Origin of the sequence: Pantoea sp. sgz302252 (genome assembly GCF_042610525.1) — a bacterium.
In the GTDB taxonomy this organism is placed as follows: domain Bacteria; phylum Pseudomonadota; class Gammaproteobacteria; order Enterobacterales; family Enterobacteriaceae; genus Erwinia.
Genome location: NZ_JBHDVM010000013.1, coordinates 57,672 through 112,188 on the forward strand (window position 1 = coordinate 57,672; position 54,517 = coordinate 112,188).

Sequence of the window (54,517 nt, forward strand, 5' to 3'; positions counted from 1 at the left end):
CTGAATAAAACGGGTTGGTCCGGAAAGACGCGTGCGAATATCGTGTACCCCTTCTACGCCTGGCCAGCCGACAGCAATTTCAGCGATCTGCGCTTTTTCTGCTTCCGGCAGCGCCCTGTCCAGCAGCAGCTGCACCGCTTCATATCCCATACGCAGCGCGTTGTAGAGGATCCAAACGCCAATACCCAGTGCGAAAAGCGCGTCGGCACGCTTAAAGCCGTACCAGCTCAGCCCCAGCGCCGCCAGAATGGCGCCGTTCATAACCACGTCAGACTGATAGTGAAGCATATCGGCACGAATAGCCAGGCTATGGGTTTTGCGCACCACCCAGCGCTGAAAAGCAACCAAAACCAGCGTTGAAAAGAGTGCGATAAGCGTGACGACAACACCCACCATTGGCGCCCGCATTTCAGCAGGCGTCGAGAGATGCTGCAATCCCGTCAGAAACAGAAACAGAGCGGAGCCGGAGATAAACATGCTTTGCGCCAGTGCGGCCAGCGATTCGGCTTTACCGTGCCCGAAAGTGTGTTCCTCATCGGCAGGCTGCAAGGAGTAGCGGACAACGAAGAGATTGGTCAGGGAGGCAGCGATGTCCACCAGGGAATCTACCAGTGCCGCCAGCAGGCTGACCGAACCGGTATACCACCAGGCGAAAATTTTCACCAGCAGCAGCAGAGAAGCCAGAGTTGTCGCCGCCAGCGCGGCAGAGTTAACCAGGCGCGCGTAGTGGTGTGCCATATCGTACTCCGTTTGGGACAGTACCCTGAGTATATCGGATTTCAGATAAAATAAGTTCTGGTAGAAATCTCCAGGCCGTTTTCCAGAAGAGGTTAGTTATCAGAAAATTTTTCAGTCCTCATGGGCTGACAGGGAATAAGTAGGTAAAGGCGTTGCAGGAACGGCTCAGACCAGAGGAACGCCAGATTGTGTTCAGTTTATTGCAGGCCGGACAGAAGAAGCTCCGTAGAAACAGGGCTTTGCTTTGATAACACTATCAGGATAATGAAATACGCTCTATTGCGGCCTGAGCCAAAAAACCGGAGCGGGATTTAAATTCCGGATGGGTTGCAACACAGCGGTCAATGCGGTCAATTAATGATTTAGGCAATGTAACGTTAATTTTCTCTGAACCGCCGAATAGCCGGGTAACATCTATGTCTACCAGTGCCCATGTATAACCTGCGAAATCTGGATTTTTAGCTAATGATTCAACGGTAGAAATTGTGGGTATATCCTGTCCCAACTCTATTAATAGTTCGATATGTCCCGTTATCGCGTCCTTCGCGTTCGCTATCGCATCGTCCAGTGTATCTCCGGCAGAGAAACAGCCGGGCAGATCCGCGACTGTCACGCCGTATGCGTGTTTTTCGTCGCCAGCCTCAATCGCAATTGGATAAAACATAATTAAGCCTCGTCGAGAAAGCAGATTACAGACCTGCCTGTTTCCTGATGCTTTTTACCGTACCTGTCGGTAAATCTTTTTTAGGGTGAGGTATTGTTACTAACCCCGGTTTCTTTGGATGGGTAAAATGGTGATGGCTACCATTTACTCTTACCAGTACCCAGCCGTCCGCCGTCCGCTTTGATTTCTGCCATTAACCTTCTGCTTTCCATCGCCTCGTCCTGTCCTGTCCTGATGAGATGATGATAACTCTGATAACCCCTTTAAGCAGCGATTGCTGGAGTTATCGGGGTTATTAAAAAGAGAACCGCTTCTAACGGTCAATCGATACAGATTACCGTATTGCGTCATAGTACCCACAAATCGCCCCTGGCCGAACGCCTCAGAAACGGTTCTGAGCCATCCCAACTTTTCTACAGTCGACTGTGTTGAAAGAAAATTTTAGTTAAAACGCGGACAAAAAAAACCCCCACATCATGTGGGGGAAGACAGGGATGGTGTCTATGGCAAGGAAAACAGGGATATTTTGCTACTGGTTACTGCTTACGGCTTGCAGCGGTGATACATGCTGCACCTGCGTCAGCCGACGCATTTCGTCTATGCGCTGCTGATGTTTCTGATTCAGAACGGCCTGCTGTGCCGGCGTTAACAGGTGATACATCTGGTAGCGCACCCGCGCCATCTCGACCTGTCTGGCTACCTCTGCCTGCGCGATTTTGTCGACTCGCGCTTTATAGGCCGCCTCGTCGAATTTATCTGCAATAATCATTGCATGCAGCTGTTCTAAATCGTTAATACTTATGGGAGAACGCTCATGACGAGCCTGCTGCATCAGATCGCGCAACTGCTGGCGCTGCTGTTCAGTAAGATCGATGCCGTCAAACATGTGGCTTTGCGGAATTTGCGCCATACTGCCTGGCGCCACGCCGTTGCGATGCATCTCGTCAGTCGTCGTTATATCTGCAGCCCATGCGGCGGAGAAGCTGAGGATCAGCGCCGGAACCACAACGACGGCGGTAACTTTGCGCATCGTTAACTCCCAGGTTGGTTTCCATATTTCGATTCAACGAAATCCAGTCTACGGGGGCAGCTGCAAACATGCGTCAGGGGGTGTAAAACTACGTAAAGTCATGGATTGCGGGCATTCGTTCACGGTATTTTGCCTGTGGAGGGCGATAAAAAATGAATAAAATCCTGTTGGTTGACGACGATCGCGAATTGACTTCGCTATTGCAAGAGTTGCTTGAAATGGAAGGGTTCGATGTACTGGTTGCCGGTGACGGCGAGCAGGCTTTGGCTCTGTTAGACAGTTCTGTGGATCTTTTACTGTTGGATGTGATGATGCCGAAAAAGAACGGCATCGATACGTTGAAGGAGCTGCGTCAGCAGCACCAGACGCCGGTTATCATGCTGACAGCGCGCGGCAGCGAGCTGGATCGCGTGCTGGGGCTGGAACTGGGCGCGGATGACTATCTGCCGAAGCCCTTTAACGATCGCGAGCTGGTGGCGCGTATACGCGCGATTTTACGTCGTTCCAACTGGAGCGAACAGCAGCAACAACATGACAGCGGTTCTCCTACGCTGGAAGTCGATCACCTGCGTCTCAATCCGGGTCGCCAGGAAGCCAGCTTCGACGAGGTGACGCTGGATTTAACCGGCACTGAGTTTACGCTGCTCTACCTGCTGGCACAGCATTTGGGCCAGGTTGTGTCACGTGAGCACCTGAGCCAGGAAGTACTGGGAAAAAGGCTAACGCCGTTTGACCGCGCGATTGATATGCATATCTCCAATCTGCGCCGTAAACTGCCGGACCGCAAGGATGGCCATCCCTGGTTTAAAACGCTGCGCGGCCGGGGCTATCTGATGGTTTCCGCTACATGATTTCCAGCCTGACTACCCGCATCTTCGCCATTTTCTGGCTGACCCTGGCGCTGGTGCTGATGCTGGTGCTGATGGTTCCCAAGCTTGACACCCGTCAAATGACGCCGCTGCTGGATAACGAGCAGCGGCAGGGCACCATGATCGAGCAACACGTAGAGGCGGAGCTGATGCAGGATCCGCCCAACGATTTAATGTGGTGGCGCAGGCTGTTTCGCGCTATCGACAAGTGGGCGCCGCCGGGCCAGCGCCTGCTGCTGGTTACCAGCGAAGGCCGGGTCATTGGCGCTCAACACAGTGAGATGCAGGTTATCCGCAATTTTATCGGCCAGTCCGATAACGCCGATCATCCGCAGAAAAAGAAATATGGCCGTACCGAAATGCTCGGGCCTTTTTCCGTACGCGACGGCGAAGACAGCTATCAGCTCTACCTGATCAGGCCCGCGGGCAGCTCGCAGCTGGACTTTATCAATCTGCTGTTTGACCGCCCGCTGCTGCTGCTGATAGTGACCATGCTCATCAGCTCGCCGCTGCTGTTGTGGCTGGCATGGAGCCTGGCGAAACCGGCAAGGAAACTCAAGCACGCTGCCGATGACGTGGCCGCGGGCAATTTACGCCAGCGTCCGGAACTGGAAGCCGGGCCGCAGGAGTTCCTGGCCGCCGGTTCCAGCTTCAACCAGATGGTCAGCGCGCTGGAGCGAATGATGACCGCGCAGCAGCGGCTGCTGTCGGATATCTCGCACGAGCTGCGCACACCGCTAACGCGGCTACAGCTTGCTACCGCGCTAATGCGGCGGCGTCAGGGCGAAGGCAAAGAGCTGCAGCGCATAGAGATGGAGGCGCAAAGGCTGGACGGCATGATCAACGATCTGCTGGTGCTGTCGCGCACCCAGCACAAAAACGCGCTGGTCAGCGAAGCGATGAAGGCTAATCAGCTTTGGTCGGGCGTACTGGACGATGCCCGCTTCGAGGCGGAGCAGATGGGCAAAACGCTGGAAGTCCCCTATCCGCCTGGCCCCTGGCCGCTGTATGGCAACCCAAGCGCGCTCGACAGCGCGCTGGAAAACATCGTCCGCAACGCGCTGCGCTACTCCCATACTCGCATTATGGTTAGCTTCGCCGTGGATAAGCAGGGCATCACTATCCATGTGGATGATGACGGCCCGGGCGTCAGTGAGGAAGATCGCGAGCAGATTTTCCGTCCGTTTTACCGTACGGACGAGGCACGCGACCGCGAGTCAGGCGGCACCGGGCTGGGACTGGCGATTGTGGAAACCGCTATCCAGCAGCACCGCGGCTGGGTCAAAGCCGATGACAGCCCGCTGGGCGGGCTGCGCCTGACGCTGTGGCTGCCGCTCTATACCAGCAACGCCTGATCTTTGCTATGCTGCGGCCCTTGTGAACGAGGGCCGCCGCTGATGCTGAATATCGTACTGTTTGAACCTGAAATCCCACCCAATACGGGCAACATTATCCGCCTGTGCGCCAATACCGGCTTTCGCCTGCACCTGATTGAACCGCTGGGTTTTACCTGGGATGACAAGCGCCTGCGCCGCGCCGGTCTGGATTACCATGAATTCACCGCTATTCAGCGTCACGCCGACTATGCTGCTTTTCTGGACACGGAAAACCCGCAGCGCCTGTTTGCGCTGACCACCAAGGGAACGCCAGCGCATAGCGCGGTCAGTTATCAGCAAGGGGATTATTTACTTTTCGGCCCGGAAACGCGCGGCCTGCCGAAAGAGATCCTGGATGCGCTGCCTGCCCAGCAAAAAATCCGTATCCCTATGCAGCCGGACAGCCGCAGCATGAATCTGTCGAATGCGGTTTCGGTAGTGGTATATGAAGCCTGGCGCCAGCTTGGCTACGCGGGCGCGCTGCTTAAAGAGTAAGTAAACAGCCGCGCCATAGGCCGCGCGGCTAAATCTCAGATGCCGTCGCCGAACTCAAAGCCCGGCACCATGCCGTTGAAGTGCTGATCCATCTCCATTGAAGGCTTATCGCTGGTCGGCTTGCCGACGATACGAGCTGGCACGCCAGCCGCCGTAGTATGCGGCGGAACAGGCTGAAGCACTACGGAACCCGCGCCGATTTTTGCGCCGCGCCCTACTTCAATATTGCCCAGAACCTTCGCCCCCGCGCCAATCATCACGCCTTCGCGGATTTTAGGATGGCGATCGCCGCTGGTTTTACCCGTGCCGCCCAAAGTCACCGATTGCAGGATAGAGACGTCATCTTCAATCACCGCCGTCTCGCCCACTACGATGCCCGTAGCATGATCAAGCATAATGCCGCGACCGATTTTCGCGGCGGGATGAATATCTACGGCAAAGGAAACGGAGATTTCATTTTGCAGATAAACCGCCAGCGCGCGGCGGCCCTCATTCCACAGCCAGTGCCCAATACGGTAGGCCTGCAGGGCGTGGAAGCCTTTCAGGTAAAGCAGCGGCGTGGAGTATTTATCGATAGCGGGATCGCGCTGGCGCACCGCCTGAATGTCGCAGGCAGCCGACTGGATCATCGATGCGTCCTGCTTATAGGCTTCCTGCACGATTTCACGGATAGCGATAGCGGGCATAATGGGATTAGCCAGCTTGTTAGCCAGCATATAGCTCAGCGCGCTACCAAGATCGTCGTGCTTTAGCAGGGTGGCGTGGTAAAAACTGGCCAGCATCGGCTCGCATTCCGCCAGCGCCCGCGCTTCTTCTTTGATATAATCCCAGACCACTCCAGGCTCTACACACGGCATTACTTCTACTCCCCATCAAATAACAGAATGCTGCGGCGCGTCGCTTCCCTGTGTCAGCCTATGCTGTTTTCGCCTTTCCGTGTGCGCCCAAGCAGGCTTAATGCTGCCTCTCGCGCATTTTTTTCGCAATACAATACCTGATAAATTTGCTCGGTTATCGGCATCTCTACGCCGCAGCGCGCGGCCAGCGCCCTGACCTCTTTGGTATTTCGGAATCCTTCCACTACCTGGCCAATGTTGTTTTGCGCCGTCGTCACGTCCAGCCCCTGCCCCAGCATCATGCCGAAGCGGCGGTTGCGCGACTGATTATCGGTACAGGTCAGCACCAGGTCGCCCAGCCCCGCCATGCCCATAAAGGTGGTGGGATCGGCGCCCAGGGCTACGCCCAGCCGGGTCATCTCTGCCAGACCGCGCGTGATTAATGCCGTTCTGGCGTTGGCACCGAAGCCAATGCCGTCGGACATGCCTGCGCCGATGGCAATAACGTTTTTCACTGCGCCGCCAAGCTGCACGCCGATAAAATCGGGATTGTTATAGACGCGGAAGCTTTTGCCGCAGTGCAGCAGCTGTTGTAAATCATCGGCAAATTCGGCATCCGTCGCGGCCAGGGCGATTGCCGTGGGCAAACCGGCCGCTAACTCTTTAGCGAACGTCGGCCCGGAGACAATCGCCAGCGGCAGTTCGTTACCTAAAATCTCTCGCGCCACATCCTGCAACAGACGCCCGGTTTCTTTTTCCAGGCCTTTGGTCGCCCAGACGATACGGGAATCGGGTCGCAGATGAGGTTTAATTTGCTGTAGTACATCGCCGAACACGTGGCTGGGTACGACCACCAGCAGATCGCGGCTGGCGGCGATAGCCGTAGCCAGGTCGCTCTCAAGGCTCAGCGAAGCGGGAAAAGGGACATCGGGCAGAAAAGCCGCGTTGCAGCGGTCAGCCTGAAGCTGCGCCAGATGCTGTGGGTTATGGCCCCACATCACCACGTCGTGCCCGTTACGGGCCAGCGTGATAGCCAAAGCGGTGCCGTACGAGCCGGCACCGAGAACACTCATTGAGGCAGGCATTATGCGTCCTGTTGCGGAGCGGCGCCTTCACCTGACTGCTGTTGCAGATAGTTCATAAACAGCGCGTCAAAGTTTACCGGCGCCAGGTTAAGCTGCGGGAAGGTCCCACGGGAAACCAGGCTGGTAATGCATTCACGAGCATAAGGGAACAGGATGTTCGGGCAGTATGCGCCCAGGCAATGTGCCATCTGGTTGCCGTCGATGCCCGCGACAGAGAAGATACCGGCCTGCTGCACTTCACACAGGAAAGCCGTGTCTTCGCCTACGGTGGCGGTAACGGTGACGCGCAGCACGACTTCATAGACGTCGTCTGCCAGCTGGGTGGAAGCCGTATCCAGATCCAGCTTCACTTCCGGTTCCCACTCTTTCTGGAAAACCTGTGGGGCGTTTGGCGCTTCAAAAGAGACGTCTTTAGTATAGATACGCTGGATCTGGAAAGACATCTCGGTGTTGTTTTGTTCTGACATATTCTAATCCTATGGGTTAATAGTCCGTTATTTCGCCGCTTTCCCGCTTACTTCAGCAGCGGGTCGAGGCCCTGGCGGCCATCGAGGGCATAGAGGTCGTCACAGCCGCCAACGTGCTGCGCATCGATAAAAATCTGCGGAACTGTGGTACGGCCGCTGCGTTTGATCATCTCTTCGCGCTTTTCAGCGTCGCCATCAATGGCAATTTCCTGGTAGTTCACGCCTTTCTGGCTCAGCAGCGCTTTGGCGCGGTGGCAGAAAGGACAGGTTGCTTTGGTGTAGATCTCAACGTTTGCCATACCTTAGTCTCCGGAATTATTTGCCGCGTACCAGCGGAAGGTTATCACCGCTCCAGCCAGCCACGCCGTCTTTCAGAATGAAAACCTGCTCAAAACCGGCGGCAGTCAGCTGCGCGGCGGGATCGGCAGCGGAAACGCCGTTTGCGCACACCACGATAACCGGCTTCGCCTTGTGTTTTTCCAGCTCGCCAAAGCTGCCTTTTTTGATATCGGCAGCCAGCACGTTGATCGCGTTAGAGATATGGCCTTTGCGGAAGTCATCGCGCCCACGCACGTCGACCACTACGGCTTCTTCTTTGTTAATCAACCGGGTCGCTTCGCCGCGGCTGATGGTTTTTACTTTAGAGAACATACCCTTAACGGTAGTCACGATCACCAAAACCAGCAGGACGACCCATGCCAGACTAAGAATGGTATGGTTGCCTGCGAACTGCATAATATCTTGCATGAGGGGTAACAACTCCCGAAAGGGTTAATAAGCGAAAACAAGGCTTCTGAGTATACCTGCCAGGCGTTTCATGTACAGACGTGATGCCCTCAGAGTTGCGTTTTCTGCGGCAGATTTCCCAAAAAAATTGCCTTATGTCATAAACGTTCGGCCAACAGGGAAGCGCGTTAAACCTGAGCGGCGATATATTGTGCAATCTCTCTTGCCGTAGCAGCGCTTTTATGGCGGCCAAATCGCTTTGACACCACTGGAAACGCAAAAGCCGCCGTCGAGGCTGGTAAGGCGCTGTTCATCGTGGAATAATCCTCCTCCTATGAGGGAAAAAGCGACAGTTTCATATCAACGAACCCCAGCTAACGGATTGGCCTCTGCAACCCCGTTACGGTCGGGCATGTTCACTTTGTCAGCCAGCCTGTTTTGCGCTGGCCTGCTACTGCTGCCCGCTATCGGCCACGCGGAAGACAATAAATCGGCGCTCTCCAGCCTGCGCGCCGATATCGCCGCCAAAGAAAAAAGCGTCCAGCAGCAAAAGCAGCAGCGCAGCAAGCTGCTCGACCAGCTGCAAAGCCAGGAAAAGATCATTGCCCAGGCGAGCCGTCAGCTGCGGGAAACCCAGCAGACGCTGGGCTCGCTGAACGGCGAGGTTGCCGCGCTGACCGCTTCTATCGGCAAGCTGCAAACCCAGCAGGCGCAGCAGGAGAAAATGCTGGCGGAGCAGCTGGATGCCGCCTTTCGCCAGGGCCAGCACAACGGCCTGCAGCTGATCCTGAGCAGCGAAGAGAGCCAGCGCAGCGAGCGCATTCTGGCCTATTTCGGCTATCTGAACGATGCCCGCCAAAAGTCGATCGACGAGTTGAAAAAAACGCGCAGCGATCTCTCGGCGCAAAAGGCTTCGCTGACAGATAAACAGGCTAAACAGAAAGCGATGCTGGCACAGCAGGAGGCGCAGCAGCAGAAGCTGGAGAGCGCCCGCGCGGCGCGGAAACAAACGCTGAGCTCGCTGGAATCCTCGCTGGAAAAAGATCAGGCGCAGCTTGAAGAGATGCGGGCGAACGAAAGCCGCCTGCGCGATAAGATCGCCAAAGCGGAGCGCGAAGCGCGCGCCAGAGCAGAGAAAGAAGCGAAAGAGGCCCAGCGCGTACGCGAGCGTGAAGCGCAGGCGAAAAGCAAAGGCACCACGTATAAACCCACCGAAGGCGAACGCTCGCTGATGGCGAGAACCGGCGGCCTGGGCAGACCAGCCGGGCAGCTGCTGTGGCCGGTGCGCGGTTCGCTTGAGCACCGCTTCGGCGAGCAGCTACAGGGCGAACTGCGCTGGAAAGGGCTGGTGATCGACGCGCCGGAAGGCCGGGAAGTTAAAGCCGTCGCCGATGGCCGCGTGCTGATGGCAGACTGGCTGCAGGGCTATGGCCTGGTCGTGGTGGTAGAGCACGGCAAAGGCGATATGAGCCTGTACGGCTACAATCAAAGCGCGCTGGTCAGCGTGGGCGCCCAGGTCAAAGCAGGCCAGCCGATCGCGCTGGTCGGCACCAGCGGCGGGCGCGGCACGCCTTCGCTCTATTTTGAAATTCGCCGCCAGGGACAGGCCGTTAATCCACTTCCGTGGTTAGGAAAATAACTTTTGTCTTATCTTGATAAGCTCGGCGGCGCGCTGGCAGGTCTGCTGCTGGCCTGTTCCGCGCAGGCGGGTAAACTCGCCCTCGTTATTGATGATTTCGGCTACCGTCCGACCCAGGAAAACCAGGTGTTGCAGCTTTCGCCACAAATTTCCGTAGCCGTACTGCCGGATGCCACCCATGCGCGAGAGATGGCAACCAAAGCCCACCAGCGCGGCCATGAGGTGTTAATCCATCTGCCGATGGCGCCGCTAAGCAAACAGCCGCTGGAGAAAAACACGCTGCGCCCGGATATGTCTGCCGAAGAGGTTGAGCGCATCATCCGCGATGCGGTGGCTAAGGTGCCTTACGCCGTTGGGCTGAATAACCATATGGGCAGCGCGATGACCTCCAGCCTGCCGGGCATGCAGAAAGTGATGCAGGTGCTGAATCACTACAATTTTTACTTTCTCGACAGCATGACGATAGCCAACAGCCAGTCAACGCGCGCTGCCGCAGGCACCAGCGTAAAAGTCATCAAGCGTCGTGTTTTCCTGGACGATACGCAAAACGAAGCGGATATCCGCAAACAATTTTTGCGCGCGGTGCATCTGGCACAGCGTGACGGCTCCGCCATCGCTATCGGGCATCCACATCCAACCACGGTCAGGGTATTGCAGCAGATGCTGCCGACGCTGCCAGCCGATATCACGCTGGTCAGGCCGAGCCAGCTGCTGAACGAACCGCAGAATGCAGGTCGTCAGCCGCCGCCAGCCGTGACGAAACCAGCGCCGCCGCGCAATCCCTTCAGGGGCGTAAAAACCTGTCCGGGCCAGCCGGAATTCGTGCCGGCCGGTCGCGCGCTGGGCGTAATAGCGGAGAGTATTGCCAGCAGCGAAGGCGTACGCTATTTCAATACTTACTTTTCCGGCCTGAAGCTGGAGCTGGGCGATAATTAATTTTCATGCCGCTTCACGGCGGCTACATGAGTCTGGAAGCGGCAATGACGCCACAACGTAAAAAAATCCTGTTGCTGGATACCGGCAATGAATGGGGCGGCGGCACCAACAGCATGCTGGAGCTGCTCAAGCGCATTGACCGCGAGCGGTTTACTGTTCACTGCTGCTTCTACCATAACTACCGGCGCGGCAGCGGCGATTCTATTGAGCAGGTGCTGGCTTCGCTGGCGATCCCGGTCACTTTTATCCCTCAACGCAAACAGCCGCGCTGGGCGAAACTGCTAAAAGAGCTGCTGCGCTCGCTGGTCTTTTTTCATCGCGGCCTGCGGCTGAAAGCCACGCGCTTTGTCGATAAGCTGTGGCGCATCCGCCCTAACGCCCGCGCCATTCGTCAGCTTCTGCAGGAACAGCAGAGCGATATGCTCTATATGAATAATCAGCCCGGCTCCAACGCCGAAGGCTATCTGGCCGCTCGTAACCTTGCCGTTAGCGTGGTGCAGCACTGCCGTATTGAGCCGGTGCTCGACAACGAGCTGGTCGCTATGGTTAATCGCCGCGCCGATGCGGTTATCGCCGTCTCTAACGGCGTGCGCGATGTGCTGCTGGCAAAGGGCGTGACGGCAGAAAAATGTTTTACCGTCTTTAACGCCATTGATATTTATCAGCCGCTGCCGGAACGTGAGAAGATGCGCCAGCAGTTGCTGAATGTATCGGAAAACACTTTCGTCTTCGGCAGCATAGGTTCGCTGATCGCCCGCAAAGCTAATCACCATACGCTCCAGGCGCTGGAAAAATTCGCTGCCGCCTTTCCCAAAGCCGACTGGCGCATGGTGATTTTGGGCGAAGGCCCGGATCTGGCAGCGCTCCAGCAGCAGGCTTCACAGGCTGGCTTACAGGATCGGGTGATTTTTACCGGTTTTCGCAGCAACGCGCTCGATTATCTTGCCGCTTTCGACGTTTTTATCCTGGCATCGAAAAGCGAAGGCCTGCCGCGCGTGGTGCTGGAGGCGATGCTGCTGAATACCGCAGTGATCGGCTCCAGAGTTACCGGTACGGCGGAGCTTATCCAGCACAATAAAACCGGTTTGCTGTTTGATTACGGCGATACGCAAGGCCTGTTTAAGCAGATGGAAACGCTGTGGCTTGACGCCGAAAAGCGCCACCAGCTTTTGCAGCAGGCAAACCACCATGTCAAAGCGCACTATGCCATTGAGCACTATGTCGCGGGCGTGGAAACTATTTTGGAAAATGCGGCCTACGGAAACTCATCGCATGTTTGAATTTTTAAACCCCCGATTTCGTCATATTCGCGCACGACACAATATCTCTTATCAGCAGCGGGACGTGCAGGGAAATATCCCGGTAACCTCCATCGTTATTCCCTGTACGGGCGCAGATTTTATAGAGGAAGCGAAGCTGAGCGCGCTGTTTGCCGCCCGCTTTGCGCCAGCCGCCGAAGAGATTGTTATCGTCAGCGATCAGGCTGCTGATGCGTTCGGCGAGCTGCCGGAAAAAACCCGCGTCGTAACGCTGGAAGTGCCTTTCCGCGAAGAGAGCTATCGCTATAAGCAGATTTACCGTAGCCGGTTGATTAAGCTGCAGGCGCCGCTACAGGCGCGCACCGAAGGGATTTTGATGATCGATTCCGATCTGAATCTGTTGAAAATGCCGGAAATTAACATGCTGGACGGGCATATTTACTCCAGCTTCCGTCAGGGGAAGATGATCGCCAAGCTAACCAAAACGCCAGAGCAAAACCGCCCTGCTTATTACCGTCACAGCGTACGGCCATTCATCGTCGATCACGTTAACGGCGCTTTCCTGGCCGCCACGCGACAGACCTGGAAGCGTATTTGCCCGCTGTGGCTGACGCTTTTTCAGGATACCTGGGAGCTGATGGACGATTCCCAGCCGCCAACCGATCAGCTGCCGCTGGCCGCGCTGTTGGATATGCTGGATCTGAAAACGGTGAACCTGGGCGACTGGATGAACTGGCCTGTTTCCAAAAAAATCGGCGGCGCGGCAGCGGTTATTCCCGAAGAGGTGATTGGCGCGCACGGCGGTTTCCCGCTGGCGGAATGGCAGAAATATCTGCAGTCGCCAAAAACGCCGCTGACGTTTAAAGGCCAGGACTATACGCGCAAGGTGCGCTACCTCACCGATGCGGAAAAACTGAAGTAGCCAGCGGGATTTACCTTCTCTTACGGAGTCGTCCGGCTGTCCGGGGCGCAATGAGATGTTATGATTACCCTCATTAGCGCGTGAACTTTCCGTTTCACCCATATTTTTTAAAGGTTAACAATCATGATTATCGTCACTGGCGGCGCGGGATTTATCGGTAGCAATATCATTAAAGCGCTGAATGACAAAGGCCACACCGATATTCTGGTGGTCGACAACCTGAAAGACGGCACTAAATTCGCCAACCTGGCAGATCTGGATATCGCCGACTACATGGATAAAGAAGATTTCCTGATCGCCGTGCTGGCCGATGAGGATTTTGGCGATGTTGAGGCCGTTTTCCATGAAGGCGCCTGTTCGTCCACCACCGAGTGGGACGGCAAATACATGATGGATAACAACTATCAGTATTCAAAAGAGCTGCTGCACTACTGCCTGGAGCGCCAGATCCCCTTCCTGTACGCCTCTTCCGCCGCTACCTACGGCGGCCGCAACGATAACTTTATCGAAGAGCGTCAGTATGAAGAGCCGCTAAACGTCTACGGCTACTCTAAAATGCTGTTCGACCACTACGTGCGCCAGATCCTGCCGGAAGCGCAGTCGCAGATTTGCGGCTTCCGCTATTTTAACGTTTACGGCCCGCGTGAAAGCCATAAAGGCAGCATGGCCAGCGTGGCTTTCCATCTGAATACGCAGCTGAACAACGGCGAAAATCCAAAGCTGTTTGAAGGCAGCGATAATTTCAAACGCGACTTTATCTATGTGGAAGACGTTGCCAGCGTAAACCTGTGGTTCTGGGAAAACGGCGTTTCCGGCATTTTCAACTGCGGCACCGGCCGCGCTGAATCTTTCCAGGAAGTGGCCGACGCGGCGCTGAATTTCCATCAGAAAGGCCAGATCGAATACATTCCTTTCCCGGAAAAACTCAAAGGTCGTTACCAGGCCTATACGCTGGCAGATCAAACCAAACTGCGCGCGGCAGGCTACGACAAGCCGTTTAAAACCGTGGCGGAAGGCGTGGCCGAGTATATGGCCTGGCTGAACCGCAACGCGTAACGGGGCGGATTCGGCAATGAAAATTTTGGTGATCGGGCCGTCATGGGTCGGCGATATGATGATGTCGCAAAGCCTTTATCGCACGCTGAAACAGCGCTGGCCTGAAGCCGTTATCGATGTGATGGCACCCGCGTGGTGCCGTCCTCTGCTGTCGCGGATGCCCGAAGTCAACGAGGCGCTGGCGATGCCGCTGGGCCACGGTGCGCTGGCGCTGGGCGAACGCCGCCGTCTTGGCCGCTCGCTGCGTGTCAAAGGCTACGATCGCGCTTACGTGCTGCCTAACTCGTTTAAATCCGCACTGGTGCCTTTCTTTGCCGATATCAAAACCCGTACCGGCTGGCGCGGTGAGATGCGCTACGGCCTGCTGAACGATATCCGGAAGCTGGATAAAGCGGCTTTCCCGCTGATGGTGGAGCGTTACGTGGCGCTGGCTTACGACAAAGAGCGCATCGCCCGCGCCAGCGATCTGCCGCAGCCTTTGCTCTGGCCGAAGCTTAGCGTTAACGAGCAGGAAAAAATCGAGACCGCAGCTAATTTTAAGCTGAGCGCGGAGAGAGCGGTTATCGGCTTCTGCCCCGGCGCGGAATTCGGCCCGGCCAAGCGCTGGCCGCACTATCACTATGCGGAGCTGGCGCAGCAGCTGATCGACCAGGGTTATCAGATCGCGCTGTTTGGCTCGGCCAAAGACAAGGAAACCGGCGAACAAATTCTGCAAAGTTTGCAGGAGGCTTCGCGGCAGCACTGCCACAATCTGGCTGGCGAAACGCAGCTGGAAGAAGCGGTGATCCTGCTGGCGCACTGCCAGGCCGTGGTCAGCAACGATTCCGGCCTGATGCATATCGCCGCCGCGCTGGATCGGCCGCTGGTCGCGCTGTATGGCCCAAGCAGCCCGGACTTCACGCCACCGCTGTCGCAGAAAGCACGCGTCATCCGTCTGATTAGCGGCTATCACAAAGTTCGTAAAGGCGATGCTGAAGAGGGCTATCACCAGAGCCTGATCGATATTAAGCCGCAGCGCGTCAGCGAAGAGCTGGCTACGCTGCTGGAGTCCGCATGCACGTCCTGATTGTAAAAACGTCCTCAATGGGCGATGTCCTGCATACGCTGCCAGCCCTGACCGATGCCATGCGCGCTATTCCCGGCATTCGCTTTGACTGGGTAGTGGAAGAAGGTTTTGCGCAGATCCCTTCCTGGCATCCGGCAGTTGATAAAGTTATTCCCGTCGCTATCCGTCGCTGGCGTAAGCACTGGTTTGGCAGCGAGGTGCGTGAAGAGCGCTTTCTGTTTAAGCGGGAAGTGCAGTCACGCCAGTATGACGCGGTAATCGATGCTCAGGGCCTGATTAAAAGCGCTGCGCTGGTAACTCGTATCGCCAAAGGCATCAAGCATGGCCAGGATAGCCGCAGCGCACGGGAGCCTTTCGCCAGCTGGTGGTACGACAAGCGTCATGAAATCAGCAAGCAGCAGCATGCCGTGCAGCGTACGCGCGAGCTGTTCGCCAAAAGCCTGGGCTATCCGCTGCCGGAAACCAGCGGCGACTACGCTATTGCCCAACATTTTATAACCGAAGGCGCTACAGAAGCCGACCGTTATCTGGTGTTCTTGCACGCTACTACACGCGATGAAAAACACTGGCCAGAAGCGCAGTGGCGCGAGCTGATTACGTTGCTGCACGGCAGCGGCCTGAAGATCAAGCTGCCCTGGGGCGCAGAGCATGAGCACCAGCGCGCGCAGCGGCTGGCAGCGGGTTTCGACTACGTAGAAGTGCTGCCTAAATTAACGCTGGAACAGGTAGCACGCGCGCTGGCAGGCGCGGCCGCCGTGGTTTCGGTTGATACCGGGCTTAGCCATCTGACGGCGGCACTGGATCGCCCTAATATCACGCTATATGGCCCTACCGATCCGGGCCTGATCGGCGGCTACGGTAAAAATCAGTTTGTGATGAAGCCCGTTGAGGGCAACAGCATGGCGGACATCTCCGCGGAAAGCGTGATGGCGCAGCTAACGGCGCTGCTGATACCGAGCGAAAACCAATGACCTCCCCGCAGCTAAGCATTTTGATTGCCGCGCATAACTGCGGCGATACTCTTGCCGATACGCTGGAAAGCATTATCGCTTCACTGGGTACGGCAATCGGCCAGGCGGAAATCATCGTGGTTAATGATGCTTCCACAGACGCCACGCAGAGCATTATTGAAGACTATGCCGCGCGGCTGCCGCAGCTTCGCAGCGATCGTACCGATCACCGCAACGTCGGCAAAGTACGTAACCACGCCATCAACCTGGCGCGCGGCGATTACGTTCTGATGGTGGATGGTGATGATACGCTGCTGCCCAATGCGCTGGCGCACAGGCTAACGACGCTGCGCCAGACCGCGCCGGATATTCTGCTCAGCAAAATTATCGAAGTGCGGCAAATGCCCTCTACGGCACAGTGGCAGCCTGCCGAACCGGCGCTGCTGACCACGCATGATGCCGTAGAACGCTTTCTGATCCATCGTGATTATCAGGCGCATTTTATCGGCCAGTTTTTCTCGCGCGAGCTGATCCGCCAACATGCTTTTCCTGATTTTATCTGTTACGAAGACACCTGGCTGTTTCCGCAGCTGCTGATGCAGAGTAAAAAAACGCTGTTTACCTCTGCTGGCTTCTATCTTTACCGCAAGCATGAGCAGAGCCTTTCTTCTGTGATCGATGCGGGCAAAATCGCCTGCCTGATTGCGGCAACCGAGCATATGGACGAGGTTTTACCGTCCCACTACGAGCATCTGATTACCTGTCACTGGCTGGATATCGCCAACCGCTATCACGATGAGCTGCGTGGCACGCCGCACGGCGATAAGGTAAAAGCGAGGATTGCGCGGGTAAGCCTGGGCCGCTTTTTGCTGAACGGCAAAATTCGGACAAGCTACAAAAGGAAAATGCTCACGGTGAGAAAAAAGGGCCTGTAACAGACCCGTTTTTATTCAGCGCGGGATTTTCGTGGCGGCATAATCCGCCAGCGTCATGCCCTGAGTGCGGCTTTGCAGCCAGCTAAACAGCTGCTCCAGATCTTCATAGAGGCGCTCAATATCGGCCTGGGTTTTGAACGTTGGGCTGCCATCGGGCATAAACTCGCTGGAGTGCAGCATAAATTCTACGTAGTCGGCGCCTTCCGCCAGCGTTTTTTCCGCTACGTTGATCATCTGCTGCGCGTTGCCGCCAGTTGGGCGCAGCCAGTAAACTGAAGGGCTGCGGCGCTTGCCGCGCAGGCGATCGTAGCCTTGTTTTACCGCGTTCATCAGCCCGGAGTGCTTGTAGCGGATGGTCATAGGGACTTCCAGCAGCCCGGAGGCACCGGGACGGGAAATGTCTTCTGTATCCAGCCAGTAGGCGGAGCGCGGAAAATGCGTATAGTCGCTGCCGCCATTGCCCTGAGGCGCGCCGGGAGAGAATTGCCAGTTAACGCCAGGCGTTACCGAGCAGTCGACCCGATAGCCGTGCTCGATCAACAGCTGAGCGTAATATTCATTGAACGCCCAGCGGCCCGCGCGATGGCTGAGCATTTTGACCTGAAAAGTCTCTTCCAGCAGCTGCGTCATAAAAGCGACTTTTTTGCGCATCTCTTCACGCGGATAGTCAATCAGGTAAGGCTGATGCTGCCAGTCGTTTTCCGTCAGCTCACAGGCTGGCGGGCTGTTCCAGGCGTGCAGATGCATACCGACTTCGCCCTGGCCGCGAGCGATAACGTCGCGGGCGAAATCGATATAAACCGGATCGATGGCCATTTCATAGTTGGTCAGCCAGGTCGGTTTAAAGGTATATTTCTCGCAAAGTTTCTGAAAACGAGCGAGCCAGGCAGCATTTTCGGTCGTAACCTGGCCGGAACGATTACGCCAGAGGTTGTCACCTTCTGTATCTATGGTGATGAGAAAAGCAGGTTTTTGCATGGCGATGCGGCGCTCCGTGTTAACACTGCCGGTATGTTAGCAGCGGCACGCCGGGACGCAAAAGTATTTGCGGCAGGCACGGCGCGAAAGAGATTCCCTGTGGCGCGCTCTTTTTTATTTTTCTAAGATAAACCAGAGATAGCTTAAGATTGCAGGATCGGCAGGACAGCACTGATGAGGCTTCGGCAAGGGAACTGCCCGAATAGATAAGAAAATTGGTTTTTCGTGTAGTTAATGGTCAGGAAGCGGCCAGCGACGCATGATTTTCTCTGTTAAGGGTAAAAAATTGTCCAGGCGCGTATTAATGATCATTGATGGTCTGCCAGGCGGAGGCGCGGAAAAAGTCGTGCTGACGCTGTCAAAAGGACTCATAGAGCGCGGTCATCGGGTTTCGCTGTTTTCGCTGCGCGCCGTTTGTGACTACGCTATTCCACCAGGCCTTGATTATCAGATAATTGAAGACGGCTGCCGTCAGCCCTGGCGAAAACTCACGGAATTGAGCCGGCGCGCCGAAAGTCTGGATCGGGCTATTGTGCAGTCCGAAAAAGAACAGGGCAGTTTCGATCTGGTGGTGTCTCACCTGCATAAAACTGACCGTATCGTTAGCCGCTGCCGACATCTGGCGCCGGAAAAAACCTGGTTTTGCCTGCACGGCGTTTTTTCCGCTTCCTATCTGGCTCGCCGCAAAGGCTTTTCTCTGTGGCTGAAAAAAATTAAAACGCGTCGCATCTATCAGCATCGTAATGTCATTGGCGTGTCGCAGTACGTCGTTAACGACCTGAAGCGCTCTTTCGCGGTACAGCCAAAACATGAGCGGATAATTTTCAACCCTTTTGATTTTGATGCTGTTCATGCCGCCGCCAGCCAGCCCTGTGAAATGGCAGGCGAACCCTATCTGATCCACGTTGGCCGTTTTCACGAAACCAAGCGCCATGACCGGCTGCTGCGCGCCTACGCTAAATCTGGCATAGCGGCACCGCTGGTTCTGATTGGGCAGGGAAACGATGAAGCAGTTAATGAAGTCAAAAAGCTTGCAACAACCCTGGGAATCCAGGATCGCGTTATCTTTAAAGGATTTATGCCTAATCCCTATCCGTGGATCCGCCATGCGAAAATGCTGGTGGTCAGCTCGGACAGCGAAGGTTTCGGCAACGTGCTGGTAGAGGCCCTGATTTGTCAGGTGCCGGTAGTCAGCACTCGCTGTCCAGGCGGCCCGGTTTCGATCATGACCGGCGAACTGGCTCGCGGGCTGGCCAACCTGGATGCGGATTCGCTGGCGGCGACTATGGCGGACGTCTGGTCGAAGCCGCCTGACGTTTCCCGGCTCGATCTGCAGGCTTACAGTATCGAAGCCATCTGCAAACAGTATATTGCGCTGACAGCTCACTAATCCGACGCAACATTTACAAATTCATGATGTCTGAGAAAGTCAGTCAATGAGTTATTCATTCTGGTGCGAGCCACCGGCGCGCATTTATCTATTTTAAGGCTTTAGTATGGTGACGCTCATAACCGAAAACGGCTATCAGAGCATGATAAGAAAATCAGGATTTGCCATTTCGCCGCCTGATACTTACAGAAAAGGCGGTCGCATTTCGCTCAGGGAGAAGAGAGCGTGAATTACGTATTGCTGTTTTTGCTTTTACTGCCAGTTAAGCTGCTGATGAAGCTAAACCCTAAAAAGCAGGCCCGTAATCTGGTGATCCAGACGGCGAAAATCGGCGACTTTATTAATATTACGCCGCTGCTCAGGCACCTTGAACGCAGCGATGGCCTGCTGAGCCGCAGCGTTGCGCCGCTGGCGCAGCATGACGAGACGCTGGCAGAGATTTTTTATATCGAGGATCATAAAGGCAGCACGCTTAGCAAGCTGAAGCTGGCCTTTAAGCTGATGAATCGTTATGAAAATATTTATTTGCTGCATCCTGATAGCCTCAACCTCTTTTATGCGGCGCTGTGCAACGCCGACAATAAAAAGTTTCTGTCGACCTACAGGCGGAAATGGTACCAGTCTATTTTTTATGCGACGGCAGACGGCGTTGTGGAGCATAGCAAAACGACCCTGACGCTGGAGAGTTATCTCCAGCTGGCAGATCGCTCGCTGCATAAAGAGAGCTACGCCAAGCATGCCACCCTGCCTCTTTATCAGCCAAAGCATCCGCCTGCCGAGCTGTTTCGCCAGGACGGAATCAAAATCGGTCTCAGTATTTCCGCCGGTAATCAGGCGAAAACCATCCCGGCGACAGTTTGGAAAAAAGTCTTTGAGCGGCTGAATGCGCTGCCATGTCTTTTTTATATATTTGGCACTGCAGGGGAACTTATCCACCTGAAACGTCTCTATGAAGTGGTCGAACGCACCGACAACATCGTTGATATGACAGGAAAAATGGCGCTCGAAGAGCTGCCTTACGCGATTGCTCAGATGGACTTCTATATCGCTTCCGACTCCGGCAACGTCTATATCGCTGATGCGCAAAATGTGCCGATTATCCTGATTTATGGGCCTTGCGGCATAGAAGAACAGCGGCCGACCGGCGATGTGCTGCTGATTGGGCCCGATCATATCGCACCTTCATCGTTTATTTTTCAGGCTCCTTACCAGTTTGCCTATCCAGCCGAGCAGCTGTTTGCACTGGACCAGCGCAAGCTGGACGATATTTACGATTTTATCTGCGCGCGCAAGCCGCCATTACAAGAAAAGAAGACCTCATTCTGAGCATGAAACCGCAAGATAACACCTCAGCGCCTTTGCTGAGCGCGATTGTCCCGATGTACAACGCTGGCACCAGCTTTCAGGCTTTTATCGACTCCGCGCTGGCGCAGAAGCTGTCGTCGCTGGAGATTATTATCGTTAACGACGGTTCGACAGACGAGTCGGCGCAGCTGGCGCACCGCTATGCCAGCGAACATCAGCAAATTATTGTTATCGACCAGGCTAACGGTGGCGTTTCCCGCGCGCGCAATGCAGGGCTGGCGATAGCACGCGGCAAATATGTAACTTTTCCCGACGCCGACGATACGCTCGCGCCAGAAATGTACAGCACGCTGACGGCGATGGCGGAGCAGGACGATCTGGATGTGGCGCAGTGCAACGCAGAGCGTTTTTTTTGGGGTTCAGGGCGAGCAAAAACGCTGATCCCAACAGACCGCCTGCAATCAACGCCGGTGCTGAGCGGCGCAGAGTGGCTGAACAAGGCGTTGTCGACCAATCGTTATCTGCATGTGGTCTGGCTGGGGATCTATCGCCGTTCGCTGATTGACGAACTCAATTTGCTGTTTGAACCCGGCCTGCATCATCAGGATATTCCGTGGACAACGGAGCTGATGCTGAACGCCCGCCGCGTGCGCTATACCGAGCAGGTGTTCTACCGCTATTACGTGCACGACCAGTCCATCAGCAACCGCAAACGCGTCGGCATGGCGAACGTTGAGTATCAGCGTCACTATCTGAAGATTGCCCGCATGCTGGACGAGATTAACCTGCGCTACCGCGATAAGGTCAAAATCGGCCCGGCAATTTATCGACAGGTAACCAAAGAGGCGCTGACCGTCTGTCACGCTCTGCGCCGTGAGCCGGATGCCGCTGCGCGCCAGGCGATAATAGCGGATCTGCTTGCCAGCAAAACGCCGGGCCGTATGCTGCGTAACGCGCGCGGCGTTAAACAATGGTATCAGCTACTGCTCTGGCTGAGCCGGATTTACCGCTGGCGCCAGCGGTAATGCGCGGCGCTTTTCCCGTGCAGGCTTCTTACATCAGCTTCACTTTTTTTGAGATCTCCTGAGTATGGTCACTTCTCAATCTGTTTCAGCCAGCTTTGCGCCGCAAAAGATTTTGCTGATTAAGCTGCGTCACCATGGCGATATGCTGCTGACTACGCCGGTAATCGAAGCGCTGCGTCAGCGCTATCCACAGGCCAGCATCGACGTGCTGCTGTATAAAGAGACGCTGCCGATGCTGCAGGCACATCCGCATATTCGCCAGCTGCGCTTTATCGATCGCAAGTGGAAAAACGAGGGAACCCTGGCGCATCTGCGTCACGAGGCGGCTTTGCTCAGGGCGATCCGCCGCGAAGGTTTCGATTTGGTGATTAACCTGGCTGACCAGTGGCGCAGCGCGATTATTACCGCTTTTTCCGGCGCGCCGGTCAGGATAGGTTTCGCCTATAACAAGCGCCGCAGTATTTTCTGGCGGCAGGCACATACGCATCTGGTTTCCACCAGCAACCACAGCCAGCTGCATACCGTCGAGCAGAATCTGGCCGCGCTACAGCCGCTGAATATTGCCACTACCGGCTTTGCGGCAGCGATGCACTATAGCGAAAGCGACTGGCAGCATACGCAAACTGCGCTGGCGCAAAACCAGGTTACGCGTCCTTATATCGTTATCCAGCCTACTTCGCGCTGGGTATTTAAGTGCTGGGAAGATGAGAAAGTCGCCGGGCTGATTGCCGCACTGGCTTCTGACCAGATCGATATCGTGCTGACCGCCGCGCCGGATAAAAAAGAGCTGGCGATGATTGAGCATATTCTCTCGCTTTGTCCCGGCAAGGCGATCTCGCTGGCCGGTAAGCTGACGCTGCCACAGCTGGCTTCTCTTATCGATCATGCCCGTTTGTTTATCGGCGTCGATTCTGCGCCGATGCATATGGCCGCCGCGCTGGATACGCCCTGTATCGCGCTGTTTGGCCCGACCAAGCTGAAGCAGTGGCGTCCGTGGGGCGACAATAACCGGGTAATCTGGGCTGGCGACTATGCGCCGCTGCCTTCGCCAGACAGCATTAATACTAATACTGAAACGCGCTATCTCGCGGCGATCCCGCTGGATGACGTGGTTAAAGCTGCAAGGGATTTTCTGAATGACTAAGGTTCGACTGGCCATAGTACGGCAAAAATACCGGCCTGACGGCGGCGCCGAGCGGTTTATCTCGCGGGCGCTGGAGGCGCTGGACGACGACAGCCTGGATCTGAACATTATTACCCGCAGCTGGCAGGGCGAGCCAAAACCCGACTGGCATCTGCATATCTGCAATCCGAAAAAATGGGGCCGCATCTCGCGCGAGCGCGGCTTTGCCCTGGCGGCGCGCGAGTGCTGGCAACGGGAAAATTTCGATATCGTGCAGAGCCACGAGCGCATCGCGGGCTGCGATATTTTCCGCGCTGGCGATGGCGTGCATCGCGTCTGGCTGGAGCAAAGAGCGCGTATCGTTTCGCCAGCGCAAAAGCTGCTGACTGCGATAAGCCCTTATCACCGCTATGTGATGAAGGCGGAAGAAGAGATGTTCCGCTCGCCGGCGCTGAAAAAAATCATCTGCAATTCGCTGATGGTGAAAAACGACATCATGCGCTGCTTTCAGGTGCCGGAAGAGAAATTTGCGGTTATTTATAACGCTATCGACGCGCAGCGTTTCCAGCCCGCCACGCCGGATGAACGTCAGCAATCGCGCGCGGCGCTGAATCTTCCCGCTGATGCCAAAGTATTTATCTACGTTGGTTCCGGTTTTGAGCGTAAGGGCCTGAAGGCGTCCATTAGCGCGCTGGCCGCCACCGATGCGCATCTGCTGGTGGTAGGCCAGGACAAGCAGCAGTCCCGCTACAGCGATCACGCCCGCACGCTGGGCTGCGAAAACCGGGTGCATTTTGTCGGCGTTCAGCACAACGTTATCCCTTATTATCACGCGGCCGATGCGCTGATGCTGCCTACGCTCTACGATCCTTTCCCGAATGTAATTCTGGAAGCAATGGCCTGCGGCCTGCCGGTAATTACCAGCTTTACCTGCGGCGGCGCGGAATTTATCGTTGATGGCGTTCAGGGCTACGTGTGCGACGCGCTGGATGTAAAAGCACTGGCCGCAGCGGCGCAGGCGGTGCCGCTCAGAAGCGTTGACGCCCGTATGGGCGAGGCGGCCCGCGAGCGCGTGCTTCCCTGTTCGCCGCAGCAGCTGGCGAGCCAGCTTCATGCGCTGTATCAACAAGTGTTGCGACAGGCCTGAGAAGAAGCTGTGAGCAAGCGCGACTTATCTGCTAACATGCGGTAATGTTTCTATTTTCCGGCATTTCCTGACGCGAGTCGCTGCGTAATTCGTAAACACTGTGATGACAACAATTTATTCCGTCCTGCTCTATCTTATTCAGCCTTTGATCTGGCTCCGGCTCTGGCTACGCGGCAGAAAAGCGCCCGCCTACCGTAAACGCTGGGCCGAGCGCTACGGCTACTGCAAAGGCAAGGTCAGGCCGGACGGCATTCTGCTGCACTCCGTTTCCGTGGGCGAGACGCTGGCCGCCGTGCCGCTGGTCAGGGCGCTGCGCCATCGCTACCCCACCATGCCGATTACCGTGACGACCATGACGCCGACCGGCTCAGAGCGCGCGGCTTCGGCCTTCGGTAAAGATGTCGATCACGTCTATCTGCCTTACGATCTGCCGGGCTCAATGAACCGTTTTCTGAATAACGTCAGCCCACGGCTGGTGATTATTATGGAAACCGAGCTGTGGCCAAATATGATCGCCCAGCTACACGCCCGCAATATCCCGCTGGTGATAGCGAACGCCCGCCTTTCTGAACGCTCGGCGAAAGGCTACGGCAAGCTGGGCAAATTTATGCAGCGCCTGCTGCGAAAAATTACGCTGATTGCCGCACAGAACGAGGAAGACGGCGAGCGTTTCGTTACGCTCGGCCTGAAGCGCTCGCAGCTGGCAGTAACCGGCAGCCTGAAGTTTGATATTTCCGTTACGCCAGAGCTGGCGGCCCGCGCGGTAACGCTGCGGCGTCAATGGGCGCCGCGCCGCCCGGTGTGGATCGCCACCAGCACCCATGAAGGCGAAGAAAGCGTAATCCTGGAGGCGCACCGCAAGCTGCTGGCGCGCTTTCCCGATTTACTGCTGATTCTGGTGCCGCGCCATCCGGAGCGCTTCGACACCGCGCGGGATATGGCGCAGAAAGCGGGCTTCAGCTATACGCTGCGCAGCAGCGGCGAAATTCCTTCCGGCAGTACGCAGGTAGTGATTGGCGATACCATGGGCGAACTGATGCTGCTTTACGGCATCGCCGATGTGGCTTTCGTCGGCGGCAGCCTGGTGGAGCGCGGCGGACACAATCCGTTAGAGGCTGCGGCTCACGCCATTCCTGTGCTGATGGGCCCGCATACGTTTAACTTCAAGGATATCTGCGCCAAGCTGCAGCAGGCGGACGGCCTGATCACTGTGACCGATGCCGATTCGCTGGATAAAGAGATCGGCAACCTGCTGACCGATGAGGATTATCGCCTCTATTACGGCCGCCACGCCGTAGAGGTGCTGCATCAGAACCAGGGCGCGCTGCAGCGTCTGCTACAGTTACTCGAACCCTATCTGCCACAGCGGAATCACTAAATGTCTTCACGTCAGCTTCTGTCGGTCGTTCTGATCGCTAAAGACGCAGCCGAGCTGCTGCCGGAATGCCTGGAGTCGGTGAGCTGGGCTGATGAAATCGTGCTGCTGGATTCCGGCAGCAGCGACGGCACGCCGCAGATTGCCGCGCGGCACGGCGCTAAAGTTTTCCACTCCCATGAATGGCATGGCTATGGCAAGCAGCGACAGCTGGCGCAAAGCTACGCCTCGCACCCAATGATTTTGATGATCGATAGCGACGAGCGCGTCACGCCACAGCTACGCGCCGCTATTGAAGCCGTGCTGCAACAGCCAGCCTCTGCGGATAAAGTTTATAGCCTGGGCCGCCGCAATCTGTTTCTGGGGCGTTTTATGCGCCACAGCGGCTGGTATCCGGATCGCGTTACCCGCCTCTACCCGCGCGAGTTCAACTACAACGATCACCAGGTGCATGAGTCGCTGGAGACGAAAGGCGCGAAGGTTGAGCCGTTAAAGGGCGATTTGCTGCATTTAACCTGCCGCGATTTCTCCGCGTTTCAGTGGAAGCAGTTTGCCTATGCGGAAGCCTGGGCAAAGCAGCGGCACCATCAGGGCAAAAAATGCGGCCTGTTTTCGATTTTTGCCCATACGCTGGGTGCCTTTCTGAAAACGCTGGTGCTGCGCGCCGGTTTTCTGGACGGCAAACAGGGCTGGCTGCTCGCCGTGGTCAATGCCCAATACACCTTCAATAAATATACGGCGCTCTGGGCGCTGAACCACTCCACTCACCACGCTTCCGACAAAGGCGACTTATGAGCACAAAAGCGATTTATCCCGGCACTTTCGATCCCATGACCAATGGCCATCTGGATATCGTCACGCGCGCCGCGCTGATGTTCGATCATCTCGTGCTGGCTATTGCCGCCAGCCCGAGTAAAAAGCCGATGTTCTCGCTGGAGGAGCGCGTGACGCTGGCGCAGCAGGTGGTAGCTCATCTGCCGAACGTAGAGGTAGTGGGATTCAGTGATTTGATGGCGAACTTTGCCCGGGATCAGCAGGCGAACGTGCTGGTTCGCGGCCTGCGCGCGGTATCCGACTTTGAATATGAGATGCAGCTGGCGCATATGAACCGCCATCTGCTTGCCTCACTGGAGAGCGTATTTTTGATGCCTTCAGAAAAGTATTCGTTTATCTCTTCCACGCTGGTAAAAGAGGTGGCGCGCCACCAGGGCGACGTCAGCGCCTTCCTGCCATCGCTGGTACACAGCGCGCTATTGGCGAAGCTCTCCGCCTGATCTACTTCTGGCAGTTTGGGCAGTAGAAGGTACTACGCTGCGCGTGCTTAGCGCCCACAATCGGCGTACCGCAAACACGGCAGGGTTCCCCGGCGCGACCATAAACCTGCAGCTGCTGGGCAAAATAGCCCGGCTTGCCGTCCGTCTGTAAAAAGTCCCGCAGCGTGGTGCCGCCCTGCTCTATCGATCGCAGCAAGACCGCTTTGATGGTCTCAGTCAGCAGCACAACTTCTTCTCTGGTCAACGCCATTGCCGGTCGATCGGGATGGATCCCGGCGGCGAACAGCGATTCGCTGGCGTAAATGTTGCCAACGCCTACCACCAGTTTGTTATCCATTAGCCAGGGTTTAACCGGCGTGCGTCTGCTGCGCGACTTTTCAAACAGGTAATCTGCGCTGAACGCTTCGCTAAGTGGCTCTGGCCCAAGATGGGCCAGCACGTTGCTGGCAGTCAGATCGCTGCTCCACAGCCAGGCACCAAAGCGGCGTGGGTCGGTATAGCGCAGCACTTTGCCGTTGCTCATCACCAGATCCACATGGTCATGTTTCGCTGGCGGCGTCTCTTCTGATAACACCCGCAGGCTACCCGACATGCCAAGGTGAATGATGATCCAGCCTTCAGGCAGCTCCAGCAGCAGATATTTAGCGCGTCGCTGTACGCTCAGCACCGGCTGGTCGCTGAGGCTGTGGATTTCGTGCGAGACCGGCCAGCGCAGGCGGCCATTGCGCACCACGGCGTGCAGAATAGTGGCGCCGACAAGATGCGGCTCGATACCGCGTCGGCTGGTTTCAACCTCTGGTAATTCCGGCATGCAAACCTCCCGCAAATATTTTCAGACGCAGAAAAGAAAAAACCCCGCCGAGGCAGGGTTTTTCAAGTCGCTAATCTCAATTACTTGATTTTAGCTTCTTTGTAGATCACGTGCTGGCGGACAACCGGATCGAATTTCTTCAGTTCCAGTTTTTCCGGCTTAGTACGCTTGTTCTTCGTGGTGGTATAGAAGTGACCTGTACCAGCAGAAGAAACCAGCTTGATCTTCTCACGAATACCTTTAGCCATGTTTCAGTTCCTTACCTTAGTACTTCTCACCGCGGGTACGCAGATCGGCAAGAACCGTCTCAATACCCTTTTTATCAATTACGCGCATGCCTTTGGCAGATACGCGCAGTGTAACGAAGCGCTTTTCGCTCTCAACCCAGAAACGGTGAGAGTGCAGGTTCGGCAGGAAACGGCGTTTCGTCGCGTTCATTGCGTGGGAACGGTTGTTACCCGTCACCGGACGCTTTCCAGTTACCTGGCAGACTCGTGACATGTCAATTCTCCAAAAATCAAATAAGCTCGAGCTTTAAAAATAAGGGTCCTGGCCGCCTCGTCAGGCTCATAGCCTATCCAGGCGAGTTCTATGTGAACCCGCTGAGCAGGCCCAAACGCCAAACCCGAGATTCTCAAAGGTGGCGTAGTATACGCTCTGCGGCGCTGGTGCTCAAGTCCCGAACAGATAAAGATCCCTTAGGATCGCGCAAAATTGCCGCATTTGAACGGAAAAAGCACCGCCGCCGCACTGAAAAACGGGCGGCGGCAGGCTGCCGGCAGCGTTAAATCAGGCCCCTTTCCGCAAAAGAGGTATATTCCCCCTGGCCGATAACGATATGGTCAAGCACGCGAATATTAAACAGCTGGCAGCAGTCGATAACCTGTTGAGTAATATCCTGATCCGCCATGCTGGGCGTCGAAACGCCCGAGGGATGATTGTGAGCCAGTACTATCGCCGCTGCGTTATACTGCAATGCCTCGCGCACGATTTCGCGCGGGTGCACCTCTACGCTGGCGATAGTGCCCGCGAACATTTCGCTGGTATGAATTATCCGGTTCTGGCTGTCGAAAAAAATCACCATAAAAATTTCGCGCTCGCGGTGCGCCAGCTTGCTGTGCAGGAAATTCACTACATCCGTGGGCTTGTGCACCGCCTGCTTTGTGGCATCGGCGCAGGAAAAGAAACGCCTGCCAAGCTCAGCGATAGCGTTTAGCTGGGCATACTTCGCCACGCCTACGCCTTTAACCCGTAAAAAAGCTTCTTTATCTGCCGTCATTAGCTGATACAGCGAGCCAAACTCGTCCAGCAGCTGCTGGGCCAGCGTCATGACATGGACGCCATTGGCGCCGGTTCGTAAAAAAAGCGCCAGCAGCTCCGTATCCGTTAAGGTGCTGGCCCCGCCCGCCACCAGCTTTTCGCGTGGCGGCATTTTTTTCCATGGCTTCTTCATTTGCTTTCCTCCTTCCGCAACTGGCAAAAGCATGGCATTATATACAGTAGTTTTCCACGCTTTTCTTCTGTGTTGCGAGCGGGCTTCCAAAGCGGCCGTTGTGCTAAAAGTCAGCAGCCAGGGAATATGATAAAATGGCGCAATTCCGGCGCCACGGCGCCCTGCTGGCTCAATGGAGCAGAGAGTATGACATTATCCGGTAAACGTATCGTTCTGGCCGTCAGCGGCGGCATCGCCGCCTATAAGGCGCCCGAACTGGTAAGGCGCCTGCGCGATCGCGGCGCAGAAGTGCGGGTGGCCATGACCGCAGCGGCAAAGGCTTTTATTACGCCACTGAGCCTGCAGGCCGTCTCCGGCTATCCGGTCAGCGATGACCTGCTGGATCCGGCGGCAGAAGCGGCTATGGGCCATATCGAGCTGGGTAAATGGGCCGATCTGGTGATTCTGGCGCCCGCCACGGCCGATCTGATCGCCCGGGTCACAGCGGGTATGGCGAACGATTTGGTTACTACCATTTGCCTGGCTACGGCAGCGCCCGTCGCGGTAGTACCGGCAATGAACCAGCAGATGTATCGCGCGGCGGCTACGCAGCATAACCTTCAGGTTTTACAGGCGCGCGGCCTGATGATTTGGGGGCCGGATAGCGGCAGCCAGGCCTGCGGCGATGTCGGGCCTGGCCGTATGCTGGATCCGCTGGCTATCGTAGAGGAAGCCGTCAGCTGGGCATCCCCGCAGCACGATTTGGCCCATCTGAAGATTATGGTTACAGCAGGCCCAACCCGTGAATCGCTTGATCCAGTCCGGTTCATTACTAACCACAGCTCGGGTAAAATGGGCTTCGCCGTTGCCGCCGCCGCGGCAAAACGGGGCGCTCAGGTAACCCTGGTGGCTGGCCCGGTAGCCTTAGCCACGCCGCCCGGCGTTCAACGTATAGATGTAGTCAGCGCGCTGGAAATGGAAGAAGCCGTAATGGCGAGCGCAGCCGGGCAGCAAATTTTTATCGCTGCGGCAGCGGTTGGTGATTATCGCGCGGCGGAGTTCTCCAGCGAGAAAATCAAAAAACAGGGCGATGAGATTGTCCTGAGAATGATCAAGAACCCGGATATCGTGGCGGGCGTAGCGGCCATGCAGCAGAACCGCCCCTTTGTGGTGGGGTTTGCAGCAGAAACCCGGAATGTGGAAGAATACGCGCGGCAAAAAAGGGCGCGGAAGAATCTGGATCTAATCTGCGCCAACGATGTCGCAAAAGCCGGGCAGGGGTTCAACAGCGATACCAATGCCCTGCATCTTTTCTGGCAGGAAGGGAGCAAAGCCTTGCCGCTTAGCGATAAGCAGCTCCTGGGCCAACAATTACTGGACGAGATAGTCAGCCGTTATGAAGAAAAAAATCGACGTTAAGATTTTAGACCCGCGCGTGGGCACCACTTTTCCCCTGCCTGCGTATGCCACTTCCGGCTCCGCTGGTCTCGATCTGCGCGCCTGTCTGGACGAGGCGATACAGCTGGCGCCGGGCGCGACCACGCTGGTGCCGACCGGTCTGGCTATCCATATTGGTGACCCGCAGCTGGCGGCCGTGATCCTGCCGCGTTCCGGCCTGGGTCATAAACATGGCGTGGTACTGGGCAATCTGGTGGGCCTGATCGACTCAGATTATCAGGGCCAGCTGATGGTTTCCGTCTGGAACCGCAGCCAGGATGCTTTCAGCATTGAGCCGGGCGAGCGTATCGCACAGATGGTGTTTGTTCCTGTGGTGCAGGCCGAATTCAATCTGGTGAATGACTTCGACGCCAGCGCGCGCGGTGAAGGCGGCTTCGGCCACTCCGGCCGTCAGTAGCAGGCGCCATCCGTCCTTATTTCCACCGTGAGCCTTGCGGCTCACGGTTGTTCCGTGGGCGCTTGCCCGAACAAGGTGATACTTCAGGGGTCTTTCAGGACATGGCAGAGAAAAAAAGTGCGAAAAGGAACCGTCGCGAAGAAATACTGCAGGCTCTGGCGCAGATGCTGGAATCCAGCGACGGCAGCCAGCGGATCACAACCGCTAAACTGGCGGCAAGCGTAGGGGTTTCCGAAGCTGCGCTCTACCGGCATTTTCCCAGCAAAACTCGCATGTTTGACAGCCTGATTGAGTTTATTGAGGATAGCCTGATTACGCGCATCAATCTGATCCTGCAGGACGAAAAAGAGACGCTGCCGCGTCTGCGGCTGATTACTCAGCTCGTTCTGGGATTTGGTGAGCGTAATCCGGGCTTGTCGCGCATTCTGACCGGTCACGCGCTGATGTTTGAACAGGATCGCCTGCAGGGCAGAATTAACCAGCTGTTTGAAAGAATCGAGGTGCAGCTAAAGCAGGTTCTGCGCGAGCATAAGATGCGCACCGGCGAAGGTTTCCGCACCGACGAGGCGCTGCTGGCTTCCCAACTGCTGGCCTTTTGCGAAGGGCTGCTGTCGCGCTTTGTGCGTTCTGACTTCCGCTATCGGCCAACGGTAGAGTTTGAAACGCGCTGGCCGCTGCTGGCCTGCCAGCTGGTGTAAGCACCGGGCCGCGTCCGGCGGCCCGTACTGTTCAGATACCGTACTCTTTACGGTAGGCGCGAACGGCGGCCAGATGGTCGGCCAGTTCGGGTTTTTCTTCCAGATAGCTGATCAGGTCGTTTAACGTAATGATGGCGATAACCTTGCAGCCGTAGTCGCGCTCCACTTCCTGAATAGCCGACTCCTTACCGCGTCCTCGCTCCTGACGATCCAGCGAAATCATTACGCCAGCCAGCGTTGCCTGGTGAGCCGCAATAATCTCCATCGATTCACGAATAGCGGTGCCGGCGGTGATAACATCATCCACCAGCATGATTTTCCCCTGCAGCGGGCTGCCTACCAGGGTTCCGCCTTCGCCGTGGTCTTTCGCTTCTTTACGGTTAAAGCAGTAAGGCACATCCCGGTCGTGATGATCGGCCAGCGCAACGGCGGTAGTGGTCGCGATAGGGATGCCTTTATAAGCCGGGCCGAACAGCAGGTCGTAATCGATGCCGGAATCCACCAGAGCCTGGGCGTAAAAGCGTCCCAGCAGCGCCAGGTCGCGGCCGGTGTTAAACAGGCCCGCATTGAAAAAATAGGGGCTTTTACGCCCGGACTTCAGCGTAAACTCGCCAAATTTCAATACCTGCTTGTTGATAGCAAATTCGATAAATTGGCGCTGCCAGGCTTTCATGTCTCGCTCCTCACTCATCTATAAAAAAGGCGACTCTCTGGTCGCCTGGAAATCAGTTCTGTAACGCCGCTTTCTGCGCCTGAATCAAGGTGTCGATACCACCGCGCGCCAGCGACAGCAGCGTCAGCAGTTCCTCATGGCTGAACGGCTCGCCTTCCGCGGTGCCCTGCACTTCGATCATGCGGCCATCTTCGGTCATCACCACATTCATATCGGTTTCTGCGGCGGAGTCCTCAACGTACTCCAAATCGCACAGCGCTTCGCCGTTAACGATACCCACGGACACGGCAGCGACCATACCTTTCATTGGGTTAGCCTTCAGCTTGCCGATAGCAACCAGATGATTCAGCGCATCGGCCAGCGCTACACAGGCACCAGTAATGGAAGCGGTGCGCGTGCCGCCATCGGCCTGCAACACATCGCAGTCCAGGGTAATCGTGAATTCGCCCAGCGCTTTCAGATCCAGCGCGGCGCGCAGTGAACGGGCGATCAGGCGCTGGATTTCCAGCGTGCGGCCGCCCTGTTTGCCTTTGGCTGCCTCACGCGCGTTACGGCTGTGGGTAGCACGCGGCAGCATGCCGTATTCTGCTGTGACCCAGCCCTGGCCCTGCCCTTTCAGAAAGCGCGGCACGCCTTCTTCAATAGTGGCGGTGCAAAGCACTTTGGTCTCACCGAATTCAACCAGAACGGAGCCTTCCGCATGTTTGGTGTAGTGACGAGTCAGGGTGACGGGACGTACCTGATGGGCATTACGGCCTGCTGGACGCATGGTTTTTCTCCGGCTTGTAAATCATGATTGGCTGCGCATTATACGGATTTCGCGGCGGAATGCCTATGCCACTACGGCTGGTGTCGAAGCGCTTCACCATTTTAATTCAGAAGCTGGCGCACACGGGCGTATCGACCCGCATTACGGATTCCTGCTGAAAGCGCTGTTTATACGCCGTGCGAATCGCCTGAATAGCCTTTTCCTGCTGCGGCCCGACCGGATGGATAAGCAGCAGCGCTTTGCTTTGCTCGCGCACCACCCTGTTTTTGCTATCCAGCCATTGTCCCTGACCATCCATCACCGTCAGCCCTTCTCTAAAATGCGGCGTGACCGTATTGTCGATGAAATTTTGCCATTCAGCAGGCTTTACGTCTGAACCAGTGGGACGGCTCAGGCCAAAATAAAGCGTGGTTTGCGTCATATGCTCGCCGGTATAGCAGCTTGCCACTGACGGCGCAGGATGTGGGGTTCCAGCACAGCCGGTAAGAATTGTTAGCAACAGCGCGGCGCTCAGAGCCAGCTTTTTCATCGAATTTCCTGTGATTGTTATCGCGGGGCAAGTTCTACTTAACATCCTAATCAGAAACGGGTCAAATAGCCGCACGGCTGGCGGAGTTTGTCGCAATGCCTGTTAAGGCAGTGTCGGCGCCGCTATAATCACCTGAACTTAATCTGAAAACGGGTACGCATAATGATCCGCAGCATGACCGCCTACGCCCGGCGTGAAACCAAAGGCGAATGGGGCAGCGCAGCCTGGGAGCTTCGTTCCGTAAACCAGCGTTATTTAGAAACCTATATCCGCCTGCCCGAGCAGTTCCGCGGTCTGGAGCCGGTGATCCGCGAGCGCATCCGCAACCGCCTGACGCGCGGCAAAATCGAGTGTAATCTGCGTTTTGACGCGGACGTACGCGCGCAAAGCTCGCTGGTGCTGAATGAAAAGCTGGCTATCCAGCTGATTGAAGCCGCCAAATGGGTCAAATTAAAGAGCGACGAAGGCGAAATCAATCCGGTCGATATTCTGCGCTGGCCTGGCGTGATGTCAGCGGAAGAACAGGATCTGGATGCTATTTCTGCCGAGCTGCTGAAGGCGCTGGACGTGGCGCTGGATGACTTTATCGCCGCCCGAGAAACCGAAGGCGCCGCGCTGAAGTCGTTGATCGAACAGCGGCTGGAAGGCGTCAGCACAGAAGTTACTAAAGTGCGCGCGCAGATGCCGGACGTACTGAAATGGCAGCGCGAGCGTCTGGTCACCAAGCTCGAAGAGGCGCAGGTGCAGCTGGACAGCAATCGCGTTGAGCAGGAGCTGATTATGCTGGCGCAGCGCGTGGACGTGGCGGAAGAGCTGGATCGTCTGGAAGCGCACGTAAAAGAAACCTATAACATCCTGAAGAAGAAAGAGGCCGTTGGCCGTCGCCTCGACTTTATGATGCAGGAATTTAACCGCGAGTCGAATACGCTGGCGTCTAAATCAATTAATGCCGAAGTTACTACTTCAGCCATTGAGCTGAAGGTGTTGATTGAGCAGATGCGTGAGCAGATTCAGAATATCGAATAATCGCATCAGTATTATTTAAATAGCCCGTTTAATTACGGGCTTTTTTTAACCAACAATAACAACCAACTTCCAGCGCCGATCGCTTAAAGCTCGCTGACGATCCTGGCCTTGGTGGTTTCATATTCGGAATCGCTGATTAGGCCTTCTTCGTAGAGCTTTTTCGCTTTCTTCAGGCGTTCGACGGCGCTGGCTTCCGGGCTGGATTCCGCTACAGGCATACTGCCGCCGAAGTTACCGAAGCCGCCGGATTTTGCCCGCAGCTCTTCCAGCTCGCGCTGGCGCCTTTTTTCCCGCCATGCCTGCTCGTGGGTCTGGGCGATCTTGTAGATTTCCTGCGCTTCGTCTTTGCGTAGCCCGCTAAACTGAAAGCGCATCACTTTACCCTGCGTCGCCAGGTCAGGCTGTTCCAGCGCCGTGATATAAAGCGTGCTGCCAAATATTCCCGCTTTGATATGCGCATTTTTTAGATCCTGCCAGCGCACGTCTACCGGCGTAAAGCCACCCAGCAGGCCACGTATTGAGCCAATAAAGCGGCCAGAAGTGGCACTCACCATGGTTCGACGATGCGTCAGGGCAAACAGGCGGCGCTGAATGCCGACTTTCAGCAATGTTTCGCCCGGCACCAGCATAGAGGTGAGGTAGCCGAAGGCTTTCTCTAAACCCTTCTCGGGAACAACGTTTTGCTGGCTATCCTGGGTACTCATAATGGGCTCCTGCTGTGTAATAACGATAAAAAAATCTTAAGGGTTAATATACCTGCTCTTTATCGGTTGCTTAAGAATTTTCTTAACCAAATAACGCCAAATTTTTCTAAAAAAGCGGCACCTCTGTTGGTCAGGCCAGGCCACTTTTTACATTTGCAGCCGGAGGCGTTGTTGCCAATAAAGATAAATAGGATTCCGGACGTCGCCAGGCTAGAATCTCCCCTCTTTTTCTATGGATTACCTGAGGTCTTTTATGCAAACCCTTCCTCCCTGCCCTGAATGCAGCTCTGAATACAGCTGGCAGGACGGTGCGCTGTTTAACTGTCCTGAATGCGGCCACGTTTGGGCTGATGGCGCAGAACCCGCAGCTGACGATGCGCTAATCGTCAAAGATGCCAACGGCAACCTGCTGGCCGACGGCGACAGCGTGACGGTGATTAAAGATCTCAAGGTCAAAGGCAGCTCTACGCCGCTTAAGATCGGCACCCGTGTCAAAAGCATTCGCCTGGTGGAAGGCGACCATAATATCGACTGTAAGATCGACGGCTTCGGCCCGATGAAGCTGAAATCAGAGTTCGTTAAGAAAAACTGATTGCCCGCTTTTTGCCGCACGGCCTGTTTTCACGACTTGCCGGCTCTGCCTCAGGTAAAGGTGGCCGCCTGCTCAGGCGTAATCAGCGCCAGCCTTTCCAGCTGCATTGCAACCGAACGGGGCGAGCGTTCGCACAGCTCGGCCAGCTCCCTGACCGTGTAGCCCTGGCGAAAATGTAGGATAAGGCTTTGCTTTTCCTCTTCGCTCCAGGGCAGATAAGCGTTGGCGGGACGTCCTTCCGCCAGGTTTTTCTCTCGCCGCTGCTCTGGCGTCAGTTTCACCTTCTCTTTTCTTGCTACAGCGCTAAAGTTTACGCCGCTGAACTCTTCCGCCAGGGCAAACAGCAGCCTTATGGCATCCGGCGTATGAACAATGGAGGCCGGGGAGAGCAGTTCACCCGTTTCCGGATGAATGCCTTTCGCCAGCAGTCGAAAAATTTCGTTCGCCATCATTTTTTTCGTCCTTGTTTTTGCCTGCCCGGACATTGCCATGCCCGGCATGCGGTTTTTTAATTACGCTATCTGATAAAGCCAGGCTCTATTGCGAAAAGCCAATTTCAAAAACCTATAAAAAATAAAAGCTTGCCCTTGATAACTACGCCGAGATTTTATTTTCAGATTAGGTAAACTCATTTGCCTGAAGGCTTTTAAAAAAATTTCAGTCGCCAACCTGTTAGAGATCCTGCAGGCTTGCCGCCAACTCTTCAGGAGCGGGTTATGCTACTTACTGTTTTCTATCTGATTGGGATCACCGCAGAAGCCATGACCGGCGCGCTGGCCGCTGGCCGCCGTAAAATGGATATGTTCGGCGTTATTATCATCGCTTCCGTCACCGCTATCGGCGGTGGCTCGGTGCGCGATATGCTGCTTGGCCACTATCCGCTTGGCTGGGTCAAACACCCGGAATACATCATTATTGTGGCGCTGGCCGCAGTAGTCACCACGCAGCTTGCGCCGCTGATGCCGCATTTGCGCAAGGTATTTCTGGTGCTGGACGCGCTGGGCCTGGCCGTTTTTTCGATTATCGGTACTAAAGTCGCGCTGGATATGGGCCATGCGCCGATTATCGCCGCCATTAGCGCCGTGATTACCGGCGTTTTCGGCGGCGTGCTGCGCGATATGTTTTGTAATCGCATTCCGCTGGTTTTCCAGAAAGAGCTCTATGCCGGTATCGCTTTCGCTTCCGGCTGGCTCTACATTCTGCTGCTGAAAACGCCGCTCTCCGACGAGCTGGCGACGGTGATTACCCTGCTGTTCGGCTTTCTGACCCGCCTGCTGGCGCTGCGCTTTCGGCTGGGGCTGCCGGTGTTTAACTATCCCTATGCCGACCATTAAATGGCTCATGGCTTTGCCTCTTCTATATAGGCAATCAGTTGCCGAACCTGAGGATGGTGCAGAAAGTTGCTGATTTGGCCCGCCAGCGTTTTACCTGTGCCTGGCAGTTGCTGCCAGGCCTCAACTTTACGTGCCAGCAGCGTTGCCCAACTGTTATCCGCAATAGCGTTGAGCGTGCTTTCCGCAATGGGCACACCCAGCGCTTTCACCCAGCGGCGAAAAGGCTGCTGTCGGCTCAGCGAGAACTGGTGATAGAGCCAGTCGGCACGAGCGGGCGTGATGCCTTCCGTTTTATGCAGCTCTTCTGGCGTGAGCGTTAGCCAGGAAAAAAGATGGCTGAGCTGACCGGCTTGCATTAAACGTTGCCAGCTGCTGCGGCTGACGCCGGTCATCGCCAGCGCTTTGCTGCCGCTTAACCAGACCAGGCGGGCCAGCAGCTGCTCGCGGCAGGCTGGGGTATAGTAGAAACAGCTTAACGCGTGGAAAGCTTCGGCGTTTGGCGCCTGCGGTTTATCGCGCTTTTCTACCCGCCAGACTACTTCGTCAAATCTGGGGATCCCCTGGCCCGCCAGGCTGACAGCAACCAGATCGCCTGGCACGATATCCAGCTTTTGCCAGCGCTTCAGCGAGCCGATGTTAACCCGGCTGACTTTTTTGTCATCCAACTGCACGGGCGTAAGGTTTAATACCGTGCCGACTTTTCCGGTGCGCCCGATGGGGAAATCCACCGAGCGTACCTCCGTGGTGACTTTTAGCGGGCTGTACTTCCAGGCTGCCGACCAGCTGTTTTCGCCAGGCAGCCAGTACGCGCCTTTTACCGGCGTGCCGTGGATCACCACACCATCCGTAACAAAAGGCAGCGGCTGGTTAAACCAGCGTTCCCGCCACTCTGCAACCTCATCGACGTTGGCGACAGGCTTGCTCCAGGCTGCCATTATGCTGAAACCGGCCTCGCTTAACTGCTGCAAACGCTGCTGCATTGATGCTGGCCCGTCCGGCCAGGCCCAGATAAAAATACCCAGCTGCTGCAATAACGGTGAAGCCTCGCTGCGCCTCATTGCACCCGCAACAATGCTGCGCGCATTGACACCGCCTTTGCTGCTCTGTTGATGATCGGTCATCTTCAGGTAAAGCTCGCCCTGAAGCGTCAAAGAATTGGCGGTAAGCGGAATACGCTGCGGGATAGCGGGAATCTGCCGCGCTTTTGCCGTCCAGTCTTCACCCTGTAGCCCATCGCCGCGGCTGATAACCTGCGTAAGCTCTCCGCGTTGGTAATGCAGCGTGACGGCAACGCCATCCAGTTTTGGCTGTACCCATAACGGCTTTTTGCCCATCATCCAGCGCGCGACCGCTTGTCTGTCAGGCAGCTTTTTAACGCCGACATGCGCCACCGGATGCCGCGCTTTGCCGTTTTTCGCCAGCTCAGGCGAACGCGGCTCGCTTCCCGGCTGAAAGCAGCGCTGCCAGTCGCGATACTTTTTCTCTAACACATCGTAACGCTCGTCTGTTACCAGACTAATGCCCTGCTGGTAATAGGCGCGATCCCAGTCGCTTAGCTGTTTTTCCAGCGCCTGCATCTCTGTATCTGCCCTTGCTGGCGACCAGACGGGGCAAAAGGCCTGGGCGATGACGCACCAGGCCAGACCCAATATCATTATTATGCTTCGCATCTTCACACTCCTTTGTTGCTCTGCTTGCGTAGTAAACCGGCAAAGCGCAGGCGTGGCGACAGCGGAAGATCGGTTCTGGAAAACGGGCCGCAAAGTTTTTCGCCATAGCATGAAACGCAGCATTAGCGCCGCGAGCCATCTTCCAGTTTTTGAGAAAAAACGCGGCGAAACAGCCGAAACGCTGCATCCTGCCCTTCACCCGTGTATACTGTGCAGGAAGTAGACTCCGACTGGCATATCAAGAAAGAATCATGGCTCAAGGCACACTTTTTATTGTTTCAGCTCCAAGCGGCGCGGGGAAATCCAGCCTGATTAACGCGCTGTTAAAGACGCAACCGCTGTATGACACCCAGGTTTCCATTTCCCATACCACCAGGGGCGTGCGTCCGGGTGAGAATCATGGCGAGCATTACTATTTCGTCAACCATGATGAATTTCGTCAGATGATCGCAGAAGGTGCCTTTCTGGAGCATGCCGAAGTTTTCGGCAACTACTACGGCACGTCCCGCAGGGCGATTGAGCAGGTGCTCTCAACCGGTGTGGATGTCTTTCTGGATATTGACTGGCAGGGCGCGCAGCAAATCCGCCAGAAAATGCCGCAGGCGCGCAGTATTTTCGTGCTGCCACCGTCAAAAGATGAGCTGGATCGCCGCCTGCGCGGCCGCGGCCAGGACAGCGAAGAGGTGATCACCCGGCGTATGGCGCAGGCCGTCGCGGAAATGAGCCACTACGCAGAGTACGACTACCTTATTGTGAACGATGATTTCGATCTGGCGCTGTCCGATCTGAAAACCATTATTCGCGCCGAGCGTCTGCGAATGGGCCGTCAAAAATCCCGTCATGATGCTTTAATCAGCAAACTGTTGGCAGACTGAGGACAACTCAGTATGATGCCCAGTCATTTCGTCAACCGTGGAGTATCACACTTATGGCACGCGTAACCGTACAGGACGCAGTAGAAAAAATTGGTAACCGTTTTGACCTGGTTCTGGTCGCCGCTCGTCGCGCTCGCCAGATGCAGGTTGGCGGCAAAGATCCGCTGGTTCCGGAAGAAAACGACAAGTCTACCGTGATCGCGCTGCGCGAGATCGAAGAAGGTCTGATCACCAACCAGATTCTGGACGTTCGTGATCGTCAGGAACAGCAGGAGCAGGAAGCCGCAGAGCTGCAGGCTGTTACCGCTATCGCTGAAGGTCGTCGTTAATCATCAGCCGGAAGGCTCGCCCTTGTATCTGTTTGAAAGTCTCAATCAACTGATTGAAAAATACTTGCCTGAGGATCAGATCAAACGCCTCAAGCAAGCTTACCTTGTCGCACGTGATGCTCACGAGGGACAGACTCGCTCCAGCGGTGAGCCTTACATTACCCATCCGGTTGCTGTCGCCTGCATTCTGGCGGAGATGAAGCTCGACCATGAAACGCTCATGGCCGCGCTTCTGCACGATGTGATCGAGGATACGCCCGCCACCTATCAGGATATGGAACAGCTGTTCGGCAAGAACGTCGCTGAGCTCGTGGAAGGGGTTTCCAAGCTCGACAAGCTGAAATTCCGCGACAAGAAAGAGGCCCAGGCCGAAAACTTTCGCAAAATGATCATGGCGATGGTGCAGGATATCCGCGTCATTCTGATCAAGCTGGCCGACCGCACGCATAATATGCGTACGCTGGGGTCGCTGCGTCCCGATAAGCGCCGCCGTATCGCGCTGGAGACGTTAGAGATCTACAGTCCGCTGGCGCACCGCCTGGGTATCCATCATCTGAAAACCGAGCTCGAAGAGCTGGGTTTCGAAGCGCTCTACCCTAACCGCTACCGCGTAATCAAAGAGGTAGTGAAAGCGGCGCGCGGCAACCGTAAAGAGATGATCCAGAAAATCCTCTCGGAAATCGACGGTCGCCTGCAGGAAGCCGGTATTCCGTGTCGCGTCAGCGGCCGGGAAAAACACCTCTATTCCATCTACTGCAAGATGCACCTTAAAGAGCAGCGCTTCCATTCTATTATGGATATCTACGCATTTCGGGTGATCGTGCACGATGTGGATACCTGTTATCGGGTGCTGGGCCAGATGCACAGCCTCTATAAGCCTCGCCCTGGCCGGGTAAAAGATTATATCGCTATTCCCAAGGCCAACGGCTATCAGTCCCTGCACACCTCAATGATTGGCCCGCACGGCGTGCCGGTCGAAGTGCAGATCCGTACAGAAGATATGGATCAGATGGCAGAGATGGGTGTAGCGGCGCACTGGGCCTATAAGGAACAGGGCGAAAGCAGTACTACCGCGCAGATCCGCGCCCAGCGCTGGCTGCAAAGCCTGCTGGAGCTACAGCAGAGCGCGGGCAGCTCTTTTGAATTTATCGAGAGCGTAAAATCAGATCTTTTCCCGGACGAGATTTACGTTTTCACGCCGGAAGGCCGTATCGTCGAGCTGCCTGCGGGCGCGACGCCGGTCGACTTTGCCTATGCCGTGCATACCGATATCGGCCATGCCTGCGTGGGCGCGCGCGTCGATCGCCAGCCTTACCCGCTTTCCCAGCCGCTGACCAGCGGACAAACTGTCGAGATCATCACGGCGCCAGGCGCGCGGCCTAATGCGGCATGGCTGAACTTTGTGGTCAGCTCCAAGGCGCGCGCTAAAATCCGCCAGCTGCTGAAAAACCTTAAGCGTGATGATTCCGTGAGCCTGGGCCGCCGTCTGCTGAACCATGCGCTGGGCGGCAGCCGCAAGCTGGCCGAGATCTCGCCGGAGAGCATCCAGCACGAGCTGGAACGCATGAAGTTGGCAACGCTGGACGATCTGCTGGCCGAAATTGGTCTGGGCAACGCCATGAGCGTGGTGGTTGCTAAAAACCTACAGCAGAGCGACCAGCCGCAGACGGTTTCCAACACGCCTTCGCGCGGCAAGCTGCCGATCAAGGGTGCCGATGGTGTGCTGATCACTTTTGCCAAGTGCTGCCGCCCTATTCCGGGCGATCCTATCGTGGCGCACGTCAGTCCGGGCAAAGGTCTGGTGGTGCATCACGAATCCTGCCGAAATATCCGGGGCTACCAGAAAGAGCCAGAGAAATTTATGGCGGTAGAGTGGGATAAAGTTACCGAGCAGGAGTTTGTAGCGGAGATCAAGGTGGATATGTTTAACCACCAGGGCGCGCTGGCGAATCTGACCGCGGCGATCAACACCTCCGGGTCGAATATCCAGAGCCTGAACACGGAAGAGAAAGATGGCCGGGTTTACTGTGCCTTTATCCGTCTGACGGCGCGCGATCGCGTTCATCTGGCGAATATTATGCGTAAAATCCGCGTAATGCCGGACGTGATCAAAGTTCACCGCAACCGAAACTAGCGCATGAATGCTCAACGCTTTGCCCGTATCCGCGAAATGCTGGCTGCCCGCCAGCATGATCTGACCGTCTGCATGGAGCAGGTTCACAAGCCGCATAACGTTTCTGCGGTGATCCGCACGGCGGATGCGGTCGGCGTGCATGAGGTTCATGCGGTCTGGCCCGGCAGCCGGATGCGCACTATGGCCTCGGCCGCCGCCGGCAGCAATAGCTGGGTGCAGGTAAAAACTCATCCGACAATTGCGGAGGCGGTGGGTCACTTAAAGGCTCAGGGAATGCAAATCCTGGCTACTCACCTTTCCGACAAGGCCGTAGATTTCCGCGAGATAGATTATACGCGGCCAACCTGCGTGCTGATGGGGCAGGAAAAAACCGGCATTACCCAGCAGGCGCTGGAGCTGGCTGACCAGGACATTATTATTCCGATGGTCGGCATGGTGCAGTCGCTGAACGTTTCGGTGGCTTCGGCGCTGATCCTCTATGAAGCGCAGCGCCAGCGCCAGAACGCAGGCATGTACCAGCGGCAGGAAAGCCAGCTACCCTACGAGGAGCAACAGCGCCTGCTGTTTGAAGGCGGCTATCCCGTGCTGGCAAGGGTCGCCAAACATAAAGGTTTGCCTTATCCGCAAATTGACGAGGCGGGCGAAGTGGTCGCCGATGCCGACTGGTGGGCCACCATGCAGGCCTCGGTACGCAGAAAATGACGGGCCGCCTGCTGGACTCCATCCCACTCACCACGCTTTCCGGCGTCGGCGCAAGCCTGGCCGGCAAGCTGGCGAAGATTGGGTTGACGACCATACAGGATCTGCTGCTGCACCTGCCGCTGCGTTACGAAGACCGTACCCAGCTTTACGCTATCAATGACCTTCTGCCCAATATTTATGCCACGGTAGAAGGCGAAGTGCTGCAAAGCGATATCTCCTTTGGCCGCCGCCGTATGCTGACCTGTCAGATCAGCGACGGTAGCGGCATCCTGACGCTGCGCTTTTTTAACTTTAACGCCGGGATGAAGAATAGTCTGGCGCCAGGACGTCGCGTTACCGCCTATGGCGAGATCAAACGCGGCCAGCGCGGCGCCGAAATCATTCATCCGGAATATCGTATCCAGGGCGAAAGCGGCCCGGTAGAGCTTCAGGAAACGCTGACGCCAGTTTACTCCACCACGGAAGGCGTACGCCAGGCGACGCTGCGCAACCTGACCGATCAGGCGCTGAAGCTGCTGGATACCTGCGCCATCGCCGAGCTGCTGCCGCCAGAGCTGAGCCAGGGCATGATCAGCCTGCCAGATGCGCTGCGTATGCTGCACAGGCCGCCACCTGATATGGAACTGGTGGATCTGGAGAACGGCAGGCATCCCGCGCAGCGCCGCCTGATTATGGAAGAGCTGCTGGCGCACAATCTCAGCATGCTGGCCGTGCGAGCTGGAGCGCAGCGCTATCAGGCCTTACCTATGACGGTTCGTCACGAGCTGAGCGATAAGCTGCTGGCCGCTTTACCTTTTAAACCTACCAACGCCCAGGCGCGGGTAGTTCAGGAAATAGAACAGGATTTGGCGCAAAGCTATCCAATGATGCGGCTGGTGCAGGGCGATGTAGGCTCGGGCAAGACGCTGGTGGCTGCCCTGACCGCGCTGAATGTTATCGCCTGGGGCAAACAGGTTGCGCTGATGGCGCCTACCGAGCTGCTGGCCGAACAGCATGCCAACAACTTCCGTCAGTGGTTCGCGCCGCTGGGCATTGAGGTAGGCTGGCTGGCGGGCAAGCAGAAAGGCAAGGCGCGGCTGGCGCAGCAGGAAGCCATTGCCAGCGGCCAGGTGTCGATGATCGTTGGCACCCACGCGATTTTTCAGGAGCAGGTGCAGTTCAACGGCCTGGCGCTGGTAATTATCGATGAACAACATCGCTTTGGCGTCCACCAGCGGCTGGCGCTGTGGGAGAAAGGACTCCAGCAGGGTTTTCATCCTCATCAGCTGATTATGACCGCTACGCCTATTCCACGAACCCTGGCGATGACCGCCTATGCGGATCTGGAAACCTCCACCATTGACGAGCTGCCGCCGGGCCGTACGCCGGTCACCACCGTCGCCATTCCCGATACGCGAAGAGCCGATATTATTACCCGCGTGCAGAATGCCTGTAGCGGCGAAGGGCGTCAGGCCTACTGGGTCTGTACGCTGATCGAAGAGTCGGAACAGCTCGAGGCGCAGGCAGCCGAAGCCACCTGGGAAGAATTGAAACTGGCACTGCCGGAGCTACAGGTCGGGCTGGTGCACGGACGGATGAAACCTGCCGAGAAGCAGGCGGTTATGCAGGCTTTTAAACAGGGTGAGATCGATCTGCTGGTCGCCACTACGGTAATTGAAGTTGGCGTGGATGTGCCCAATGCCAGCCTGATGATTATCGAGAACCCGGAGCGGCTGGGACTGGCGCAGCTGCATCAGCTACGCGGCCGCGTAGGCCGTGGCTCGGTCGCATCCCATTGCGTACTGCTCTATAAAGCGCCGCTAAGCAAAACGGCGCAGAAGCGTTTGCAGGTGCTACGCGACAGCAACGATGGCTTTGTTATCGCCCAGTGTGATTTGGAGATCCGTGGCCCAGGCGAACTGCTGGGCACGCGGCAGACCGGCAATGCCGAATTCAAAGTAGCCGATCTGGTACGCGACGGTGCGATGATCCCGGAAGTCCAGCGCGTTGCCCGTCATATTCACCAGCACTATCCCGAGCAGGCACAGGCGTTAATTGAGCGCTGGATGCCGGAAACAGAGCGCTATACCAACGCCTGACCACGACTATTAACGCCCGCTAAAAGCCGCCATCGCGGCAACCGCTTCGCCTACGGGCTGCTCGCCAGCGGTCAGCTCGATAATCACTCTTTTCACTTCCGGCTGTTCAATCAGCGCGTGCAGCACGGCGGCTACATCGTCGCGCGGAACCGAGCCATAAGGAATAGCCAGTCCGGCTTTGACCTTTTCCGTGCCCGCTTCGTTAATCAGCGTGCCGGGCCGCAGGATCACCCAGTCCAGCGAGGTTGCTGTCAGCATCACGTCAGCCTGCTTTTTTACCTGCATATAGTGTTCAAAGCCTGGCGAAGGCGTTTTTCCCCTTCCCGCTTCGGGAAAAGCAGAGACCAGCAAAAAGCGCTGAATGCCCGCCTGTCTCGCGGCTTCGGCAGCAAAGCGCGCGCCGCGACCGTCGATACCATCCGTAAAGTCTACGCCCGCGCCTGCCGCACCCGCAGAGAAGACTACGGCATCGCAGCCCTGCATTGCTGCCGCCAGTCTTTCGCTGCTGGTGTTCATCAGATCGATATTAACCGGCGTTACGCCGTCCGCCTCCAGCGTTTCTTTCTGGCTGTCGCGGCGATAGAGTCCGGTAACCTGATGGCCCGCGCCAACCAGCCTTTTTCTCAGGCGGCGGCCCACGCCGCCCGTTGCACCAATAATAAATACGTTCATGTTGTTCTCCCTTTTTTAGCTGGCCCGCAGGCGCGATGTTTAAGCTTAGTGAATTGTGGCCCGCTTCGCTGCCTGGGCTTTGTCCTTCCGCGCTTTAAGTTAGTGGCAATCGTTTGCTTTTACGGTGAGGAAGCTTAAAATCGCCACTTTCTTCGCCACGGAATCCCGAGCATGTCCGTTAATACCCCAGAAGCCAGTCGCGCCGCCGCAAAAAGTGAATTGATCTACCGGCTGGAAGATCGTCCGCCGCTGCCGCAAACTCTGTTCGCCGCCTGCCAGCATTTGCTGGCGATGTTCGTTGCGGTTATTACGCCTGCGCTGCTGATTTGCCAGGCGCTGGGGCTGCCCGCACAGGATACGCAGCATATTATCAGCATGTCGCTGTTTGCCTCCGGCGTCGCGTCCATTTTGCAGATTAAAACCTGGGGGCCGGTCGGCTCAGGACTGCTCTCCATTCAGGGCACCAGCTTTAACTTTGTGACGCCGCTGATTATGGGCGGTATGGCGTTGAAAAGCGGCGGCGCAGATGTGCCGACGATGATGGCAGCACTGTTCGGCACGCTGATGCTGGCTTCCGTTACCGAAATGGCGCTTTCCCGCGTGCTGCATCTGGCGCGCCGCATTATTACGCCGCTGGTTTCCGGCATCGTGGTGATGATTATCGGCCTGTCACTGATTCAGGTTGGGCTGACCTCGATTGGCGGCGGCTTCGCGGCTATCAGCGATCACACCTTTGGCGCACCGAAAAACCTGCTGCTGGCGGGCGCAGTGCTGCTGGTGATTATTTTGCTGAACCGCCAGCGTAATCCTTATCTGCGCGTGGCTTCACTGGTGATCGCCATGGCCGTCGGCTATCTGCTGGCCTGGCTGATGGATATGTTGCCAGCCACAACAGCGCCAACCGATCAGCCGCTGATGGCGGTGCCAAAGCCGTTCTACTACGGGCTGGGCATCGACTGGAATCTGCTGATCCCGCTGATGCTGGTGTTTATGGTGACCTCACTGGAAACTATCGGCGATATTACCGCGACTTCTGATGTTTCCGAACAGCCGGTCAGCGGCCCGCTCTATATGCAGCGGCTGAAAGGCGGCGTGCTGGCGAACGGCCTGAACTCCTGCGTATCGGCGCTGTTCAATACTTTTCCCAACTCTTGTTTCGGCCAGAACAACGGCGTGATCCAGCTGACCGGCGTCGCCAGCCGCTACGTAGGTTTTGTAGTGGCGCTGATGCTGATCGCGCTGGGGCTTTTCCCGGCAGTTAGCGGTTTTGTTCAGCATATTCCTGAGCCGGTACTGGGCGGCGCAACTATCGTGATGTTCGGCACTATCGCCGCTTCCGGGGTTCGTATTGTTTCACGCGAGCCGCTGAACCGCCGCGCTATTATGATTATCGCGCTGTCGCTGGCGGTAGGGCTTGGCGTCTCACAGCAGCCGCTTATTTTGCAGTTTGCGCCACAGTGGCTGAAAACGCTGCTCTCATCCGGCATAGCCGCCGGCGGCATTACCGCTATCGTGCTGAACCTGCTTTTCCCGCAGGAAAAATAGCAAAGACGGCAGAGGGCCAGCCGCCTTCTGCCGCTATCCAGGCTTGAGCTTCGCCGCTAAATCAGGCATAAAACCCCTTACTTAAAGCTCACAGGGATAGCTGCAATGAAATCTGTCGGAAAAATTCTTCTTTGGCTGCTGGCCTTGCTGCTGGTGGTTGTCGTGGTGCTTTATCTGCTGCTGCAAACGCGCTGGGGCGCCAGCTGGCTGGGCCGCGCCGTCAGCCAGCACAGTAATTACCAGCTGGTGTTTGGCAAGCTGGAGCATAATTTTTCCGCCCCTTCGCATCTGATCCTGCATGATGTTTCCTTCGGCCATAAAACCAAACCCGCCATTCTGGTAGCTAAACGCGTGGATTTAGGTCTGAGTGCCGTTCAGTTTACCGAGCCGCTGCATTTTGCCAGCATTCTGCTCAACCAGGGCACGCTAAGGGTAACCAATAAAACCAGCGCGCTGCCCTTTTCTGCCGATCGTTTACAGCTAAGCGATATGGCGGTAACCAGTTTCCACGACGCGCTGCCTTTGACTGCGCAGCGTGTGAACGGCGGCGTAATGCCGTGGCAGCCCTCAGCGGCAAGTTTCATCGGCAGCGACGCCAGCTTCCAGTTCAGCGCTGGCTCACTGACGTTTAAAGAGATGCCTGCCAGCAATGTGTTGATTCAGGGGCGTATCACTAAGCAGCAGCTGGTGCTGAGCAATGTGGGTGCCGATGTGGCACGCGGCTCGGTAACGGGCAGCGCACAGCGTGATGCTCAGGGCGTCTGGCAGGTCAGTGCGCTAAGGCTGAATAGCCTGCGCCTGCAAAGCAGCAAGACGCTTAACGAATTTTTACAGCCTCTGCTGACCTTGCCCGCCGTTCATTTCGATCGGGTCGAAGTGACTGATGCGAAGCTGGAAGGCCAGAATTGGGCAGTCAGCGATCTCGATCTGGCGCTGAAAAACGTTACGCTGAGCGATGGCGACTGGGCGAGCGATGAGGGTTCGCTGTCGATGAACGCCAGCAGCTTTGTCAACGGCACGCTACAGCTGAACGATCCCATCGTTAATATGACGTTTTCACCCCAGGGCGCGGCGCTGACGCAGTTCAGCTCCCGCTGGGTTAACGGCCTGGTTCGCGCCTCGGGAAACTGGACGCGCAGCGACAAAAAGCTGACGCTGGACGAAGCGGTAATCGCAGGCCTGGAATATACGCTGCCGCAGGACTGGCGCGAGCTCTGGCTGGCGCGCCTGCCGGAGTGGCTGAACAGTGTGGAAGTAACAAAGCTGAACGTCAGCCATAACCTGATTATTGATGTCGATCCGGCTTTCCCTTTCCAGATGACTTCGCTGGACGGTACGGGCAGCAATCTGCTGCTGGCGCGCGATCGGGAATGGGGTATCTGGAGCGGCAATCTGAGCTTTAACGCAGCGGAAGCCACTTTCAACCGCGTAGATCTGCGTCGCCCTTCTATCGCTATCACCGCGGACAATAACGCGATCAACGTAACCGAAATGAGCGCGTTTCCCCGCAGCGGCATGATTGAAGGGCTGGCGACAGTTTCCCAGCAGCCGCAGCGCGCGCTTTCTCTCTCTTTGCAGGGCCGCGAAGCGCCATTGAATCTGTTGCAGGATTGGGGATGGCCAGCCGTGCCGCTGGATGGCAACGGCGAACTGTCGCTAAAAATGCAGGCGAGCCTGGCAAAAGGCGCACCGCTGAAAGCTTCCGTTAACGGTACACTCTCCGCTACCGCGGGCGAAAAATCCGTACAGCAGGCTTTGCAGGCAGGCGAGCTGAACGCCAAATAAAAATGCCACCGGGCGGGCTAATGCGTATTCGCAACATAGTGCGGTTACTGTATAGTCCGCTTTTTTTACGGAGGAATCATGCTGACCAACTCATCCATTCGTCTCAATAAATACATTAGCGAGAGCGGTATCTGTTCTCGTCGCGATGCCGATCGCTACATCGAACAGGGAAATGTTTTTATTAACGGCAAGCGGGCCGCCGTAGGCGCGCAGGTGTTTGCTGGCGACGTGGTGAAAGTGAACGGTCAGCTTATTGAGCCGCGTGACGAGGAAGATCTGGTGTTTATCGCGCTGAATAAACCGGTCGGTATCATCACCACCATGGAAGAAGGCGAGCGGGATAACATCAGCGATTTCGTCAACCACAGCAAACGCGTTTTCCCTATAGGGCGGCTGGATAAAGATTCCCAGGGACTGATCTTTCTGACCAACCACGGCGACCTGGTGAATAAAATCCTGCGCGCCGGAAATAACCACGAGAAAGAGTACGTGGTTACGGTAAACAAACCGGTGACGGATGAGTTTATCGAAGGGATGAGCGCCGGTGTGCCGATGCTGGGCACGGTGACGCTGAAGTGCAAGGTACAGAGAGAAGCGCCTTTTGTTTTCCGTATTACGCTGGTGCAGGGGCTTAATCGCCAGATCCGCCGCATGTGCAAGCACTTCGGCTACGAGGTGACTAAACTGGAGCGCACGCGCATTATGAACGTCAGTCTGAAAGGGCTGCCGCTGGGCGAATGGCGCGATCTTACCGATGACGAGCTGGTAGAGCTGTTTAAGCTGATCGAGGACTCTTCTTCAGAAGCTAAGCCCACGAAAAAGGCGCAGCCTAAAGCGAAGCCCGCCGCCGCGAAGAAACCGGCGGGCGGCGGCGTGAAAAGCGGTGATAAAGGCGGCAAAGACGGGGCGAAAACGCCGGGCAATCTGGCTTCCCGCAAGCGCTTTACCCAGCCAGGCCGCAAGAAAAAAGGCCGCTAGGGCATGGTGGTTCCGGCCGGTTCCAGCGGGCCGTCCGGATCGGCAGGCAGTACGATATAAACGCCTTCAAATACCGCGCCGCACTCTTCATTGCCAAACAGTTCCACTTCCAGCTGCACGCGCGCTTTGCGGCCGCGCGCCAGCCTGTCCAGATCGCCGCTCAGCGAGCCTAAATCCGCTACCGCACCGGGTTTGCCGCTGATTGGATGGCTGTAGCGGATATGCGCATCCGCCAGGATAATGGTGCCGCCCAGGTGCCGCTCGCGCAGCAGCAGCCAGATTAATCCCCAGCCGGTCAGCGTCGCCAGCGAAAACAGGCTGCCCGCAAACAGCGTATGGTGAGGGTTCTGGTTGCCGGTCTCCGGCATGGTGGTAATAAATTTTTGCCCGGTGTACTGCAGAATGCGTACGCCCATTTTCTCGCTTAGCGGAATATGCTCGTACCAGGCCTGCTGCAGTTGCCCGCACCAGTCGGCGCGATGCAGGATATCGTCCAGCGTAACCACCGGCTTAATCATCAAATAGTGACGCACCGGCGTGGTTTGCGGCGCGGTAATCTCGCCCTGATTGACGTAGCCCAGCTTGGCAAAAAACTCGACGGCATCTTCGCGGGCGCTACAGACCACGCGTTTGGCTCCTTCCTGCCTCGCCACGGATTCCAGCGTCATCGCCACCAGCGTACCCAGGCCTTTGCCCTGTACGGAAGGATGCACGGCCAGAAAGCGGATTGCCGCCTCGTTATCCGCATTGATGTAGAGCCGGCCAACCGCGACCGGCCTGTTGTTTTCATCAACCACCATTTGGTGGTGCGCCAGCGCATCCCAGGCATCTCTTTCGGATCCCATCGGCTGACGCAGCGGCTTGCGCAGCATTTCCCAGCGGAACTGATAGTAGGTATCCAGCTCTTCTGCGGTTTCAGGTACACGGAGATGATACATAAAATGGTTCTCTCTTTCCGGGCCGACCGGTCTTTCCGACCTTTTCATACCTGGAGCCAGAAGGTCACAGGCCCGTCGTTGACCAGCGCAACCTGCATATCCGCCGCAAAGCGGCCCGTTTCGGCAACGATGCCTTTTTCGCGGCAGCAGCCGACAAAGTGGTTATAAAGCCGCTCGGCTTCTTCAGGCGCCGCGCCAGCCGAAAAGCCCGGACGCATCCCTTTTTGCGTATCGGCCGCCAGCGTAAACTGCGAGACCACCAGCACGCTGCCGCCTGCCTGCTGCACGTTGAGGTTCATTTTGCCGTTTTCATCGCTGAAAATGCGGTAGCCCAGCACGCGATCGCACAGCCGCTGCGCCTTTTGCTCGTCGTCGCCTTTTTCTACGCCTAATAAGATTAGCAATCCGGGGCCGATTTCACCCACCGTCTCGCTGGCTACCGTCACGCTGGCGCTCAGCGCTCGTTGAATTAAGGCAATCATGCTCTTCCTTTTCTTCTTCTTGTTTAAGCTGGCGGTAGTCGCCGAGGGTGGCGGTGATTTCCGCACCCAGCAGGACAATACACCATGTCCAGTAAACCCAGAGAAACAGAATAGGGATCACCGCCAGTACGCCGTAAATCAGCTGGTATGAAGGGAACATCGTAACATAGAGCGCGAACCCTTTTTTGCCCAGTTCAAACAGCAGTCCGGCGACCAGTGCGCCGACCAGCGCATCTTTGCCCGGCACCTGCCGCGTCGGCACTATGCTGTAAAGCAGCCAGAAGCTCAGCCATGACAGCAGCAGCGGGAAGACGCGCAGCCCGTAGTCGATCAGCCCGCTGACGCCGCTGACTGAAGCCCAGCGTAGCGACAGCAGATAAGAGCTGATCGCCAGGCTCGCCCCTGCCAGCAGCGGGCCAAGCGTCAGGATCATCCAGTAGACCGCAAAAGAGTAAACCATCGGTCTTTTTCGCTTGCTGCGCCAGATAACATTCAGCGCGCTGTCGATGGAGTACATCAGCAGTAGCGCAGTGACGACCAGGCCACAGGCGCCCACCGCCGTCATTTTATTGACGTTGGCGACAAACTGCTCCAGATAGCTCTGGATCACCGTGCCGGACGCTGGCACAAAGTTTTCAAAAATAAAGAGTTTAAGCTGCCGACTGATATCGTTAAAGGCCGGAAAAGCGGCGAAAAGCGCAAAAACCACCGCGATAAGCGGCACCAGCGACAGCAGCGAGACGTAGGCAAGATGGCCCGCCAGAATGGTCATGCCATCTTCGTCGATACGCTGCCAGAGCAGCTTTATCCAGCGCCAGGTGGCCCTTGAACGATGTTTAATCAGCCGCATTGGCGAAGAAGGCCGGAATAGTGGTGGCATCAAAAACCTGCACGCTTTGAATACCCAGCGCCTGCGCCGCCTCGATATTTTCCTGATTGTCGTCGAAGAAAGTAGCCTGGTCGGCGCTGAACCCTTCTTCGCTCAGCACCTGCTGGAAGATCCTCGCCTCCGGCTTGCGCATGCCCATTTCCTGCGAGAGATAAAGCTTATCCGCTGCGCTTTGTACCTCGGGATACTGTGAGGGCCAGAAACGCTGGTGCAGGCGGTTAGTGTTCGAAAGGATTACCACGCGATCGCCGCGCGCGCGCAGCGTATTCATAATGCGGATCGTATCCGTTCTTACGCCTACAAAGACAGCCTGCCAGCCTGCGGTGAATTGTTCAAAGCTCAGCGCCAGCCCCAGCTCGTCGCATAGCTGTTCGGCGAAGGCTTCATCGCTGATTTCTCCCCGTTCGTGGCGCTCAAAGCTCTCGCCCATGGTGAAGCGGCTTTGCAGCGTGGCCAGCGGCACGCGCCCCAGATCGCTCCAGACGCCCAGAACCCGGTTGAAATCAATATCAACAATGACGTTACCTAAATCAAAGATATACAGCATGGTCATCTCCATTTGTTCCGGCAAGGTACTCACTCTAGCGGTAAAAAGGACGACTGAACAGGTGGTGCTTAAACATCTGGATAAAAGCTCGCAAATTATAAAGTGCAGCGTAGGGAACAGCGGCCTACGGTTCGAAAAGACTTATAAACTCTGCCGCATCGTCTTATGATGCGCTATTGCCGGAACAAGGAGTGGCTATGATTAATGAACTGAAGATCGAGGGCTTTAAATCGCTGCACTCATTAAAGCTGGATCTGGGCAGAATTAACTGTTTTATTGGGGCTAACGGCGCCGGGAAAAGCAATATTCTTGAGGCGCTGGGCGTGCTTAGCGCTGCGGCAAGCGGCACTGTAGATGACGAATCCCTGATGCGCAGAGGCGTCAGACCCGGCCTTCCCCGTCTCTATAAATCTTCTTTTTCCTCTTCACGTACGCCTGCTCATATTGGTCTTTCCGCAATAAGCGATCAAAGTGCTTCCTATCGTATTTCACTGTTGAATCCACTCGAAAAGCCGGAACCGCTCTGGTCATACAAAACAGAGGTGCTTGCCGATGACGTCAGTGAAATTATTTCTTCCGGCGTAAGAAAAAAAGTCGATTTAGACCCAACGGCGGGTTTAGCCGCTCTTAAAATGATTGAGCTGGCTCGCGACAACCCTGCCCGAATGATGATGGAAAAGCTTCAACAGTTCGCTATTTACGCGCCGAATACGCCTACGCTAAGAAGCCTTGTGCCGGATACTCAGCCACGTTCTCCGGTAGGTTTATCTGGCGGCCTTGTCTCTGAGGGCTTCGCCGAGTTGAAAAAAACTGTTCTGGATAAAGACGAATCGCTTGCAAATGATATCTACGATCTTATCGACTGGATAAGCGATATTACGACGACCTCGCAGACAGGCTCGCTACTCTCTCCTTCGGTCGGAAGAACCACAGAAAGTATTAAGTTTACCGACCGTTTTATGCAAACTTCACGCAACCAGCTTACAGCTTACGACGCCAGCGAAGGCGTACTCTATATTCTTTTTTGCGCGCTGCTTTGCCTTTCGCCGAAAGCCCCGTCCTGCTTCGCAGTCGATAATATTGATATGGCGTTGAATCCACGTCTGGCATCGGCCTTGATACAAAAAATGTCAAAATGGATTTTATCGCAAGCGCGCCAGCAAATTTTATTTACTTCGCATAATCCGGCAGTGCTTGATGGCCTGGACTTAGCAAACCCGCAGGTCCGGCTGTTTGCCGTGGAGCGAAACGCTTTTGGCCATACAGTCGTCAGAAGGGTGGAATTGACTGAAAGTATGAAAAAGCTCAACGAGCAATATCCACTTTCTCGCCTGTGGCTAATGGGTAATTTGGGAGCGCTGCCGCATGTCTAAACGTATTGCCGTAGCCTGTGAAGGACCCAGCGACTTTATTGTTATCGAAGCCGCGTTGAAAGCCGTCCTTAAGGTGCCTTTTGTGCTCAGCCGCTTGCCTGGCGAAGCGATTCTCGCGCAAACCGGCGGAGGCTGGGGCGGCGTGATAAAATGGTGCTATAGCATGGCGGAAATGGCGAAATCAGGCAATTTCACTCGTCTGGCCGACCTTCCCGGACTCGAAGGTTTTGATGCCGTGATTATTCATCTGGATGTCGATGTCGCCGGAATGCATTACCAACAGTGCGGCTCTGCTATCGCCGCGTTGGCAGGTCATGCAGGCTGGCTGGCTTTGCCTTGTCAGCAACCTACACTGACAGCGACAATTCTTTCTTTGCAACAGACAATCGCAAGCTGGATAGCGCCCGTCATACTTGCAGGCCCGATGAATC

Annotated in this window: 59 protein-coding genes and 1 pseudogene (2 of these 60 only partly in view); 35 read left to right on the plus strand and 25 right to left on the minus strand. The window is 56.2% G+C overall.

The window, feature by feature from the left end:
* The 4 genes and pseudogenes from fieF to cpxP all read right to left on the minus strand — a co-directional run.
* Nucleotides 1-738, minus strand: partial view of a CDF family cation-efflux transporter FieF gene (gene fieF, locus ACETPC_RS19645; RefSeq protein ID WP_380184171.1) — the 5' portion only. Its footprint begins 159 nt before the window's first position; the window shows 738 of its 897 coding nt (coding positions 1-738); the start codon lies at nt 736-738; its stop codon lies off the left edge, out of view.
* Nucleotides 739-994: 256 nt separating this feature from the next.
* A complete protein-coding gene (locus tag ACETPC_RS19650) occupies nt 995-1,402 on the minus strand; it encodes a type II toxin-antitoxin system HicB family antitoxin (protein ID WP_380184172.1) in 408 nt (135 codons plus the stop codon).
* 25 nt (nt 1,403-1,427) lie between these two features.
* Nucleotides 1,428-1,614: pseudogene (locus tag ACETPC_RS19655) on the minus strand (type II toxin-antitoxin system HicA family toxin).
* Nucleotides 1,615-1,931: 317 nt separating this feature from the next.
* On the minus strand, nt 1,932-2,432 hold the full coding sequence (cpxP, locus tag ACETPC_RS19660; protein ID WP_380184173.1) for a cell-envelope stress modulator CpxP: 501 nt from the start codon (nt 2,430-2,432) through the stop codon (nt 1,932-1,934).
* Between the two features lie 152 nt (nt 2,433-2,584).
* Between cpxP and cpxR the strand changes: the two genes are divergently transcribed.
* The 3 genes from cpxR to trmL are packed head-to-tail and all read left to right on the plus strand — an operon-like array spanning nt 2,585 to nt 5,172.
* Nucleotides 2,585-3,283 carry an envelope stress response regulator transcription factor CpxR gene (gene cpxR / locus ACETPC_RS19665; RefSeq protein WP_380184174.1) on the plus strand — a complete coding sequence of 233 codons (699 nt, stop codon included), beginning with the start codon at nt 2,585-2,587 and terminating at the stop codon, nt 3,281-3,283.
* Nucleotides 3,280-4,656, plus strand: a complete 1,377-nt coding sequence (gene cpxA, locus ACETPC_RS19670; RefSeq protein ID WP_380184175.1) for an envelope stress sensor histidine kinase CpxA — start codon at nt 3,280-3,282, stop codon at nt 4,654-4,656. The genes cpxR and cpxA overlap by 4 nt, the downstream gene beginning before the upstream one ends.
* Before the next feature lie 42 nt (nt 4,657-4,698).
* Nucleotides 4,699-5,172: a tRNA (uridine(34)/cytosine(34)/5-carboxymethylaminomethyluridine(34)-2'-O)-methyltransferase TrmL gene (gene trmL, locus ACETPC_RS19675; protein WP_380184176.1), complete on the plus strand. Its 474-nt coding sequence runs from the start codon at nt 4,699-4,701 to the stop codon at nt 5,170-5,172.
* Nucleotides 5,173-5,207: 35 nt separating this feature from the next.
* Here the strand turns inward: trmL and cysE are convergent, their stop codons facing one another.
* Genes cysE through ACETPC_RS19700 form a run of 5 tightly spaced genes read right to left on the minus strand, consistent with a single transcriptional unit; the run spans nt 5,208 to nt 8,307 of the window.
* A complete protein-coding gene (gene cysE / locus ACETPC_RS19680; protein ID WP_380184177.1) occupies nt 5,208-6,029 on the minus strand; it encodes a serine O-acetyltransferase in 822 nt (273 codons plus the stop codon).
* A gap of 53 nt (nt 6,030-6,082) precedes the next feature.
* Nucleotides 6,083-7,093 carry an NAD(P)H-dependent glycerol-3-phosphate dehydrogenase gene (gene gpsA, locus ACETPC_RS19685; protein WP_380184178.1) on the minus strand — a complete coding sequence of 337 codons (1,011 nt, stop codon included), beginning with the start codon at nt 7,091-7,093 and terminating at the stop codon, nt 6,083-6,085.
* Complete coding sequence (secB, locus tag ACETPC_RS19690; RefSeq protein WP_380184179.1) at nt 7,093-7,560, minus strand: protein-export chaperone SecB; 468 nt, start codon at nt 7,558-7,560, stop codon at nt 7,093-7,095. The genes gpsA and secB overlap by 1 nt, the downstream gene beginning before the upstream one ends.
* A gap of 47 nt (nt 7,561-7,607) precedes the next feature.
* The gene (gene grxC / locus ACETPC_RS19695) at nt 7,608-7,859 is read right to left on the minus strand and encodes a glutaredoxin 3 (protein ID WP_246761601.1); all 252 of its coding nucleotides are present in this window, start codon (nt 7,857-7,859) and stop codon (nt 7,608-7,610) included.
* A gap of 16 nt (nt 7,860-7,875) precedes the next feature.
* Nucleotides 7,876-8,307 (minus strand): rhodanese-like domain-containing protein, encoded by a 432-nt coding sequence (locus ACETPC_RS19700; protein ID WP_380184180.1) that lies wholly within the window; start codon nt 8,305-8,307, stop codon nt 7,876-7,878.
* 313 nt (nt 8,308-8,620) lie between these two features.
* Between ACETPC_RS19700 and envC the strand changes: the two genes are divergently transcribed.
* From envC to ACETPC_RS19740, 8 genes are all read left to right on the plus strand, one after another.
* Nucleotides 8,621-9,925, plus strand: a complete 1,305-nt coding sequence (envC, locus tag ACETPC_RS19705) for a murein hydrolase activator EnvC (protein WP_380184181.1) — start codon at nt 8,621-8,623, stop codon at nt 9,923-9,925.
* A 3-nt stretch (nt 9,926-9,928) separates the two neighbouring features.
* Entirely contained in the window at nt 9,929-10,861 is a 933-nt protein-coding gene (locus ACETPC_RS19710; RefSeq protein WP_380184182.1) for a divergent polysaccharide deacetylase family protein, read from the plus strand.
* A 44-nt stretch (nt 10,862-10,905) separates the two neighbouring features.
* Nucleotides 10,906-12,141 carry a glycosyltransferase gene (locus ACETPC_RS19715; protein WP_380184238.1) on the plus strand — a complete coding sequence of 412 codons (1,236 nt, stop codon included), beginning with the start codon at nt 10,906-10,908 and terminating at the stop codon, nt 12,139-12,141.
* On the plus strand, nt 12,134-13,042 hold the full coding sequence (locus tag ACETPC_RS19720; RefSeq protein ID WP_380184183.1) for a hypothetical protein: 909 nt from the start codon (nt 12,134-12,136) through the stop codon (nt 13,040-13,042). The genes ACETPC_RS19715 and ACETPC_RS19720 overlap by 8 nt, the downstream gene beginning before the upstream one ends.
* A 123-nt stretch (nt 13,043-13,165) precedes the next feature.
* Complete coding sequence (gene rfaD, locus ACETPC_RS19725; RefSeq protein WP_380184184.1) at nt 13,166-14,098, plus strand: ADP-glyceromanno-heptose 6-epimerase; 933 nt, start codon at nt 13,166-13,168, stop codon at nt 14,096-14,098.
* Nucleotides 14,099-14,114: 16 nt separating this feature from the next.
* Complete coding sequence (gene rfaF / locus ACETPC_RS19730) at nt 14,115-15,164, plus strand: ADP-heptose--LPS heptosyltransferase RfaF (protein ID WP_380184185.1); 1,050 nt, start codon at nt 14,115-14,117, stop codon at nt 15,162-15,164.
* Nucleotides 15,152-16,135 carry a lipopolysaccharide heptosyltransferase RfaC gene (gene rfaC, locus ACETPC_RS19735; protein WP_380184186.1) on the plus strand — a complete coding sequence of 328 codons (984 nt, stop codon included), beginning with the start codon at nt 15,152-15,154 and terminating at the stop codon, nt 16,133-16,135. Before rfaF ends, rfaC begins: the two co-directional genes overlap by 13 nt.
* The gene (locus ACETPC_RS19740; protein ID WP_380184187.1) at nt 16,132-17,049 is read left to right on the plus strand and encodes a glycosyltransferase family 2 protein; all 918 of its coding nucleotides are present in this window, start codon (nt 16,132-16,134) and stop codon (nt 17,047-17,049) included. Before rfaC ends, ACETPC_RS19740 begins: the two co-directional genes overlap by 4 nt.
* Before the next feature lie 15 nt (nt 17,050-17,064).
* Here the strand turns inward: ACETPC_RS19740 and ACETPC_RS19745 are convergent, their stop codons facing one another.
* Nucleotides 17,065-18,027 carry a deacetylase gene (locus ACETPC_RS19745; RefSeq protein ID WP_380184188.1) on the minus strand — a complete coding sequence of 321 codons (963 nt, stop codon included), beginning with the start codon at nt 18,025-18,027 and terminating at the stop codon, nt 17,065-17,067.
* Between the two features lie 304 nt (nt 18,028-18,331).
* Here ACETPC_RS19745 and ACETPC_RS19750 point away from each other — a divergent pair, with 304 nt between their 5' ends.
* The 8 genes from ACETPC_RS19750 (at nt 18,332) to coaD (ending at nt 26,666) form a co-directional block, all read left to right on the plus strand.
* The gene (locus ACETPC_RS19750) at nt 18,332-19,417 is read left to right on the plus strand and encodes a glycosyltransferase (RefSeq protein ID WP_380184189.1); all 1,086 of its coding nucleotides are present in this window, start codon (nt 18,332-18,334) and stop codon (nt 19,415-19,417) included.
* Nucleotides 19,418-19,642: 225 nt separating this feature from the next.
* Nucleotides 19,643-20,743 carry a glycosyltransferase family 9 protein gene (locus ACETPC_RS19755; RefSeq protein ID WP_380184190.1) on the plus strand — a complete coding sequence of 367 codons (1,101 nt, stop codon included), beginning with the start codon at nt 19,643-19,645 and terminating at the stop codon, nt 20,741-20,743.
* A gap of 2 nt (nt 20,744-20,745) precedes the next feature.
* Nucleotides 20,746-21,747: a glycosyltransferase gene (locus ACETPC_RS19760; protein WP_380184191.1), complete on the plus strand. Its 1,002-nt coding sequence runs from the start codon at nt 20,746-20,748 to the stop codon at nt 21,745-21,747.
* 64 nt (nt 21,748-21,811) lie between these two features.
* Nucleotides 21,812-22,891, plus strand: a complete 1,080-nt coding sequence (gene rfaQ, locus ACETPC_RS19765) for a putative lipopolysaccharide heptosyltransferase III (protein ID WP_380184192.1) — start codon at nt 21,812-21,814, stop codon at nt 22,889-22,891.
* Nucleotides 22,884-24,017, plus strand: a complete 1,134-nt coding sequence (locus ACETPC_RS19770; protein ID WP_380184193.1) for a glycosyltransferase family 4 protein — start codon at nt 22,884-22,886, stop codon at nt 24,015-24,017. The genes rfaQ and ACETPC_RS19770 overlap by 8 nt, the downstream gene beginning before the upstream one ends.
* A gap of 103 nt (nt 24,018-24,120) precedes the next feature.
* Nucleotides 24,121-25,395: a lipid IV(A) 3-deoxy-D-manno-octulosonic acid transferase gene (waaA, locus tag ACETPC_RS19775; protein WP_380184194.1), complete on the plus strand. Its 1,275-nt coding sequence runs from the start codon at nt 24,121-24,123 to the stop codon at nt 25,393-25,395.
* Nucleotides 25,396-26,187: a glycosyltransferase family 2 protein gene (locus ACETPC_RS19780; RefSeq protein ID WP_380184195.1), complete on the plus strand. Its 792-nt coding sequence runs from the start codon at nt 25,396-25,398 to the stop codon at nt 26,185-26,187.
* On the plus strand, nt 26,184-26,666 hold the full coding sequence (gene coaD, locus ACETPC_RS19785; protein ID WP_380184196.1) for a pantetheine-phosphate adenylyltransferase: 483 nt from the start codon (nt 26,184-26,186) through the stop codon (nt 26,664-26,666). The genes ACETPC_RS19780 and coaD overlap by 4 nt, the downstream gene beginning before the upstream one ends.
* 1 nt (nt 26,667) lies before the next feature.
* On the opposite strand, the gene mutM is transcribed toward coaD, so the two are convergent.
* From mutM to radC, 4 genes are all read right to left on the minus strand, one after another.
* Nucleotides 26,668-27,477: a bifunctional DNA-formamidopyrimidine glycosylase/DNA-(apurinic or apyrimidinic site) lyase gene (gene mutM, locus ACETPC_RS19790; protein ID WP_380184197.1), complete on the minus strand. Its 810-nt coding sequence runs from the start codon at nt 27,475-27,477 to the stop codon at nt 26,668-26,670.
* An 80-nt stretch (nt 27,478-27,557) separates the two neighbouring features.
* Complete coding sequence (rpmG, locus tag ACETPC_RS19795; RefSeq protein WP_001051798.1) at nt 27,558-27,725, minus strand: 50S ribosomal protein L33; 168 nt, start codon at nt 27,723-27,725, stop codon at nt 27,558-27,560.
* Nucleotides 27,726-27,741: 16 nt separating this feature from the next.
* Nucleotides 27,742-27,978 (minus strand): 50S ribosomal protein L28, encoded by a 237-nt coding sequence (gene rpmB / locus ACETPC_RS19800; protein ID WP_004154798.1) that lies wholly within the window; start codon nt 27,976-27,978, stop codon nt 27,742-27,744.
* 283 nt (nt 27,979-28,261) lie between these two features.
* Nucleotides 28,262-28,930, minus strand: coding sequence for a DNA repair protein RadC (radC, locus tag ACETPC_RS19805; protein WP_380184198.1), 669 nt, complete (start codon nt 28,928-28,930; stop codon nt 28,262-28,264).
* A gap of 186 nt (nt 28,931-29,116) precedes the next feature.
* On the opposite strand from radC, the gene coaBC reads away from it, so the two are divergent.
* From coaBC to slmA, 3 genes are all read left to right on the plus strand, one after another.
* Nucleotides 29,117-30,328, plus strand: coding sequence for a bifunctional phosphopantothenoylcysteine decarboxylase/phosphopantothenate--cysteine ligase CoaBC (gene coaBC, locus ACETPC_RS19810; RefSeq protein ID WP_380184199.1), 1,212 nt, complete (start codon nt 29,117-29,119; stop codon nt 30,326-30,328).
* A complete protein-coding gene (gene dut, locus ACETPC_RS19815; RefSeq protein WP_380184200.1) occupies nt 30,306-30,764 on the plus strand; it encodes a dUTP diphosphatase in 459 nt (152 codons plus the stop codon). The genes coaBC and dut overlap by 23 nt, the downstream gene beginning before the upstream one ends.
* A 101-nt stretch (nt 30,765-30,865) precedes the next feature.
* Nucleotides 30,866-31,462 carry a nucleoid occlusion factor SlmA gene (slmA, locus tag ACETPC_RS19820; RefSeq protein ID WP_380184201.1) on the plus strand — a complete coding sequence of 199 codons (597 nt, stop codon included), beginning with the start codon at nt 30,866-30,868 and terminating at the stop codon, nt 31,460-31,462.
* Between the two features lie 31 nt (nt 31,463-31,493).
* Here slmA and pyrE read toward each other — a convergent pair whose 3' ends face one another.
* From pyrE to ACETPC_RS19835, 3 genes are all read right to left on the minus strand, one after another.
* Nucleotides 31,494-32,135 (minus strand): orotate phosphoribosyltransferase, encoded by a 642-nt coding sequence (gene pyrE, locus ACETPC_RS19825; protein WP_380184202.1) that lies wholly within the window; start codon nt 32,133-32,135, stop codon nt 31,494-31,496.
* Nucleotides 32,136-32,187: 52 nt separating this feature from the next.
* Complete coding sequence (rph, locus tag ACETPC_RS19830) at nt 32,188-32,904, minus strand: ribonuclease PH (RefSeq protein ID WP_380184203.1); 717 nt, start codon at nt 32,902-32,904, stop codon at nt 32,188-32,190.
* A 106-nt stretch (nt 32,905-33,010) separates the two neighbouring features.
* The gene (locus tag ACETPC_RS19835; protein ID WP_380184204.1) at nt 33,011-33,433 is read right to left on the minus strand and encodes a DUF3574 domain-containing protein; all 423 of its coding nucleotides are present in this window, start codon (nt 33,431-33,433) and stop codon (nt 33,011-33,013) included.
* Between the two features lie 162 nt (nt 33,434-33,595).
* Here ACETPC_RS19835 and ACETPC_RS19840 point away from each other — a divergent pair, with 162 nt between their 5' ends.
* Nucleotides 33,596-34,459, plus strand: coding sequence for a YicC/YloC family endoribonuclease (locus ACETPC_RS19840; RefSeq protein ID WP_380184205.1), 864 nt, complete (start codon nt 33,596-33,598; stop codon nt 34,457-34,459).
* Nucleotides 34,460-34,542: 83 nt separating this feature from the next.
* On the opposite strand, the gene ACETPC_RS19845 is transcribed toward ACETPC_RS19840, so the two are convergent.
* Nucleotides 34,543-35,163, minus strand: a complete 621-nt coding sequence (locus ACETPC_RS19845) for an SHOCT domain-containing protein (RefSeq protein ID WP_380184206.1) — start codon at nt 35,161-35,163, stop codon at nt 34,543-34,545.
* Nucleotides 35,164-35,416: 253 nt separating this feature from the next.
* Here ACETPC_RS19845 and ACETPC_RS19850 point away from each other — a divergent pair, with 253 nt between their 5' ends.
* Nucleotides 35,417-35,755 (plus strand): zinc ribbon domain-containing protein YjdM, encoded by a 339-nt coding sequence (locus tag ACETPC_RS19850; RefSeq protein WP_380184207.1) that lies wholly within the window; start codon nt 35,417-35,419, stop codon nt 35,753-35,755.
* A gap of 50 nt (nt 35,756-35,805) precedes the next feature.
* Here the strand turns inward: ACETPC_RS19850 and ACETPC_RS19855 are convergent, their stop codons facing one another.
* Nucleotides 35,806-36,207 carry a hypothetical protein gene (locus tag ACETPC_RS19855; RefSeq protein WP_380184208.1) on the minus strand — a complete coding sequence of 134 codons (402 nt, stop codon included), beginning with the start codon at nt 36,205-36,207 and terminating at the stop codon, nt 35,806-35,808.
* Between the two features lie 264 nt (nt 36,208-36,471).
* On the opposite strand from ACETPC_RS19855, the gene ACETPC_RS19860 reads away from it, so the two are divergent.
* Nucleotides 36,472-37,089, plus strand: a complete 618-nt coding sequence (locus ACETPC_RS19860) for a trimeric intracellular cation channel family protein (protein WP_380184209.1) — start codon at nt 36,472-36,474, stop codon at nt 37,087-37,089.
* 5 nt (nt 37,090-37,094) lie between these two features.
* On the opposite strand, the gene ligB is transcribed toward ACETPC_RS19860, so the two are convergent.
* Nucleotides 37,095-38,759, minus strand: a complete 1,665-nt coding sequence (gene ligB / locus ACETPC_RS19865; RefSeq protein ID WP_380184210.1) for an NAD-dependent DNA ligase LigB — start codon at nt 38,757-38,759, stop codon at nt 37,095-37,097.
* A 251-nt stretch (nt 38,760-39,010) separates the two neighbouring features.
* Between ligB and gmk the strand changes: the two genes are divergently transcribed.
* Genes gmk through recG form a run of 5 tightly spaced genes read left to right on the plus strand, consistent with a single transcriptional unit; the run spans nt 39,011 to nt 44,877 of the window.
* A complete protein-coding gene (gmk, locus tag ACETPC_RS19870) occupies nt 39,011-39,634 on the plus strand; it encodes a guanylate kinase (protein ID WP_380184211.1) in 624 nt (207 codons plus the stop codon).
* 53 nt (nt 39,635-39,687) lie between these two features.
* A complete protein-coding gene (gene rpoZ / locus ACETPC_RS19875; RefSeq protein WP_016191359.1) occupies nt 39,688-39,963 on the plus strand; it encodes a DNA-directed RNA polymerase subunit omega in 276 nt (91 codons plus the stop codon).
* Nucleotides 39,964-39,985: 22 nt separating this feature from the next.
* A complete protein-coding gene (gene spoT, locus ACETPC_RS19880; RefSeq protein ID WP_380184212.1) occupies nt 39,986-42,097 on the plus strand; it encodes a bifunctional GTP diphosphokinase/guanosine-3',5'-bis pyrophosphate 3'-pyrophosphohydrolase in 2,112 nt (703 codons plus the stop codon).
* 3 nt (nt 42,098-42,100) lie between these two features.
* Nucleotides 42,101-42,799, plus strand: coding sequence for a tRNA (guanosine(18)-2'-O)-methyltransferase TrmH (gene trmH, locus ACETPC_RS19885; protein ID WP_380184213.1), 699 nt, complete (start codon nt 42,101-42,103; stop codon nt 42,797-42,799).
* Nucleotides 42,796-44,877, plus strand: a complete 2,082-nt coding sequence (gene recG, locus ACETPC_RS19890; RefSeq protein ID WP_380184214.1) for an ATP-dependent DNA helicase RecG — start codon at nt 42,796-42,798, stop codon at nt 44,875-44,877. Before trmH ends, recG begins: the two co-directional genes overlap by 4 nt.
* Nucleotides 44,878-44,886: 9 nt before the next feature.
* Here the strand turns inward: recG and ACETPC_RS19895 are convergent, their stop codons facing one another.
* The gene (locus tag ACETPC_RS19895; protein WP_380184215.1) at nt 44,887-45,549 is read right to left on the minus strand and encodes an SDR family oxidoreductase; all 663 of its coding nucleotides are present in this window, start codon (nt 45,547-45,549) and stop codon (nt 44,887-44,889) included.
* 171 nt (nt 45,550-45,720) lie between these two features.
* Between ACETPC_RS19895 and ACETPC_RS19900 the strand changes: the two genes are divergently transcribed.
* The 3 genes from ACETPC_RS19900 to rluF all read left to right on the plus strand — a co-directional run bounded on the left by ACETPC_RS19900 (nt 45,721) and on the right by rluF (nt 49,857).
* The gene (locus ACETPC_RS19900; RefSeq protein WP_380184216.1) at nt 45,721-47,094 is read left to right on the plus strand and encodes an NCS2 family protein; all 1,374 of its coding nucleotides are present in this window, start codon (nt 45,721-45,723) and stop codon (nt 47,092-47,094) included.
* A 105-nt stretch (nt 47,095-47,199) separates the two neighbouring features.
* A complete protein-coding gene (locus ACETPC_RS19905; RefSeq protein ID WP_380184217.1) occupies nt 47,200-48,879 on the plus strand; it encodes an AsmA family protein in 1,680 nt (559 codons plus the stop codon).
* 78 nt (nt 48,880-48,957) lie between these two features.
* Entirely contained in the window at nt 48,958-49,857 is a 900-nt protein-coding gene (gene rluF / locus ACETPC_RS19910; protein ID WP_380184218.1) for a 23S rRNA pseudouridine(2604) synthase RluF, read from the plus strand.
* Here rluF and fabY read toward each other — a convergent pair.
* The 4 genes from fabY to yihX are packed head-to-tail and all read right to left on the minus strand — an operon-like array spanning nt 49,854 to nt 52,713.
* Entirely contained in the window at nt 49,854-50,795 is a 942-nt protein-coding gene (gene fabY / locus ACETPC_RS19915; RefSeq protein ID WP_380184239.1) for a fatty acid biosynthesis protein FabY, read from the minus strand. The genes rluF and fabY overlap by 4 nt on opposite strands.
* 44 nt (nt 50,796-50,839) lie before the next feature.
* Nucleotides 50,840-51,277, minus strand: a complete 438-nt coding sequence (gene dtd / locus ACETPC_RS19920) for a D-aminoacyl-tRNA deacylase (protein WP_380184219.1) — start codon at nt 51,275-51,277, stop codon at nt 50,840-50,842.
* The gene (locus ACETPC_RS19925) at nt 51,213-52,127 is read right to left on the minus strand and encodes a virulence factor BrkB family protein (protein WP_380184240.1); all 915 of its coding nucleotides are present in this window, start codon (nt 52,125-52,127) and stop codon (nt 51,213-51,215) included. The genes dtd and ACETPC_RS19925 overlap by 65 nt, the downstream gene beginning before the upstream one ends.
* Complete coding sequence (yihX, locus tag ACETPC_RS19930; protein ID WP_380184220.1) at nt 52,114-52,713, minus strand: glucose-1-phosphatase; 600 nt, start codon at nt 52,711-52,713, stop codon at nt 52,114-52,116. The genes ACETPC_RS19925 and yihX overlap by 14 nt, the downstream gene beginning before the upstream one ends.
* 197 nt (nt 52,714-52,910) lie before the next feature.
* Between yihX and ACETPC_RS19935 the strand changes: the two genes are divergently transcribed.
* The gene (locus ACETPC_RS19935; RefSeq protein WP_380184221.1) at nt 52,911-54,086 is read left to right on the plus strand and encodes an AAA family ATPase; all 1,176 of its coding nucleotides are present in this window, start codon (nt 52,911-52,913) and stop codon (nt 54,084-54,086) included.
* Nucleotides 54,079-54,517 carry the 5' portion of a hypothetical protein gene (locus ACETPC_RS19940; RefSeq protein ID WP_380184222.1) on the plus strand. The gene runs 257 nt beyond the window's last position, so 439 of the gene's 696 nt are visible here — the first part of the coding sequence; its start codon is at nt 54,079-54,081; the stop codon falls past the right edge of the window. The genes ACETPC_RS19935 and ACETPC_RS19940 overlap by 8 nt, the downstream gene beginning before the upstream one ends.

What these genes read in the sequence shown, in the direction of transcription:
- ACETPC_RS19650 (WP_380184172.1), bottom strand. Translation starts at nt 1,402, where the DNA reads ATGTTTTATCCAATTGCGATTGAGGCTGGCGACGAAAAACACGCATAC.
- cpxP (WP_380184173.1), bottom strand. Translation starts at nt 2,432, where the DNA reads ATGCGCAAAGTTACCGCCGTCGTTGTGGTTCCGGCGCTGATCCTCAGC.
- cpxR (WP_380184174.1), top strand. Translation starts at nt 2,585, where the DNA reads ATGAATAAAATCCTGTTGGTTGACGACGATCGCGAATTGACTTCGCTA.
- cpxA (WP_380184175.1), top strand. Translation starts at nt 3,280, where the DNA reads ATGATTTCCAGCCTGACTACCCGCATCTTCGCCATTTTCTGGCTGACC.
- trmL (WP_380184176.1), top strand. Translation starts at nt 4,699, where the DNA reads ATGCTGAATATCGTACTGTTTGAACCTGAAATCCCACCCAATACGGGC.
- cysE (WP_380184177.1), bottom strand. Translation starts at nt 6,029, where the DNA reads ATGCCGTGTGTAGAGCCTGGAGTGGTCTGGGATTATATCAAAGAAGAA.
- gpsA (WP_380184178.1), bottom strand. Translation starts at nt 7,093, where the DNA reads ATGCCTGCCTCAATGAGTGTTCTCGGTGCCGGCTCGTACGGCACCGCT.
- secB (WP_380184179.1), bottom strand. Translation starts at nt 7,560, where the DNA reads ATGTCAGAACAAAACAACACCGAGATGTCTTTCCAGATCCAGCGTATC.
- grxC (WP_246761601.1), bottom strand. Translation starts at nt 7,859, where the DNA reads ATGGCAAACGTTGAGATCTACACCAAAGCAACCTGTCCTTTCTGCCAC.
- ACETPC_RS19700 (WP_380184180.1), bottom strand. Translation starts at nt 8,307, where the DNA reads ATGCAAGATATTATGCAGTTCGCAGGCAACCATACCATTCTTAGTCTG.
- envC (WP_380184181.1), top strand. Translation starts at nt 8,621, where the DNA reads ATGAGGGAAAAAGCGACAGTTTCATATCAACGAACCCCAGCTAACGGA.
- ACETPC_RS19715 (WP_380184238.1), top strand. Translation starts at nt 10,906, where the DNA reads ATGACGCCACAACGTAAAAAAATCCTGTTGCTGGATACCGGCAATGAA.
- ACETPC_RS19720 (WP_380184183.1), top strand. Translation starts at nt 12,134, where the DNA reads ATGTTTGAATTTTTAAACCCCCGATTTCGTCATATTCGCGCACGACAC.
- rfaD (WP_380184184.1), top strand. Translation starts at nt 13,166, where the DNA reads ATGATTATCGTCACTGGCGGCGCGGGATTTATCGGTAGCAATATCATT.
- rfaF (WP_380184185.1), top strand. Translation starts at nt 14,115, where the DNA reads ATGAAAATTTTGGTGATCGGGCCGTCATGGGTCGGCGATATGATGATG.
- rfaC (WP_380184186.1), top strand. Translation starts at nt 15,152, where the DNA reads ATGCACGTCCTGATTGTAAAAACGTCCTCAATGGGCGATGTCCTGCAT.
- ACETPC_RS19740 (WP_380184187.1), top strand. Translation starts at nt 16,132, where the DNA reads ATGACCTCCCCGCAGCTAAGCATTTTGATTGCCGCGCATAACTGCGGC.
- ACETPC_RS19745 (WP_380184188.1), bottom strand. Translation starts at nt 18,027, where the DNA reads ATGCAAAAACCTGCTTTTCTCATCACCATAGATACAGAAGGTGACAAC.
- ACETPC_RS19750 (WP_380184189.1), top strand. Translation starts at nt 18,332, where the DNA reads ATGATCATTGATGGTCTGCCAGGCGGAGGCGCGGAAAAAGTCGTGCTG.
- ACETPC_RS19760 (WP_380184191.1), top strand. Translation starts at nt 20,746, where the DNA reads ATGAAACCGCAAGATAACACCTCAGCGCCTTTGCTGAGCGCGATTGTC.
- rfaQ (WP_380184192.1), top strand. Translation starts at nt 21,812, where the DNA reads ATGGTCACTTCTCAATCTGTTTCAGCCAGCTTTGCGCCGCAAAAGATT.
- ACETPC_RS19770 (WP_380184193.1), top strand. Translation starts at nt 22,884, where the DNA reads ATGACTAAGGTTCGACTGGCCATAGTACGGCAAAAATACCGGCCTGAC.
- waaA (WP_380184194.1), top strand. Translation starts at nt 24,121, where the DNA reads ATGACAACAATTTATTCCGTCCTGCTCTATCTTATTCAGCCTTTGATC.
- ACETPC_RS19780 (WP_380184195.1), top strand. Translation starts at nt 25,396, where the DNA reads ATGTCTTCACGTCAGCTTCTGTCGGTCGTTCTGATCGCTAAAGACGCA.
- coaD (WP_380184196.1), top strand. Translation starts at nt 26,184, where the DNA reads ATGAGCACAAAAGCGATTTATCCCGGCACTTTCGATCCCATGACCAAT.
- mutM (WP_380184197.1), bottom strand. Translation starts at nt 27,477, where the DNA reads ATGCCGGAATTACCAGAGGTTGAAACCAGCCGACGCGGTATCGAGCCG.
- rpmG (WP_001051798.1), bottom strand. Translation starts at nt 27,725, where the DNA reads ATGGCTAAAGGTATTCGTGAGAAGATCAAGCTGGTTTCTTCTGCTGGT.
- rpmB (WP_004154798.1), bottom strand. Translation starts at nt 27,978, where the DNA reads ATGTCACGAGTCTGCCAGGTAACTGGAAAGCGTCCGGTGACGGGTAAC.
- radC (WP_380184198.1), bottom strand. Translation starts at nt 28,930, where the DNA reads ATGAAGAAGCCATGGAAAAAAATGCCGCCACGCGAAAAGCTGGTGGCG.
- coaBC (WP_380184199.1), top strand. Translation starts at nt 29,117, where the DNA reads ATGACATTATCCGGTAAACGTATCGTTCTGGCCGTCAGCGGCGGCATC.
- dut (WP_380184200.1), top strand. Translation starts at nt 30,306, where the DNA reads ATGAAGAAAAAAATCGACGTTAAGATTTTAGACCCGCGCGTGGGCACC.
- slmA (WP_380184201.1), top strand. Translation starts at nt 30,866, where the DNA reads ATGGCAGAGAAAAAAAGTGCGAAAAGGAACCGTCGCGAAGAAATACTG.
- pyrE (WP_380184202.1), bottom strand. Translation starts at nt 32,135, where the DNA reads ATGAAAGCCTGGCAGCGCCAATTTATCGAATTTGCTATCAACAAGCAG.
- rph (WP_380184203.1), bottom strand. Translation starts at nt 32,904, where the DNA reads ATGCGTCCAGCAGGCCGTAATGCCCATCAGGTACGTCCCGTCACCCTG.
- ACETPC_RS19835 (WP_380184204.1), bottom strand. Translation starts at nt 33,433, where the DNA reads ATGAAAAAGCTGGCTCTGAGCGCCGCGCTGTTGCTAACAATTCTTACC.
- ACETPC_RS19840 (WP_380184205.1), top strand. Translation starts at nt 33,596, where the DNA reads ATGATCCGCAGCATGACCGCCTACGCCCGGCGTGAAACCAAAGGCGAA.
- ACETPC_RS19845 (WP_380184206.1), bottom strand. Translation starts at nt 35,163, where the DNA reads ATGAGTACCCAGGATAGCCAGCAAAACGTTGTTCCCGAGAAGGGTTTA.
- ACETPC_RS19850 (WP_380184207.1), top strand. Translation starts at nt 35,417, where the DNA reads ATGCAAACCCTTCCTCCCTGCCCTGAATGCAGCTCTGAATACAGCTGG.
- ACETPC_RS19855 (WP_380184208.1), bottom strand. Translation starts at nt 36,207, where the DNA reads ATGATGGCGAACGAAATTTTTCGACTGCTGGCGAAAGGCATTCATCCG.
- ACETPC_RS19860 (WP_380184209.1), top strand. Translation starts at nt 36,472, where the DNA reads ATGCTACTTACTGTTTTCTATCTGATTGGGATCACCGCAGAAGCCATG.
- ligB (WP_380184210.1), bottom strand. Translation starts at nt 38,759, where the DNA reads ATGCGAAGCATAATAATGATATTGGGTCTGGCCTGGTGCGTCATCGCC.
- gmk (WP_380184211.1), top strand. Translation starts at nt 39,011, where the DNA reads ATGGCTCAAGGCACACTTTTTATTGTTTCAGCTCCAAGCGGCGCGGGG.
- rpoZ (WP_016191359.1), top strand. Translation starts at nt 39,688, where the DNA reads ATGGCACGCGTAACCGTACAGGACGCAGTAGAAAAAATTGGTAACCGT.
- trmH (WP_380184213.1), top strand. Translation starts at nt 42,101, where the DNA reads ATGAATGCTCAACGCTTTGCCCGTATCCGCGAAATGCTGGCTGCCCGC.
- recG (WP_380184214.1), top strand. Translation starts at nt 42,796, where the DNA reads ATGACGGGCCGCCTGCTGGACTCCATCCCACTCACCACGCTTTCCGGC.
- ACETPC_RS19895 (WP_380184215.1), bottom strand. Translation starts at nt 45,549, where the DNA reads ATGAACGTATTTATTATTGGTGCAACGGGCGGCGTGGGCCGCCGCCTG.
- ACETPC_RS19900 (WP_380184216.1), top strand. Translation starts at nt 45,721, where the DNA reads ATGTCCGTTAATACCCCAGAAGCCAGTCGCGCCGCCGCAAAAAGTGAA.
- ACETPC_RS19905 (WP_380184217.1), top strand. Translation starts at nt 47,200, where the DNA reads ATGAAATCTGTCGGAAAAATTCTTCTTTGGCTGCTGGCCTTGCTGCTG.
- rluF (WP_380184218.1), top strand. Translation starts at nt 48,958, where the DNA reads ATGCTGACCAACTCATCCATTCGTCTCAATAAATACATTAGCGAGAGC.
- fabY (WP_380184239.1), bottom strand. Translation starts at nt 50,795, where the DNA reads ATGTATCATCTCCGTGTACCTGAAACCGCAGAAGAGCTGGATACCTAC.
- dtd (WP_380184219.1), bottom strand. Translation starts at nt 51,277, where the DNA reads ATGATTGCCTTAATTCAACGAGCGCTGAGCGCCAGCGTGACGGTAGCC.
- ACETPC_RS19925 (WP_380184240.1), bottom strand. Translation starts at nt 52,127, where the DNA reads ATGCGGCTGATTAAACATCGTTCAAGGGCCACCTGGCGCTGGATAAAG.
- yihX (WP_380184220.1), bottom strand. Translation starts at nt 52,713, where the DNA reads ATGCTGTATATCTTTGATTTAGGTAACGTCATTGTTGATATTGATTTC.
- ACETPC_RS19935 (WP_380184221.1), top strand. Translation starts at nt 52,911, where the DNA reads ATGATTAATGAACTGAAGATCGAGGGCTTTAAATCGCTGCACTCATTA.